Origin of the sequence: Pseudonocardia sp. (assembly GCF_025465255.1) — a bacterium.
Lineage (GTDB): Bacteria > Actinomycetota > Actinomycetes > Mycobacteriales > Pseudonocardiaceae > Pseudonocardia.
On sequence record NZ_JAODNI010000115.1, the window covers coordinates 1 to 49,597 of the forward strand.

41 protein-coding genes are annotated in these 49,597 nt (G+C 73.5%); 17 read left to right on the forward strand and 24 right to left on the reverse strand.

The window, feature by feature from the left end; genetic code table 11:
• Window positions 1-797 precede the first annotated feature (797 nt).
• The 13 genes from JWP64_RS13850 to JWP64_RS13910 all read right to left on the reverse strand — a co-directional run bounded on the left by JWP64_RS13850 (window position 798) and on the right by JWP64_RS13910 (window position 12,863).
• Window positions 798-1,391 (reverse strand): DUF1707 domain-containing protein, encoded by a 594-nt coding sequence (locus JWP64_RS13850; protein WP_297496459.1) that lies wholly within the window; start codon window positions 1,389-1,391, stop codon window positions 798-800.
• Window positions 1,392-1,407: 16 nt separating this feature from the next.
• Entirely contained in the window at window positions 1,408-2,088 is a 681-nt protein-coding gene (locus JWP64_RS13855; protein WP_297496384.1) for a uracil-DNA glycosylase, read from the reverse strand.
• The gene (locus tag JWP64_RS13860; RefSeq protein WP_297496386.1) at window positions 2,088-2,612 is read right to left on the reverse strand and encodes a gamma carbonic anhydrase family protein; all 525 of its coding nucleotides are present in this window, start codon (window positions 2,610-2,612) and stop codon (window positions 2,088-2,090) included. The genes JWP64_RS13855 and JWP64_RS13860 overlap by 1 nt, the downstream gene beginning before the upstream one ends.
• Before the next feature lie 112 nt (window positions 2,613-2,724).
• Window positions 2,725-3,063, reverse strand: a complete 339-nt coding sequence (mnhG, locus tag JWP64_RS13865) for a monovalent cation/H(+) antiporter subunit G (protein ID WP_297496388.1) — start codon at window positions 3,061-3,063, stop codon at window positions 2,725-2,727.
• A 25-nt stretch (window positions 3,064-3,088) separates the two neighbouring features.
• The gene (locus JWP64_RS13870) at window positions 3,089-3,355 is read right to left on the reverse strand and encodes a monovalent cation/H+ antiporter complex subunit F (protein WP_297496390.1); all 267 of its coding nucleotides are present in this window, start codon (window positions 3,353-3,355) and stop codon (window positions 3,089-3,091) included.
• Window positions 3,352-3,891 carry a Na+/H+ antiporter subunit E gene (locus JWP64_RS13875; protein ID WP_297496392.1) on the reverse strand — a complete coding sequence of 180 codons (540 nt, stop codon included), beginning with the start codon at window positions 3,889-3,891 and terminating at the stop codon, window positions 3,352-3,354. The genes JWP64_RS13870 and JWP64_RS13875 overlap by 4 nt, the downstream gene beginning before the upstream one ends.
• Complete coding sequence (locus tag JWP64_RS13880; protein WP_297496394.1) at window positions 3,888-5,405, reverse strand: Na+/H+ antiporter subunit D; 1,518 nt, start codon at window positions 5,403-5,405, stop codon at window positions 3,888-3,890. The genes JWP64_RS13875 and JWP64_RS13880 overlap by 4 nt, the downstream gene beginning before the upstream one ends.
• Window positions 5,402-5,869 (reverse strand): Na(+)/H(+) antiporter subunit C, encoded by a 468-nt coding sequence (locus JWP64_RS13885; protein ID WP_297496461.1) that lies wholly within the window; start codon window positions 5,867-5,869, stop codon window positions 5,402-5,404. Before JWP64_RS13885 ends, JWP64_RS13880 begins: the two co-directional genes overlap by 4 nt.
• Window positions 5,869-6,414, reverse strand: a complete 546-nt coding sequence (locus tag JWP64_RS13890) for an MnhB domain-containing protein (RefSeq protein WP_297496396.1) — start codon at window positions 6,412-6,414, stop codon at window positions 5,869-5,871. Before JWP64_RS13890 ends, JWP64_RS13885 begins: the two co-directional genes overlap by 1 nt.
• Window positions 6,411-8,786 carry a hydrogen gas-evolving membrane-bound hydrogenase subunit E gene (gene mbhE, locus JWP64_RS13895; RefSeq protein ID WP_297496398.1) on the reverse strand — a complete coding sequence of 792 codons (2,376 nt, stop codon included), beginning with the start codon at window positions 8,784-8,786 and terminating at the stop codon, window positions 6,411-6,413. Before mbhE ends, JWP64_RS13890 begins: the two co-directional genes overlap by 4 nt.
• A gap of 135 nt (window positions 8,787-8,921) precedes the next feature.
• Complete coding sequence (locus JWP64_RS13900; protein WP_297496404.1) at window positions 8,922-9,422, reverse strand: GNAT family N-acetyltransferase; 501 nt, start codon at window positions 9,420-9,422, stop codon at window positions 8,922-8,924.
• A 4-nt stretch (window positions 9,423-9,426) separates the two neighbouring features.
• Window positions 9,427-10,617 carry an MFS transporter gene (locus tag JWP64_RS13905; protein ID WP_297496405.1) on the reverse strand — a complete coding sequence of 397 codons (1,191 nt, stop codon included), beginning with the start codon at window positions 10,615-10,617 and terminating at the stop codon, window positions 9,427-9,429.
• 107 nt (window positions 10,618-10,724) lie between these two features.
• Complete coding sequence (locus JWP64_RS13910; RefSeq protein ID WP_297496407.1) at window positions 10,725-12,863, reverse strand: malate synthase G; 2,139 nt, start codon at window positions 12,861-12,863, stop codon at window positions 10,725-10,727.
• Window positions 12,864-12,960: 97 nt separating this feature from the next.
• On the opposite strand from JWP64_RS13910, the gene JWP64_RS13915 reads away from it, so the two are divergent.
• The 6 genes from JWP64_RS13915 (at window position 12,961) to JWP64_RS13940 (ending at window position 20,398) form a co-directional block, all read left to right on the forward strand.
• Complete coding sequence (locus tag JWP64_RS13915; RefSeq protein ID WP_297496409.1) at window positions 12,961-13,731, forward strand: IclR family transcriptional regulator; 771 nt, start codon at window positions 12,961-12,963, stop codon at window positions 13,729-13,731.
• 109 nt (window positions 13,732-13,840) lie between these two features.
• Window positions 13,841-15,295, forward strand: coding sequence for an FAD-linked oxidase C-terminal domain-containing protein (locus JWP64_RS13920; protein ID WP_297496411.1), 1,455 nt, complete (start codon window positions 13,841-13,843; stop codon window positions 15,293-15,295).
• The gene (locus JWP64_RS13925; RefSeq protein WP_297496413.1) at window positions 15,292-16,437 is read left to right on the forward strand and encodes an FAD-binding protein; all 1,146 of its coding nucleotides are present in this window, start codon (window positions 15,292-15,294) and stop codon (window positions 16,435-16,437) included. The genes JWP64_RS13920 and JWP64_RS13925 overlap by 4 nt, the downstream gene beginning before the upstream one ends.
• A complete protein-coding gene (locus JWP64_RS13930) occupies window positions 16,434-17,828 on the forward strand; it encodes a heterodisulfide reductase-related iron-sulfur binding cluster (RefSeq protein ID WP_297496416.1) in 1,395 nt (464 codons plus the stop codon). The genes JWP64_RS13925 and JWP64_RS13930 overlap by 4 nt, the downstream gene beginning before the upstream one ends.
• A gap of 127 nt (window positions 17,829-17,955) precedes the next feature.
• Window positions 17,956-19,737, forward strand: coding sequence for an L-lactate permease (locus JWP64_RS13935; RefSeq protein ID WP_297496417.1), 1,782 nt, complete (start codon window positions 17,956-17,958; stop codon window positions 19,735-19,737).
• A gap of 88 nt (window positions 19,738-19,825) precedes the next feature.
• A complete protein-coding gene (locus JWP64_RS13940; RefSeq protein WP_297496419.1) occupies window positions 19,826-20,398 on the forward strand; it encodes a hypothetical protein in 573 nt (190 codons plus the stop codon).
• A 113-nt stretch (window positions 20,399-20,511) separates the two neighbouring features.
• On the opposite strand, the gene JWP64_RS13945 is transcribed toward JWP64_RS13940, so the two are convergent.
• On the reverse strand, window positions 20,512-21,474 hold the full coding sequence (locus tag JWP64_RS13945; protein WP_297496463.1) for a thiamine-phosphate kinase: 963 nt from the start codon (window positions 21,472-21,474) through the stop codon (window positions 20,512-20,514).
• A 122-nt stretch (window positions 21,475-21,596) separates the two neighbouring features.
• On the opposite strand from JWP64_RS13945, the gene JWP64_RS13950 reads away from it, so the two are divergent.
• Genes JWP64_RS13950 through JWP64_RS13960 form a run of 3 tightly spaced genes read left to right on the forward strand, consistent with a single transcriptional unit; the run spans window position 21,597 to window position 23,159 of the window.
• A complete protein-coding gene (locus tag JWP64_RS13950; protein ID WP_297496421.1) occupies window positions 21,597-21,833 on the forward strand; it encodes an Lrp/AsnC ligand binding domain-containing protein in 237 nt (78 codons plus the stop codon).
• Between the two features lie 5 nt (window positions 21,834-21,838).
• Entirely contained in the window at window positions 21,839-22,417 is a 579-nt protein-coding gene (locus JWP64_RS13955; protein WP_297496423.1) for a DUF3515 domain-containing protein, read from the forward strand.
• 55 nt (window positions 22,418-22,472) lie between these two features.
• A complete protein-coding gene (locus JWP64_RS13960) occupies window positions 22,473-23,159 on the forward strand; it encodes a hypothetical protein (RefSeq protein WP_297496425.1) in 687 nt (228 codons plus the stop codon).
• Here JWP64_RS13960 and JWP64_RS13965 read toward each other — a convergent pair.
• Entirely contained in the window at window positions 23,096-24,220 is a 1,125-nt protein-coding gene (locus JWP64_RS13965; protein ID WP_297496427.1) for a D-alanine--D-alanine ligase family protein, read from the reverse strand. The two genes, JWP64_RS13960 and JWP64_RS13965, sit on opposite strands and share 64 nt — an antisense overlap.
• A gap of 54 nt (window positions 24,221-24,274) precedes the next feature.
• On the opposite strand from JWP64_RS13965, the gene JWP64_RS13970 reads away from it, so the two are divergent.
• Together JWP64_RS13970 and JWP64_RS13975 are read left to right on the forward strand one after the other, a co-directional pair.
• Window positions 24,275-24,709, forward strand: a complete 435-nt coding sequence (locus JWP64_RS13970; protein ID WP_297496429.1) for a TIGR03618 family F420-dependent PPOX class oxidoreductase — start codon at window positions 24,275-24,277, stop codon at window positions 24,707-24,709.
• 231 nt (window positions 24,710-24,940) lie between these two features.
• Window positions 24,941-27,511, forward strand: a complete 2,571-nt coding sequence (locus tag JWP64_RS13975) for an MFS transporter (protein ID WP_366889926.1) — start codon at window positions 24,941-24,943, stop codon at window positions 27,509-27,511.
• Window positions 27,512-27,519: 8 nt separating this feature from the next.
• Here JWP64_RS13975 and JWP64_RS13980 read toward each other — a convergent pair whose 3' ends face one another.
• The gene (locus JWP64_RS13980; protein WP_297496433.1) at window positions 27,520-28,407 is read right to left on the reverse strand and encodes an alpha/beta hydrolase; all 888 of its coding nucleotides are present in this window, start codon (window positions 28,405-28,407) and stop codon (window positions 27,520-27,522) included.
• A 47-nt stretch (window positions 28,408-28,454) separates the two neighbouring features.
• Entirely contained in the window at window positions 28,455-29,852 is a 1,398-nt protein-coding gene (locus JWP64_RS13985; protein WP_297496435.1) for a PLP-dependent aminotransferase family protein, read from the reverse strand.
• A 71-nt stretch (window positions 29,853-29,923) separates the two neighbouring features.
• On the opposite strand from JWP64_RS13985, the gene JWP64_RS13990 reads away from it, so the two are divergent.
• The 6 genes from JWP64_RS13990 (at window position 29,924) to JWP64_RS14015 (ending at window position 36,166) form a co-directional block, all read left to right on the forward strand.
• Complete coding sequence (locus JWP64_RS13990; protein ID WP_297496437.1) at window positions 29,924-30,571, forward strand: pyridoxamine 5'-phosphate oxidase family protein; 648 nt, start codon at window positions 29,924-29,926, stop codon at window positions 30,569-30,571.
• Window positions 30,572-30,638: 67 nt separating this feature from the next.
• On the forward strand, window positions 30,639-31,022 hold the full coding sequence (locus tag JWP64_RS13995) for a hypothetical protein (protein ID WP_297496439.1): 384 nt from the start codon (window positions 30,639-30,641) through the stop codon (window positions 31,020-31,022).
• A gap of 24 nt (window positions 31,023-31,046) precedes the next feature.
• Complete coding sequence (locus JWP64_RS14000) at window positions 31,047-33,164, forward strand: prolyl oligopeptidase family serine peptidase (RefSeq protein ID WP_297496441.1); 2,118 nt, start codon at window positions 31,047-31,049, stop codon at window positions 33,162-33,164.
• Entirely contained in the window at window positions 33,161-34,186 is a 1,026-nt protein-coding gene (locus JWP64_RS14005) for a mechanosensitive ion channel family protein (RefSeq protein WP_297496443.1), read from the forward strand. The genes JWP64_RS14000 and JWP64_RS14005 overlap by 4 nt, the downstream gene beginning before the upstream one ends.
• An 18-nt stretch (window positions 34,187-34,204) precedes the next feature.
• The gene (locus JWP64_RS14010; protein ID WP_297496445.1) at window positions 34,205-34,588 is read left to right on the forward strand and encodes a globin; all 384 of its coding nucleotides are present in this window, start codon (window positions 34,205-34,207) and stop codon (window positions 34,586-34,588) included.
• A 39-nt stretch (window positions 34,589-34,627) separates the two neighbouring features.
• Entirely contained in the window at window positions 34,628-36,166 is a 1,539-nt protein-coding gene (locus JWP64_RS14015) for a glycoside hydrolase family 13 protein (protein ID WP_297496447.1), read from the forward strand.
• A gap of 20 nt (window positions 36,167-36,186) precedes the next feature.
• Here the strand turns inward: JWP64_RS14015 and JWP64_RS14020 are convergent, their stop codons facing one another.
• From JWP64_RS14020 to ssb, 7 genes are all read right to left on the reverse strand, one after another.
• Window positions 36,187-36,831 carry a hypothetical protein gene (locus JWP64_RS14020; protein ID WP_297496465.1) on the reverse strand — a complete coding sequence of 215 codons (645 nt, stop codon included), beginning with the start codon at window positions 36,829-36,831 and terminating at the stop codon, window positions 36,187-36,189.
• A gap of 2 nt (window positions 36,832-36,833) precedes the next feature.
• Window positions 36,834-37,268 (reverse strand): thioesterase family protein, encoded by a 435-nt coding sequence (locus tag JWP64_RS14025; RefSeq protein WP_297496449.1) that lies wholly within the window; start codon window positions 37,266-37,268, stop codon window positions 36,834-36,836.
• 23 nt (window positions 37,269-37,291) lie between these two features.
• Entirely contained in the window at window positions 37,292-37,960 is a 669-nt protein-coding gene (locus tag JWP64_RS14030) for an alpha/beta hydrolase (protein ID WP_297496450.1), read from the reverse strand.
• A 47-nt stretch (window positions 37,961-38,007) separates the two neighbouring features.
• Window positions 38,008-42,783 (reverse strand): NAD-glutamate dehydrogenase, encoded by a 4,776-nt coding sequence (locus JWP64_RS14035; RefSeq protein WP_297496452.1) that lies wholly within the window; start codon window positions 42,781-42,783, stop codon window positions 38,008-38,010.
• A 115-nt stretch (window positions 42,784-42,898) separates the two neighbouring features.
• The gene (locus JWP64_RS14040) at window positions 42,899-46,924 is read right to left on the reverse strand and encodes a hypothetical protein (RefSeq protein ID WP_297496453.1); all 4,026 of its coding nucleotides are present in this window, start codon (window positions 46,922-46,924) and stop codon (window positions 42,899-42,901) included.
• 81 nt (window positions 46,925-47,005) lie between these two features.
• Window positions 47,006-48,682, reverse strand: a complete 1,677-nt coding sequence (ettA, locus tag JWP64_RS14045; protein ID WP_297496455.1) for an energy-dependent translational throttle protein EttA — start codon at window positions 48,680-48,682, stop codon at window positions 47,006-47,008.
• A 24-nt stretch (window positions 48,683-48,706) separates the two neighbouring features.
• Window positions 48,707-49,288, reverse strand: a complete 582-nt coding sequence (gene ssb / locus JWP64_RS14050; RefSeq protein ID WP_297496457.1) for a single-stranded DNA-binding protein — start codon at window positions 49,286-49,288, stop codon at window positions 48,707-48,709.
• Between the last annotated feature and the right edge of the window lie 309 nt (window positions 49,289-49,597).

Consider the following 49,597-nt stretch of genomic DNA (forward strand, 5'->3'; position numbering starts at 1 on the left):
GGCAACAGGCCCGCGCCCGACACAAGATTCTGCTCGTCGCAGCTGACCGACACACCGCTGAGATTATGAGAAGCTCGCATCTACCAGGTGCCTTCCGGGCTCGGGAACGATTGGCGGCGACAACCACATCGTCCCTGCTCAGAGGGCACTTGGTCTTCCCGGCGCGCCGCGTCAACCCCACCCCAGCGGTGAATCCGGGCTTAGTGATCGCGCTCCGGTGCGCCTTGGACGCAAAGCGCAGAGAACGCGGCATCAACCCCGCGCATCGCCCGCCGCGGCCGCCCACGGCTCAGGGCCTTGGCAGCACGGCAGCCGACGCCGGCGTCGGCATCGCCGCCGGCCGGCTGCGTCTACTACCGGTGGTGCTGCCCGTGGTCCGGGATGGGCGCGTTCTCGATGCTCACCTGGATCCTCCCCGACGACGTCATCGTGCACCACCGGACGTGCTGCTCGACAGCCGCTTGAGCTCCGCCTGCCGGTGAGTTGCGTTGGCCGCCCATCGGCGCGACCACCGTCACCGGGTCCTCCGGCCAAAGGTGTAGATGGTGCGGAACAGCCGCAGGACGCGGTCGCCCCGCAACTGGGCGGCGTCGGATAGCCGTCGGCGACGGGGTCGGAGCCACGGAACAGGGACGTCGTCGCGACGTCGTCGAGCAGGTGTCGAGTCATGGCGTCGACGATGGGCGGCACCCCCGACCGAATGCGGAGAGCCGGGCGAGTCATCCACAGCCGAGCATGGAGCCACAACGCGGCCTGAGCGCCCGACTTTCCGCGTTGTGGCTCCGTGACGCGGAAAGTCAGGCGCCGAACCAGTCCTTCATGCCCTTGCGGGCCCCGCGGATGCTCAGGGTGCCCATGCCCGCGCTGCCGGTGACCGTCAGGTGCGGGCCCGAGCCGGACGGCGTGTGGGGCACCTTCGTCTTCACGGTCCCCCAGGACGTCTTGACGCCGTCGACGTCCGCCGAGGCCCCCTCCGGCAGCACCAGCGTGATCGAGCCCATCCCGGTGGACACGTCCACGTCGATCCGCCGGGGCAGGGTCCGCGCCCCGGTGAGGTCGAGGTGGATCGAGCCCATGCTCGTCGTGAGCCGCAGGCGGGACGGCACCGGCCAGTCCCCCGTGCGCTTGACCGAGCCCATCTCCGTGCTCAGGTGCACGAGCTCCCGCGCCGGCACGGGCACAGCGGCCTGCGGGAGGACGACGGCGGCGCCGGGCAGGTCCGCGAGCGGCGGCTCCAGCTCGGCGAAGGTCTTCGCGCCGTACACGATCCCGAGCCGCTCCTCGAGCTCGGAGAGCGTGATGCGGCCCTCGCTCATCGCGCGGTTGAGCTGCTGCGCGGCAGCCTCGCGGTCCGCGTCGGACACCCGCAGTCTGGCGTGATCGTCACCCATGCCCACGGGGGCGAGCCTAGGGCAGTTTCCAGTCCACCGGCTCGCCGCCGATCTCCTCGAGCAGGTCGTTGGCCCGGCTGAACGGGCGCGAGCCGAAGAAGCCGCGGTCCGCGGACATCGGGCTCGGGTGCGCGGACTCGATGATCGGGACGTCGACGAGCAGCGGCGCGAGGTTGCGCGCGTCGCGGCCCCACAGGATCGCCACCATCGGGTCCGCGTCCCGCTCGACCAGCGCGCGGATCGCCTGCTCGGTGACCGCCTCCCAGCCCTTGTCCCGGTGCGACCCCGGCGAGCCCGGCTCCACGGTCAGGCACCTGTTGAGCAGCAGGACACCCTGCTTCGTCCACGGCGTCAGGTCACCGTCGGACGGCAGCGGGTGGCCCAGGTCCTCCTGGTACTCGCGGAAGATGTTCATCAGCGAGCGCGGCAGGGGCCGGGTGTCCGCGGACACCGAGAACGACAGCCCGACGGCGTGCCCGGGCGTCGGGTACGGGTCCTGGCCGACGATCAGGACGCGCACCTCGTCGAAGGGCTGCTGGAAGGCGCGCAGCACGTTCGCCCCGGCGGGCAGGTAGCGGCGCCCGGCCGCCAGCTCGGCGCGCAGGAACTCACCCATCTCGGCGATGACGGGGGCGACGGGTTCCAGTGCGCGTGCCCACCCCGCCTCGACGACCTCGGAGAGCGGCTTGGCGGCCATCAGACGTCCAGCCTGCGCAGCTCGGCGCGGAACCGCTTCCCGCGCTGGACGTAGGAGTCCACGGCGTACTGGAACCGTCCCTCCGGCACCTCGTAGCCCTCGCGGATCTTGGCCGGGATCCCCAGCGCCATCCGCCGCGCCGGCACGTGGGCGTTCGGCGAGACGACCGCACCCGCGGCCACGATCGCGCCCTCGTCGATCCGCGACCCGTTGAGCACCACCGAGCCGGACGAGATGAGCACGCCGTCCGCGATCGTGGCGGCCTCGATGTGCACGTTGTGCCCCACCGTGCAGTCGGCGCCGATGATCGTCGGCTGGCGCAGGGTGGTGTGGATGATCGAGCCGTCCTGGATGCTGGTCCGGGCCCCGACCTCGATGTAGCCGTCGTCCCCGCGGAGCACCGCCGTCGGCCAGACCGAGGCCTCCGCCCCGAGCCTCACGTTCCCGATGACGACCGCGTCCGGGTGGACGTAGGCCTCGGGATGGATATCCGGTTCGACGTCGCCGAGCGCGTAGATGGCCACGCTCCGAGCGTACGGCGGTGGCTCCGCCCACCGGCCCGGGGGCTCCGCGCGCGGTGCGGTCGTTCCGCGCGCGTCCGGCCACGCGCAGGACGACCCGAACCCGCGTGGAGGGTCAGCCGGCGTCCCGGTCCATACGGCCGGCGAGCTCGTCGACGACCAGGTTCTCCCGGTCCAGTGTTCCCGTCCGGTAGGCCGAGCGGGCCACGATCTGCGAGATCACCGGGGCCGTGACCACCTGGAACCCGATGACGAGCACGAGGGTCGCCGCGTTCTCGAACTCCAGCCGCACCGCGGTGCCGACCAGGATCAGCACGAGGCCGAGGGTCTGTGGCTTGGTCGCCGCCTGGAGCCGGGCGGGCAGGTCCGGGAGCCGGACGAGCCCGAGCGCCCCCAGCAGACAGGACAGCGCGCCGACCAGCAGCAGGACGGCGCAGACGACGTCACGGATCACGAGGCCGCCTCCGGGGGGAGAAGGGTCACCGGTGCCGCTCCCAGCGCTCGACGAGCCGGGCCGCGGTCGCGGACCCGACGAACCCGACCAGCGCGACGGCGGCCAGCAGCGGGATGTTCGACCCGTCCCGGTAGATCGCGACGTACACCGCCGCGGCGCACACGATCAGGATCACGAACACGTCGAGCGCGGCGACCCGGTCCAGCGTGCTGCTCCCCCGGAGCAGCCGGTAGAGCGTGAGCACGGCGGCGACGCTGAGCATCACCAGGACGATCGTGAACACGAGGGTCACGACCCCACCTCCTCGCAGTCCCGCAGCTCCCCGGGGCTCCCGAACGCCCCGATCACCTTGCGCTGCAACGACAGCACCTGCCTCCGGACCCGATCGGCGTCGTCCGGCCCCCGGAGGCCGAGCGCGTAGACGTACCAGCGGGCCTCGCCCGCGTCGAAGCCCCGGCGGTCGATCTGCAGCACGAAGCTCCCCGGTGCCAGGGACAGCGCCCCGGCGATCAGCGTGATCACCCGGTCCGAGCGGGTCAGCAGCGGCACCGCGACGATCCCGGCCCGGGCCCGCGGCCCGTACCGCAGCGTCTCCCAGGCGACCTGCGCCCCGGACACCACGAGGTCCATCACCAGGAACCCGAGGAGCCGGAGCAACCGCCAGGGCCGCACCGGCAGCCGCGGGAGCAGCGGCAACGGGAACAGCGCCGTCACCACGACCGCCACGAGCAGGCCGCCGACCACGATCTTCACCGAGACCGTGCCCCACAGGAGGACGTGGACGACGGTCAGCCACAGGACCTGCGGCCAGCGCCGGAGGACGTTCACCGCAGCACCGCCGTGACGTAGGGCAACCGGTCCGTCAGGTCGACACCCGCCCGGCCCGCCACCGACGAGAGGGGCCCCGCGGCCGCAGCGATCGCGAGGCTGACGGCGACGAGCCCGGCTGTCGCCGCGTACATCGGACGTGACGTCGCCGCCGTGCCGACCACGAGCTCGTCCGCCGGGTCGGCGTCGGGCAGCGGCTCCTTCTCGGTCCCCCAGAACACCCGGATCCACACCCGGACCATGGCGTAGAGCGTCAGCAGGCTGGCGACGATGACCACGCCCGCCACCAGCGCCGTCGAGAGCCCGGCCGCGGCGCCGGCCTGCAACAGCGCCAGCTTCGCCACGAACCCGGACGTCGGCGGGATGCCGGCGAGGGTGAGCGCCGGGACCGCGAAGAGGACCGCCAGGAACGGTGCCCGCTGCGCGAGGCCGCCCATCTGGTCGATCGCGACGGTGCCGGTCCGGCGCGTGATCAACCCGCTGACCAGGAACAACGTGGCCTGCACGGTGATGTGGTGGACGACGTAGAGCGCCGTCCCGGCGACGCCCGCGGCGTCGAACACGGCCAGCCCGAAGAGCATGAACCCGATGTGGCTGACCAGCAGGAAGGACAGCAGGCGGTTGAGGTCGTTCTGCGCGAGCGCGCCCAGCGCCCCGACGAGCATGGTCAGCGCGGCGAGCACCAGGAGCAGGGCCGAGGGTCGGTCCTGCGGGAAGACCAGCGTCTGGGTGCGCAGCAGCGCGTAGATGCCGACCTTGGTCAGCAGGCCCGCGAACAGGGCCGTGACCGGTGCGGGGGCGTTCGGGTAGCTGTCCGGGAGCCAGAAGTGCAGCGGCACCATCGCGGCCTTGATCCCGAAGGTCACGATGGTCATGCACGCCAGCAGCGTCTGCAGGCCCGGCGGCAGGACGGCCACCCGCGCGGAGAGGTCCGCGAGGTTCACGGTCCCCGTCGCCGCGTAGACCAGCGCGATCGTCGTGAGGAAGAGCAGCGACGACGTCAGGCTGATGATCACGTACGTCATGCCCGACCGGATCCGGGACGCGTTGGTACGCCGGGTGATCAGCACGTACGACGCGGCCAGCATGATCTCGAACGCGACGAACAGGCTGAACAGGTCCCCGGTCAGGTACGCGAGCGAGACGCCCGTGGAGAGCAGCAGGAAGATCGGGTGGAACGTGGTGCTGGCGGTGTCCCGGCCGTAGTCGGTGATCCGTTGGTCGATCGCGTAGACGAGCACCGCGAGCGTCACCAGCGTGGAGATCAGCAGCAGCAGCGCGGACAACCGGTCCGCGACCAGCACGATCCCCACCGGCGCGGGCCAGCCACCGAGCTCGGCGACGATCGGGCCGCTCCGGTCCGCCACCACCAGCAGGACCGCGGCGACGGCGGACACCACGGCCAGCACCGCGATGCCGATCAGCCGCTGGAGCCGGGCGGAACGGGAGCCGATGACGGTCAGGGCCGCCCCGAGGATCGGGAGCAGGACCGGCAGCGTGACGAGGGTGGTCATCGTCTGCCCCCGGTCGCCGCGGGCTCGCTGGACGCCGCCGCGGAGCCCGGGTCCTCGTCGTCGTCGGTGCCCGTGTCCGCGGTGTCGTCGGACATGGAGCCCTCCGGGCGCTCGCGCTCGGCGATCCGGCGGTCCTCGACGTCGTCCTGCACCTCGTCGTGGCCGACCAGCACCCACGAGCGGTAGCCCAGCGCCAGCAGGTAGGTCGTCATCGCGAAGGTGATGACGATGGCCGTCAGGGCCAGGGCCTGCGGCAACGGGTCCGCGAACAGCTCCGGCGGCGCCGTGCCGAGCACCGGGGCGCGGGCGGGCGGGCCTCCCACGAGCTGCAGCAGCAGGTTCGCACCGTGGCCGAGGACCACGATCCCGATCAGGATCCGCATCAGCGACCGCTGCAGCAGCAGGTAGAACCCGACCGAGTAGAGGACGGCGAGCACGATCGTCATGCCCAGGTTGAGGGTGATCACGGCCGGGACTCCCGGGCGTCCCGCTCGATGCCGCTGCCGAGGGACCGCAGCAGGTCGAGCACCACCCCGATGATCAGCAGGTAGACCCCGACGTCGAGGACCAGGCTGCTGACGAGGTCGACGTGGCCGAGGACCGGGACGTCGGCCGAGTACTTCGCGCTCGCCAGCACCGGCCTGCCGAACGCGACCGGCGCGAACGCGGCGATCACCGCGAGCAGCAGGCCGAGGCCGACCAGCAACGGCGGGCGCAGGTTCAGCCGGGTGCCGATCTCGGCCCCCTCCGCGCCGCCGCCCGCGATGTAGCGCAGCACGAACGCCAGGCCCGCGACCAGGCCGCCCGCGAATCCGCCGCCGGGCGCGTAGTGGCCCACGACGAGCAGATACACCGAGAACACCAGGACCGTCGGGAAGAGCAGCCGGGCCGCCATCTCCAGCAGCAGCGTGCGGTTGGTGCGGACGGGGCACTCCCCGGGCAGCATCCACTCGCCCTCGGGCTCGTCCCAGTGGTTCCAGGTGAGCGGTGTCTGCTCCTGCTGGGTCATCCGAGAATCTCCTCCTCGTGCTCCGGTGAGCCCGCGCCGCTGCGCACCCCGTCCCGACGTCGGCGGTCGAAGCGGGTGGCCAGCACGAGGCTGGCCGTGCCCGCGGCGGCGATCAGCAGCACGGTGATCTCCCCGACCGTGTCCAGCGCCCGGAAGTCCACGAGGATCGCGGCGATCACGTTGTCCGCGCCGGTCTCCGGGGCGAGCGCGATGAAGTCCCCGCTGGCCGACGGCGGTTCCTGCCGCGCCCCGCTCAGCACGACGCCCGCGATCGCGACGAAGACGCCGGCCGCGCTCGCGATGACCGCCTTGCGCGCCTGCACCGAGCGGTTCGGCCGAGGGGCGCGCGGGTTGTCGAAGTGGGCGGGCAGCCGGCGCAGGACGAAGACGAACGCGACCATCGTCAGCGTCTCCACCAGGAACTGCGCGAGGGCGAGATCCGGCGCCCCGTCGACCACGAACAGCCCGCCGATCGCGTACCCGACGGCCCCGACCAGCAGCACCGCGGTGAACCTGCGCCGGACCCGCAGCAGCGCCAGCGACGCGACCACGACGATCAGCCCGAGCGGGATCTGCATCAGCGCCCCGATCCACGGCTGGTCCCGCGGCCACTCCCCGCCGAGGACCAGCGCGGTCCCCGGCACGGCGAGCACCGTCAGCAGGAGGACGGCGAGGTAGACGGGCAGCGACCCCGCCTGCACCCGGCCCGTGACGAGCACCGCGAGGCGTTCCAGTCCGCCGACCACCAGCTCGTAGCCGCGCTGGGCGCTCAGCGGGGTGTGCAGCGCGCGGTGCACGGCCCGGACCCTGGCGCGCTGCCGGTGCAGCAGCGCGCCGCCGGCCAGCGCGAGCACCGAGAACAGCAGCGGCAGCGACAGCCCGTGCCAGAGCGCGAGGTGGTAGCCGCTCTCGACGGCGTCCGCGGCCGGATAGGCCGCCGCATAGCGCTGGGCGAGGGCGTCCGTGACGGCCGGGACGCAGCCCAGGACCAGGCCGGCCAGCGCCGAGATCCAGGTGGGCGCCATGAGCCCGGCGGCGGGCCGGGCCGCGTCGACGACGTCGACGCCGGGTTTGGTCGCGAACGCGCCCCACAGGAACCGGACGCTGTAGGCCACCGTGAACACCGACCCGACGAGCAGCCCGAGGCCCACCAGCCAGCCGCGCACCCCGCCCGGGTGCAGGAACGCCTCGAACGCGGCCTCCTTGCCGAGGAAGCCGAGCAGCAGCGGGATCCCCGCCATCGAGGCCGCGGCCAGCACGGACGCGACGACGAGCGCGGGCTGCGCGCGGCCGAGCCCGGACAGCTTCCCGACGTCCCGGGTGCCGGTGATCTTGTCCACGATCCCGACCACCATGAACAGCGGCGCCTTGAACAGCCCGTGGGCCAGCAGCATCGTCAGCGCGGCGACCTCGGCGATCCGCCCGCCCGCGCCGAACAGGACCATCAGGAACCCGAGCTGGCTGACGGTGCCGAAGGCCAGCAGCCGTTTCAGGTCCGTCTCCTGCTGCGCGCGCCAGCCGCCGATCAGCATCGTGACGAGGCCGAGGACGACGATCGGGACCCACCAGCCGGGACGGCCCGCGAACCCCGGGGACAGCCGCGCGACGAGCACGACGCCCGCCTTCACCATGGACGCCGCGTGCAGGTACGCGCTGACGGGCGTGGGCGCGGCCATCGCGGCCGGCAACCAGGGGTGGAACGGGAACTGGGCGGACTTCGTCAGGGCGCCGAGCAGGATCAGCACGAGCGCCGCGGTGACGAGGCCTCCGGGCGGCGGATCGGCGACGATCTCGGAGATCCGGTAGGTGCCCGCGGCCTCGCCGAGGAACACGATCCCGAGCAGCATCGAGAGCCCGCCGAACACCGTGACGAGCAGCGCCTGGACCGCCGCCCGCCGGTTCGCGCGGTGTACCCCGCCCTGCCCGACCAGCAGGAACGACGCGATCGACGTCAGCTCCCAGAAGACGTAGAGGGTGAGCAGGTCGTCCGCGAGGACCAGGCCGAGCATTACCCCGGCGAACGCCAGGAGCAGGGCCGCGTTGCGTGGGGCGTCCCGGCTGTCCTTCCCGAAGTACCAGGCGCTGTAGACCAGGATCAGCGCCCCGAGCCCGCTGACCAGCACGATCATGACGAGACCCAGCGCGTCCAGCCGGAAGGACGGCTCGAGGTGCAGCGCGGGCGCCCACGAGACCGTCTCGCTCAGCCCGGTGCTCAGCGCCGCGCGGAGGTTGGCCAGCCCCCAGACCAGCGTGGCGGCGGGCAGGATCGCGGCCACGCCGAACGCCGCCCGCCGGCTGCGCCTCGAGACGAGCGGCAGCACGGCGGCCAGCACCAGGTGGGCGAGGACGAGCGCGAGCAACGGCAACTCCATGGCTCTGACCGCGGGGTCCCGTGCAACGTGCGCGAAGGTGAAGCGGCCCGGCTCGGGGACGGTCGGGTCGACGGTGATCCCGGGCGTGGCCCGGAGTCGCCGTCACCCTACCGGCGTGACGGCCGTCGCCGCCCGTCACACCAGGGTCGTTCCCCTCACGGGCTTGGTGAAACACAGGCTGTCCGGCTCGAACCGGTAGATCCCGAAACGCTCCATCGGCACGTAGCCGGAGCTCGCGTAGAGCCCGACGGCCTCCGGCTGCTTGGTCCCGGTCTCCAGGATCATCCGGGTGCGCGCGGCCTCCGCGGCGGTGCGTTCGAGCTCGGCGAGGACCGCTCGGGCGTGGCCCTCGCCGCGCGCCTCCGGGACGACGTACATGCGTTTGATCTCGGCGTCCCCGTCCCGGATGGACGGGTCGTCCGGCCCGACGGCGTTGCGCCGGCGCCAGCCTCCGCAGGCGACCGTCTGTCCGTCGACCCGGCCGAGCAGGAAGTAGCCGAAGGGCGGTGCGAACTGCTCGGGCCGCAGCGGCGTGTCGTCCCCGCCGCCGTAGCGCTCGGCGTAGAACGCCTGGATCTGCGCGATCAACCGGAGCGCCTCGGGATGGTCGTACGGCGCGTGGGTCGTCACGAGCACCGCGCTACACCTCGGCGGAGGCGCGGCGCCCACCGCGGACGACGACGGCCAGGCAGCCGACCGCGACCACGGCGACGGCCACCAGCAGCACCGGGTAGGACGCGACGCCGACGAGCGCGGCCAGCACCACCGGGAACAGGAAGCCGACATAGGTCAGCGAGTAGTAGACGGCGGTGAGCCCGGCGAGCTGCCCGGGCTCCGCGATCCGCTGGACCTCCAGCAGGCCCGAGACCAGCGAGATCCCGAAGCCGGCGCCGAGGACCACCGCCGCCGCGACGGCCACGACCAGCGACCCGGTGGCGGCGGTGACCGCGGCGACCAGGGTGCCCGCCACGATGAGGACGAGGCCGAGCCGGGCGCCCGCGGTGCGGGAATGGCGCTCCAGGCGCCGGGCCCAGGACTGGATGCCGACGTTCGCCGAGAGGGTCACCGCGGTCAGCGCCGTCGCGAAGATCAGGCCGAACCCGGCGGTCCGCGCCGCGCCGAGGGCGGCCGGCTGGATCGCGAACGAGATCGCGGGCGCGCCGAACACCCAGGGTGCGGCGGGCAGCACCAGCCGCCGGAACCGCGGATGGGCGACGGCGGGCACGCGCAGGTCCGCGCGCCACGAGCGGCCCGGCGCGCCGGGGAGCCACGTCTCCGGCGTCCTGAGCAGCGAGAACACCACCGGGACCGTCAGCGCGACGTGCACGACGTAGGGCAGTTCCATCGGCCACGGCGCCCACTGGGCGAGGCTCCCCCCGATCGCCGCCCCGATGCCGAACCCGGCGGACAGCGCGAGCGCGGCGCGTCGGGCGCCGGAGCCCTCGTCCGCCTCGGCATCGTGCGGCGGCTGGCTGAGCTCCTTCACCCACGTCGTCCCGACCGCCATCGCGACGCCCGTGACGGCGCCGAACAGGAACCGCCCGGTGTAGAGCAGGGCCTGGGAGAAGGCCCCGAGCGCGAGGACCGCGCTGGCCGGGATCGAGGCGACGACGGCGGGCAGCAGCACCCGGCGCCGGCCCCAGCGGTCCGAGAGCGGGCCGCCGAGCAGCAGCCCGGGGGCGAGCCCGGCGACGTACACGCCGAAGAACGCCGCGACGACGAGCGCGGAGTAGTGCCCCCGCTCGCGGTACATGACCATCAAGGGGCTGAACTGGTTCGCGCCGTACCCGATCACGAACAGCACCGCGGCGACCCGCGCCCACGGCCTCATGTGCACTCCGTTCTTCCGCGAGTCGGCGGTCCCGGTAGACCGAAACGCACATCCCGGTGGTCCGGGATGTGCGTTTCGCGCGACGGGAAGTGCCGACTCGCGGGGGATTACGCCTTGGCCTTCTGGCGCCAGCTGGTGAGGACGCGCTCGGTGTAGCCGTTCGGCTCGGTGCGGCCGGTGAAGACGAGCTCCAGGGCGGCCTGGAAGGACTCGCTGCCGTCGAGGTCCTTGCTCATGGGCGGGTAGCCCGGCTCGTTCGCGTTCTGCTCGTCGACCAGGGCCGCCATGCGGGCGAAGGTGTCCCGCACGGTCTGCTCGTCGACCAGGCCGTGGTGCAGCCAGTTCGCGAGGAGCTGGCTGGAGATCCGCAGGGTCGCGCGGTCCTCCATCAGCCCGACGCCCTCGAGGTCCGGGACGGTCGAGCAGCCGATGCCCAGCCCGACCCAGCGGACGACGTAGCCGAGGATCGACTGCGCGTTCGTCTCCAGCTCGTGGGTCTTCACCTCGTCGGTGACGGGCTCCTCCTGCAGTGGGAGCACCAGCAGGTCCCGGCGGTCCCTCAGCGGCCGCTCCGCCAGCTCCTCCTGGACGGCGTGGACGTCCGTGCGCAGGTAGTGCAGCGCGTGCAGCGTGGCCGCGGTCGGCGACGGGACCCAGGCGCAGTTGGCGCCCTGCTTCGGCTGGGCGCCCTTCTGCTCGAGCATCTCCGCCATCGCGGCCGGCTTGGCCCACATGCCCTTGCCGATCTGCGCCTTGTGCGAGAACCCGGCCCGCAGCGCGACGTCGACGTTGCGGTCCTCGTAGGCGGTCAGCCAGGTCGACGTCTTCATCTCGCCCTTGGGCACGACCGGCCCGGCGACGAAGCAGGTGTGGATCTCGTCACCGGTGCGGTCCAGGAAGCCGGTGTTGACGAAGATGACCCGCTCGGCGGCCTCGGCGATGGACGCACCGAGGTTCACGCTGGTGCGCTTCTCCTCGTCCATGATGCCGATCTTGAGGGTTTTCGCGGGCAGCCCGAGGGCCTCCTCGACGGCGGCGAACAGCTCGACGGTCAGCCGCACCTCGTCCGGCCCGTGCTGCTTGGGCTTGACGACGTAGACGCTGCCCGTGCGGGAGTTCGACCACGCGCCCTTGCCGGACAGGTCGTACTGCGCGGCCGCCGCGACGACCAGCGCGTCGAGCACGCCCTCGGCGACCTCGGTGCCGCCGGCGGTCCGGACGGCGTTGGTGGTCATGTGGTGCCCGACGGTGCGGGCGAGCAGCAGCGAGCGGCCGGGCAGGGTGAGTTCCCCGCCGTCGGCGCCGATGTACTCGCGGTCCCCGTTGACCCGGCGGGTCACGGTCTCCCCGCCCTTCTGGAACTCCGAGACCAGCTCGCCGGTCATCAGGCCGAGCCAGGTGCGGTAGGCCAGCGCCTTGTCCTCGCCGTCGACGGTCGCGACCGAGTCCTCGAGGTCCACGATCGTGGTGACGGCGGACTCGAGCACGACGTCCGCCACGTCGGCGTGGTGCTGCCGGCCGACGCGGTGGCCGGGGTCGATGGTCAGCTCGGCGTGCAACCCGTTGCGCTGCAGCAGGACCGCGCCCTTGCCGTCCGCGTCCAGCTCCCGGAACCCGGCGAACTGAGAGGGGTCGGCGAGCCGGGCGCCGCCGGGCTCGACGGTCAGGCCGTCCGCGGAGGCCCGGTAGGCGGCGACGTCGGCATGGCTGCCCTGGGCGAGCGGGAAGAGCTCGTCGAGCAGCTCGTCCGCGGCCGCGATGACCTGGGCGCCGCGCTTCTCGTCGTAGCCCTTGGCGAGCTCGTGGTCCAGCGGGAGCGCGTCGGTGCCGTAGAAGGCGTCGTAGAGCGAGCCCCACCGGGCGTTGGCCGCGTTGAGCGCGTAGCGCGGGACGGTCGACGGGACCACCAGCTGCGGGCCCGGGACCTCGGCGATCTCCGGGTCGACGTTCTCCACCGAGATGGTGGTCGAGGTGTCGTCCGGGAGCAGGTAGCCGATCTCGGTCAGGAAGGCCTCGTAGGCCTCCCGGCTGCCGGCGCCGTTCGCCTCGTGCCAGGTGTCGATCTGCTGCTGCAGCTCGTCCCGGCGGGCGAGCAGCTCCGCGATCCGCGGGGCGAAGCGCTCCTGGAGTCCGGCCAGCGCGGTCCAGAACTGCTCGGGGCTCAGATCCAGGCCCGCGAGCAGGTCGGCTTCCACGAACTCCCGCAGCTGCGGGTCGACCTGAAGTCCACCGGTCGGCTCGGCCATCGCCGTCCACTCCCTCTCACTCGCGTCTGTGTCGGCTTCTTTTCTACCACGCGGACTACGATTTCCACATCACGGAATATGGGCTACAGTCACCGGCGTGACCGAGTCCCTCCCCGAGGTACCCCGCGCCGGCGGCGTCCAGTCGCTCGCGCGCGCCTTCGAGCTGCTGGAGACCCTGGCCGACGCCGGTGGCGAAGCCGGGCTGTCCGAGCTCGCGGACCGCACGGGACTCGCACCGGCCACCATCCACCGGCTCGTCCGCACGCTCGTCGGCCTCGGCTACCTGCGCCAGCTCCCGTCGCGCCGCTACACGCTCGGCCCCCGGCTCGTCGGGCTCGGCGAGACGGCGGCCCGTCAGTTCGGCCGCTGGGCCACCCCGGTGCTCGACGAGCTGGTCGCCGCGGCCGGCGAGACGGCGAACCTCGCGGTGCTCGACGGCGACCGCGCCGTCTACGTCGCCCAGGTCCCGTCCCGGCATTCGATGCGGATGTTCACCGAGATCGGCCGCCGGGTCCCGCTGCACTGCACCGGGGTCGGGAAGGCCCTGCTCTCGGCGCTGCCGGCGGGCGAGTCCGCCGCGATCGTGGAGCGCACCGGGCTCCCGGCCGTCACGCCGACGACGATCACCGACCCCGGGGTCCTCGCCGCGGAGCTCACCGTCGCGCGGGGCCGGGGGTACGTGCTGGACGAGGGCGAGCAGGAGACGGGCGTGCGCTGCGTCGCAGCCCCGGTCACCGGCCCGCACGGCTCCGCCGCCGTCTCGGTCTCGGGTCCGGTCTCCCGGATGGACGACGCGACCGTCGCCCGGATCGCCCCGCTGGTCGTCGCGGCGGGCCGACGGCTCGGCTCGCTGCTGGCCTCCGCGTGACGGGCCGGGTGAACGGGCGGCCGGCCCGTCCCCGTCCGCCCGGGCGCCGGCCGCCGATCCGGACGTACGCTCCGCACACCTTTCCGCCAGCGTCGACAGGAGGAGACCGATGAGCCTGGATCCGCGAGCCCACGCCGCGTTCGCCGCGGCGGTCGGGGCCGAGAACATCGTCGACGACCCGGTGAGGCGACGCGCCTACGAGTGCGACGGGCTCACCGGGTACCGCGTCGTGCCGGACATGGTGCTGCTCCCCCGCACCGCCGAGGAGGTCGCGGCGAGCGTCCGGGTGTGCCACGAGCACGGCATCCCGTTCGTCGCCCGCGGCGCCGGGACCGGGCTCTCCGGCGGGGCGCTCCCGGTCGCGGACGGGGTCGTGATCTCGCTGGCCCGGCTGAAGCGGGTGCTGGAGGTCGATCCGGAGAACCGGCGCGCGGTCGTCGAGCCGGGCGTGACCAACCTGGAGATCACCGGCGCGGCGGCGTCACACGGGCTGTACTACGCACCCGACCCGTCGAGCCAGCAGGTCTGCACGATCGGCGGGAACGTCGCGGAGAACTCCGGCGGCGCCCACTGCCTGAAGTACGGCTTCACCACCAACCACGTGCTGTCCGTCGAGGTCGTGCTGCCCGACGGCACGCTGGTCACCCTCGGTGGGGACAGCCCCGAACAGCAGGGCCCGGACCTGCGCGGGGTGTTCCTCGGTTCCGAGGGCACGCTCGGCATCACCACGAAGATCGTCGTCCGGCTGCTGCGCACCCCGGAGACGGTCCGGACGCTGCTCGCGGACTTCCCGTCCGTCGGGGAGGCGGGGGACGTCGTCAGCGACATCGTCGCCGCCGGGATCGTGCCCGCCGCCGTCGAGATGATGGACACGCTCGCGATCGAGGCCGCCGAGGAGGCCGTGCACGCGGGTTACACCCTCGGCACACCCGCGGCGCTGGTCGTCGAGCTGGACGGACCGGTCGAGGAGTGCGACGACCAGTTCGAGCAGGTCAAGGTCATCTGTGACAAGCACGGCTGCACCCGGCTGCACATCGCCGGCTCCCCGGAGGAGCGCGCCGCGATCTGGCGGGGCCGCAAGGCCGCGTTCGCCGCGGTCGGCCGGATCTCGCCGGACTACTTCGTCCAGGACGGCGTGGTCCCCCGCACCCGGCTCGCCGAGGTCCTGGGCCGGATCGCCGACATGGGCTCCGAGGCGGGCATCCGGGTCGCGAACGTCTTCCACGCCGGCGACGGGAACCTGCACCCGCTGGTCCTCTACAGCGCCGCCGCGGGTGAGACCGAGCGCGCGGAGAAGCTGTCCGGGCAGATCGCCGAACTGTGCGTCGAGCTGGGCGGATCGCTGTCCGGCGAGCACGGGATCGGCACGGACAAGGCGTGTTCCATGCCCAAGATGTTCAGCGAGGACGACCTCGCCGTCATGCAGCGGGTCCGCACCGCGTTCGACGCGGACGGCATCTGCAACCCCGGCAAGGTGCTGCCCACCCCGCGACTGTGCGGCGAGCGCCCCGGCAAGTACAGCCCGCACCCGCTGGAGGAGTCAGGAGTGATCGAGCGGCTATGACATCCACCGAACACGGCGCAGCCCCCACCACACTCAGGCCGGAGAACCTGCACGAGGCCCGGGACGCGGTCCTCGACACCCCCGGATCGCTGGGGATCACCGGCGCCGGCACCGCCGCCGACTGGGCGGGCCGGCTCCGGGACGTCGACGCCGTTCTGGACCTCTCCGGGCTGCACGGGATCATCGCGCACAACCCCGGGGACATGACGGTCTCGGTGCACGCCGGGACCCCGCTGCGGGACCTGCAGGCCGAGCTCGCGGAGCACGGCCAGCACGTCTCGCTCGACGCCGCGCGGATCGCCGACGGGGCGACCGTCGGCGGGCTCGTCGCGACCGCCGACGCCGGCCCGTCCGCGCTGGTCCATGGCGGGATGCGCGACCTCGTGATCGGGACGACGACCCTGCTCGCGGACGGCACGGTCGCCCGCAGCGGCGGGCACGTGATCAAGAACGTCGCGGGCTACGACCTCGCGAAGCTGATGCACGGCTCGTACGGGACGCTCGGCGCGCTCGTCGAGGTCGTCCTGCGGCTGCACCCGACGCCGAAGGCGACCGGCACCGTCGCGCTGGCCTGCCCGCTGGCCGAGGCCGCGGGGCACGCCTCCCGCGTGCTGGAGAGCCCGCTCGAGCCGACCGCGCTGGAGTGGATCTCGGGTGAGAGGTCGACGTCGGAGCAGGGTCGGCTGCTGGTGCGGATCGAGAGCACCGAGGCGGCCCTGCCCGCCCGCATGGAGCGCGTGGCCGCGCTGCTCGGTGCGGGAGCCGAGACGACGTCCGACGACGTGTGGGACGTCCACGTCTCGCTCGTGCGCGGCTCCGGCGACGGCGCCGTCCTGCGGATCGGCGCCCGGCCCTCCCGGCTTCCCGGGCTGCTGGCCGGGCTGCCGTGCACGACGGTCACCGCGGGCCTGGGAACGGGCGTCGCCACCGTCACCGTGCCCGGCACCGCCGTCGCGGAGGCGCACGAGGCCGTGCACGCGGTGGGCGGTACCTCCGTGCTCCGCCGCCGGCCCGCCGGGCTCGACGCCCCCGCCTGGGGCCCGCCGCCCTCCGCCCTTGCCGTGCTGAACGCGGTCAAGGCCCAGTTCGACCCGGACGGCCGCTTCGGTCCGGGCCGCTTCGACCCGTGGGAGATCCCGTGACCACACCCGCCGGCTCCGCAGAGACCAACATCCCGCAGGCCGGGCCTAGTGCGTTCGACCCGCACCGGCCGCCGGAGCGTGAGCTCCTCGACGACTGCGTGCACTGCGGCTTCTGCCTGCCCACCTGTCCGACCTACCAGCTCTGGGGCGAGGAGATGGACTCCCCGCGCGGCCGGATCCTGCTGATGGACCTGGCGGCGAAGGGCGAGATCCCCCTCGAGGGGCCGTTCACCGAGCACATCGACCGGTGCCTCGGCTGCATGGCGTGCGTGACGGCCTGCCCGTCCGGCGTCCAGTACGACAAGCTGCTGGAGTCCGTACGCCCGCAGATCGAGCGGAACGTGGAACGGGAGCGCGGGGACCAGCTCTTCCGGAACGCGATCTTCGCCCTCTTCCCCTACAAGCGACGGCTGAAGGCGGCCGCGCTGCCCGGTGCGCTCTACCAGAGGCTCCGGACCGTCCCGGCGGTCAGGAAGCTGGCCGACAAGGCGATCGGACGGCTCGCCACAGGAGGATTCTCGCGGCTCGCCGCGATGGAGTCCCTGCTCCCGCCCGTCACGGTCCGGGAGGCGTTCGCGACGCTGCCCGTGCACACCGCCGCGATCGGCGAGCGCCGCGGCCGGGTCGCCCTGCTCTCCGGGTGCGTGCAGGACGTGTTCTTCCACCGGGTCAACGAGGCGACCGTGCGGGTGCTCTCCGCCGAGGGCTACGACGTGGAGGTCCCCAAGGACCAGCAGTGCTGCGGCGCGCTGGAACTGCACTCGGGACGCGAGGAGTCCGCGCTGGGCCGGGCGAGGAGGACCATCGCGCGGTTCGAGCGCCTCGACGTGGACACGATCGTCACCAACGTCGCGGGCTGCGGCTCGTCGATGAAGGACTACGGCCACCTGATGTCCGACGACCCGGAGTGGGCCGAGCGGGCGAAGGCGTTCAGCGCGCGGGTGAAGGACGTGCACGAGGTCCTGGCGGCGCTCGAACCACGTGCCCCGCGCTCGCCCGTCGGAAACATGGACGCTTCGCGTGGGCTCCGGGTCGCCTATCACGACGCCTGCCACCTCGGGCACGCGCAGAAGGTCCGCGCCGAGCCGCGCGCGGTGCTCCGCAGCATCCCGGAGCTCGATCTCGTCGACATCCCCGAGGCGGACCTCTGCTGCGGCTCGGCCGGGATCTACAACATGATCATGCCCGAGGCGGCGGACGACCTCGGGAAGCGCAAGGCGGACAACGTGCGGTCCGTGCGGCCGGACGTCATCGTGACGGCGAACCCGGGCTGCCTGCTGCAGATCGGCAAGCACCTGGCGTCGGGCCCCGGGGAGGGCCCGCTCCCGCTGCTGCATCCCGTGCAGCTGCTGGACGCCAGCATCCGGAACGTGCCGGTACCGAGGACCTGAGCCCAGGATCTCGGCGCCGGCCACCCGGCGCCGAGATCCTGCCGCTTGCGGCCTCCACCGGACCGGCTGACCCATTCGGCCCAGTTCACGCTGCCGGGCCTGGCGATTCGTCGCAGACTCCCGGTTCATGACACTCGGGACAGCGACGTCCGGACCGATCCTCGCCGCTTACCAACAGGACCCACGCGCCGTCGGCGGCTCGCTCGCCTGGTCCGCGCTGCTGGCGGTGATCCCGCTGGCCGTGGTGCTGCTGCTCCTGGGGGTGCTGCGGGTCCGGGCGCACTGGGCCGCGCTCGCCGGCCTCGCGGCATCGCTGATCGTCGCGATCGCGGGCTTCGGGATGCCTTTCGGGATGTCGCTGTCCGCCGCGGCGCACGGCGCGTTCTTCGGGCTCTTCCCGATCCTCTGGATCGTGGTCAACGCCCTGTGGGTGTTCAACATGACCGTCGCGACCGGGCACTTCGACGTCCTGCGGCGCAGCTTCGGCGCGTTCTCCTCGGACCAGCGGACACAGGCGATCCTGGTCGCGTTCTGCTTCGGCGCGCTGCTGGAGGCACTCGCCGGGTTCGGCGCCCCGGTCGCGATCACGTCGGTGATGCTGATGGCGCTGGGCTTCAAGCCGCTACGCGCCGCGATCCTCGCGCTGGTCGCCAACACCGCACCCGTCGCGTTCGGGGCGATGGGCGTCCCGGTGATCACCCTCGCGTCGGTCACGGGGCTCCCGCTGGACCAGGTCGCGTCGGTGGTCGGCCGCCAGACCCCGGTGCTGGCCCTGTTCGTGCCGCTGGTCCTGGTGTTCATCGTCGACGGCCGGCGCGGCGTTCGCGAGGCGTGGGTGCCCGCGGTCGCGGCGGGCGTCGTGTTCGCGATCGCGCAGTTCGTCACGTCGAACTTCATCTCGGTGGCGCTCACGGACATCGTGGCGTCGCTGCTCGCCGCGATCGCGGTGGTGCTCCTCTCGCGGGCCCGCCCGGACGCGGTGTGGGCGGCCCGCGACGCCCGTGGCGCGACCGGCGGCCGCGGCACCGACGGACTCGAGGCCGCCGGCGAGGCGGCGGGAAGGCCGGGCGGTCCGTCGAGGCCCGTGCCGACGACCACCGGGGCCGCCACTACCGGGGCCGCCGCGTCCGAGCCCGCCCCGGGCGGCCCGACCACGACCCTCGCGGACACCCCCGCCGAGATCCGCCGCGCCTACGCGCCGTACGTGATCATCGTCGCCGTCTTCGCGCTCGCGCAGCTGCCCGGGATCAAGCCCGCAATCGACTCGCTGAAGCTCGCGTTCCGCTGGCCCGGGCTGGACGTCGTCGGCACCAACGGGAGGCCGCACAGCACCACGATGTACTCGCTGACGTGGCTCTCCACCGCCGGGACCCTGATGCTGATCTCCGGCGTGATCGTCGCGGCGGTGCTCGGGGTCGGCGCCGGGAAGGCCCTCGCCACCTGGGCCCGGACCGTCTCCGAGCTCAAGTGGGCGATCCTCACCGTCGCCGCGGTGCTCGCGCTCGCCTACGTGATGAACGCGTCCGCGCAGACCGCCGCGATCGGGTTGCTGATCGCCGGCGCCGGTGGGGCGCTCGCGTTCCTGTCCCCGCTGCTCGGCTGGTTCGGCGTCGCCGTCACCGGCTCGGACACGTCCGCGAACGCGCTGTTCGGGGCGTTGCAGGTGACCGCGGCGAACCAGGCGGGGCTGCCCCCCGAGCTGCTCGCGGGAGCGAACTCGTCCGGCGGGGTGCTCGGCAAGATGCTCTCGCCGCAGAACCTCACGATCGCGGCCGTCGCGGTGAAGCTCGACGGCCAGGAGGGCCTCCTGCTGCGCAAGATCATCGGCTGGAGCCTGGGGATGCTGCTGGTCCTCGCGGTACTGATCTACCTGCAGTCGACCCCGGTCCTGGGCTGGATGCTGCCCTGACGGCTCCGCTCCCCGAATCCACGCGCGCGTACCCACCGCCTCCACCAGCGCGGCGTAACGGGCCTCCGGGGCCGGGCGATAGCGGGCCGTGAGCACGACCGGATCCACCGACTCCCCGGAGACCACCACGAACCCGGACGACCCGACCCCGAACGCCCCGGGCGCCGCGCTGCAGACCGGGTTCTTCCGGCCACGGCCGTCGCCGACTCCCCGGCGCGGCGCGGAAGCCGACGCCAGGGCCGCAACCGCCACCGTCGACCCGGAGGAGACTTCGGTCACCGCCGACGCGGGCGAAGCCGCCCGGGCCGCGGCCGGCGCCGCCGAGGCGAAGGACACCGCGGGACCGGCCGAGCCGGACGGCGCCGCGACCGACGCCGGCCCGATCGAGGCGAAGGGCACCCCCGCCCTCGGGGCCGCTCCCGAGCCCGATCCCTCCGCCGACACCGTGATCGCCGGCGCACCGGTCCGGGCGGGGACGCCCGACCACCCCGCCACCCTGCCGGCCCTCGCGCCCGCGACCCTCCCGGCGGCGTTCGCGCCCGTGTTCGCGCCCGTCGCGCCCCCGCCCGTCGCGGCGGAACCGCCGGCCTACCCGGAGCCGCAGCGGTCCTACCCGGTGAAGGAGCACAAGGGCTGGCGGAGGCTGCTCAGGAGGAGGTGACCGCGGCGGCGAGGCGTCGCATCCGCTCGTGCTTCTCGGCGCTCACCCGTCCCGCCTCCGGGCCGGCCAGCGTGCCCGCACGGTGTTGCGATGAGGTCGACGCCACGCATGTATCAGCGGCCGGCGAAGTGGTCCCAGCCCTGGTCGCCCTCGTAGGTCCGGCCGTCCACGAGCACGGCCGGCTCGCCCGCGGCGGCCACGCCGATCGCCCGCCAGCCCTCGGGCAGGGCCGTGCCCGGCGGGAACGTCGCGACGAGCGCGTGGTCCTCGCCCCCGGTCAGCAGCCAGTGCAGCGGGTCGACGCCCAGCGCGGACCCGACGTCGACCAGCCGGGCCGGGACCTCCAGCGCGTCGGACCGGAGGTCGACGAGCACGCCGGACACCCGTGCGATGTGCCCGAGGTCCGCCATCAGCCCGTCCGAAACGTCGATCATGGACGTGGCACCGGCCTTCGCGGCAGCGGGTCCGGCCGCGTAGGGCGGCTCGGGCACCCGGTGGGCGTTCACCACCGTGCCGGGCGAGCGGAAACCCCTGCTCAGGACGGCCAGCCCGGCGCCGGACCAGCCGAGGCGCCCGGCCACCGCCACCACGTCCCCCGGCCGGGCACCGGAGCGCAGGACAGGCGCCCGGCCCTCCAGCGAGCCGAGCGCGGTCACGGAGACCACGAGCGTCGCCGAGGAGGCCACGTCCCCGCCGACGACGCCGACGCCCACGACGCCCGCCTCGGCCCAGAGCCCGGCGGCCAGGTCCTCGAGCGTCGCGACGGGGGTGTCGGCCGGGCAGGCCAGGCCGACCAGCAGGCCCGTGGGCACCGCGCCCATCGCCGCGACGTCCGCGAGGTTCGCCGCCGCGGCCTTGCGCCCCACCTGTTCCGGGGTGGACCAGTCCAGGCGGAAGTGCACGCAGTCGACCAGGACGTCCGTGCACGCGACGACCCTCCCGTCCGGCGCCGCGACGACCGCCGCGTCGTCCCCGGGGCCCAGCAGCGTCGCCGGCGGCTGAGGCCGATCCCGCGTCACCCGGCTGATCAGGCCGAACTCGCCGAGCTCCGACAGGCGCTCGCCCGGTGTGTCGATCGCCTCGGTTGCGTCACGAGGGGTGCTCGACGATGGGGACAAACGCTCCTCCTCAGGTACGTTCCCTTCCGACTCTCCGCCGGAGCACTCCGGCGGACCACGATAAGCGAGAGGGGCACGCCGTGGTGCAGGCCTACATCCTGGTCCAGACCGAGGTCGGAAAGTCGGCCGCGGTCGCCGGAGAGATCTCCGGCATCCCCGGCGTGATCTCCGCCGAGGACGTCACCGGACCCTACGACGTCATCGTCCGCGCCGAGGCGGACACGGTCGACGAGCTGGGGCAGCTGGTCGTCGCCCGCGTCCAGGGCGTCCTGGGCATCACCCGGACGCTGACCTGCCCGGTCGTCAAGCTGGGGTAGGGGAAGTGGACACCCGGCACGGCCCCGACCTGCGGCGACCGGCGGTGGTCGTCGCGATCGCGCTACCCGTGCTGCTCGCCGTCGTCGTCGCGGTCCTCGGGCTGACGTTCCGGGGTCACGGCACCGAGGCCGCGCCCCCACCCGTGCCCGCGGAGACCGGACCGCTCGCGGTCCCCCCGGTCGGGGCCACGGACGGGGGCTCGCCCGGCTGCGTCTCGCTGCTCGCAGCGCTGCCGAAGGAGCTGCCCGCCGATCCGGCGCCGCTCCCGGCCCGGCCGATCGCCGCGCCCTCCGAACCCGGTACCGCGGCCTGGGCCGCGTCGCCCCGGCCGGTGGTTCTGCGCTGCGGGCTGCCACGGCCGGCGGAGCTCGTGCCGACGTCCCCGCTCACCGACATCAACGGCGTGAGCTGGCTGGCGCTGACCGACAACGCCCCGGACCCGGTCCTGACCACGTACGTCGCGGTGGACCGGCCCGTCTACGTCGCCCTCACCGTTCCGACCACCGTGGGCAGCGGCCCGTTGCAGGCGGTCTCGGACGCGGTGGCCTCGGCACTCCCCAAGGGCCCGGTCCTCGTTCGCTGAGACCTCTCAGGTCGTTCCTCGCCAGAACGGTACTCATCCCGATACCGTTTCAGCCATGAACGATCTGGGACGGCTGGAGCGCGCGTGCCTCGTGGTCGGCGCGGTCCTGATCGTCTCGGGCCTGCTGCACCTCGTCGTCTTCGCCATCGACGGCGGGCCGTGGGAAGGCCCGGTGTCGTGGCGCAAGGCCGTCACGTTCGGGGTGTCGTTCGGCCTGACGGTGCTGACGCTCGTGCCGGTCAGCAGGCCGGTGCGGATGTCGGACCGCGCCCGGGGCCTGGTGGTCGGCGGGTTCGTGGCCGCGTGCGTCGTCGAGGTGACGCTGGTGACGATGCAGGCCTGGCGGCGGGTGCCGTCGCACTTCAACCGGGAGACCCCGTTCGACTCGGCCGTCTCGACCGTCCTCGCCGCGGGCGGAGCGGTGATCGTCGTGACCTCCATGGCGGTGACGGTGCTCGCGTTCCGGCGCCGCCCCGCGCTGAGCGGGAGCCGGGTGCTCGCCCTGCGGGGCGGCCTGCTCGTGTTCCTCGTGGCGCTGGGTGTGGGGGTCGCGATGATCGCCGGCGGGGGTGATGGCCGCGGTCGATCCGCTGGACCCGGGGGTCCCGGCGGGCGCGGCGAACGCGATCGGGATCGGGATCGTCGGCGTGGTGGGGCTGTACTCCCTGACGGGAGCGATCAGCGCAGCCCGGTCCCCCGTGCCATCGCCGTCTCGACGAGCGTCGTGAGCAGCGCGGTGTAGTCGACGCCGGTCTCCGCCCACATCCGCGGGTACATCGAGATCGGGGTGAAGCCGGGCATCGTGTTGACCTCGTTGACGGTCAGCTCGCCGTCCTCGCCGACGAAGAAGTCGACCCGGGCCAGGCCCTGGCCGTCCAGCGCCCGGAAGGCGTCGATCGCCATCTCGCGGAGGTTCTCGGCGAGGTCGTCGTCGAGCTTGGCGGGGATGTCGAACTCGCAGGCGTCGTCGAGGTACTTGGCCGCGAAGTCGTAGAAGTCCGCCGTGCTGCCGACCAGCCGGATCTCGGCCGGGAGGCTGGCGCGGAGCGTGCCGTCCGGCAGCTCGAGCACCCCGCACTCGATCTCGCGGCCGACGACCGCCGCCTCGACCAGCACCTTCGGGTCGTGCTCGCGGGCGGTGGCGATCGCGGCGTCGAGGTCCGCCCAGTCCGACACCTTCGTGATCCCGACCGACGAGCCCGCCCGCGCGGGCTTCACGAACACCGGCAGGCCGAGGTCCGCACGCTCGGTCTCGGTCAGGGTCGCGGTCCCGCGCCGCAGCACGACGAGCCGGCCCGCCGGGATCCCGGCCGCGGCCAGCAGCTTCTTGGTGAACTCCTTGTCCATGCCCGCCGCGCTGGCGAGCACCCCGGCGCCCACGTAGGGCAGGCCGGCCATCTCCAGCAGGCCCTGCACCGTGCCGTCCTCGCCGAAGGGGCCGTGCAGCACGGGGAACACGACGTCGACCCCCGCGAGCACCTCGCCCGCGTGCTCCGGGTCCAGCCGGACGAGGCCGCCGCGGGTCGGGTCCCCGGGCAGGACGAGGGCGGGCGCCGAGCCGTCGACCTCGGGCAGCGTGCGGCCGGAGATCCGCAGCACCGACGGATCGTCCGTGCCCAGCACCCAGGAACCGTCCCGCGCGATGCCCACCGGCACGACGTCGAACCGCTCGCGGTCCAGGTGGGCGAGGACGCTCCCGGCCGAGACGCAGGAGATCGCGTGCTCGGAGCTGCGGCCACCGAAGACGACCGCCACCCGCACACGGTCGGTCCGGGTGGTGCTGTCCCTGTGGGCGTCGCTCATGACCGGCGAGCGTAGGCCACGGGCCTCGGGGGTGGCGCGTGCCACACTCGATGCGTGAGCGCACCCGATCTGGAAGCCGTCCGGCACATCGTCCGCAAGGACAGCGGCCTGGCGAGCGTGGCCGTCGTCCGCGCGGACGGGACCCCCCATTCCTCGCTGGTCAACGCCGGGGTCCTCGACCACCCGACGAACGGGGAGCCGGTCGTCGGATATGTCACCTACGGACAGGTGAAGCTCCGAAACCTGCGCGCCCGGCCCGCGACCTCGGTGCTCTGGAGGGCCGGCTGGCGCTGGGCCGCCGTGGACGGGACAGCGGAGCTGATCGGGCCCGGGGACGTCGACGCGGAGACACTGCGGCTGCTGCTCCGGGCGGTGTTCGAGGCCGCCGGTGGCACGCACGACGACTGGGACACCTATGACCGGGTGATGCGGGAGGAAGGCCGGGTGGCGGTGCTGGTCACGCCGGTGCGGGTCTATGGGAACGCCTGATCCCGGGCCCTCCACCGATTCCGCTGTGGGACATCCCACGGCCCCTCCGAGAACTCCAGGGTCGACCGTGGCATGACGCAACAGTTAGCCTGAGACAACTAATCGTCGAAATCTCGGGTGGGAGGCCTCGTGCCAGCCGAAACGTCGGCAGCAGTCGTCGGAGCCGGGAGCGGTCAGGCCGACCCTGACCCCCGGTACAAGTGGATCGCGCTGTCCAACACGACGTTGGGCATGCTCATGGCGACGATCAACTCGTCGATCGTGCTCATCGCGCTGCCGGACATCTTCCGCGGCATCGGGATCAACCCGCTCGAGTCGTCCAACACCAGCTATCTGCTGTGGATGATCATGGGCTTCCTCGTGGTCACCGCGGTGCTGGTGGTCGGCTTCGGCCGGCTCGGGGACATGTTCGGCCGGGTCCGGATGTACAACATGGGCTTCGCGATCTTCGCGATCGCCTCGGTGTTCCTCGGGATCACCTGGCAACAGGGCGACGCGGCCGCGTTGTGGCTCATCGGCTGGCGCATCGTGCAGGGCATCGGCGGCGCGTTCCTGATGGCGAACTCCAGCGCGATCCTCACCGACGCGTTCCCCGTCCGCCAGCGCGGGACGGCGCTGGGCATCAACGGGGTTGCGGCGATCGCCGGCTCGTTCCTCGGCCTGGTCATCGGCGGCCTGCTCGGCCCGGTGAACTGGCACCTCGTCTTCTTCGTGTCCGTGCCGTTCGGCGTCTTCGGCACGATCTGGGCCTACCTGAAGCTCAAGGACAACGGCAACCGCCAGCCCGCCAAGATGGACTGGTGGGGCAACATCACCTTCGCGGTGGGCCTCATCGCCGTGCTGGTCGGCATCACCTACGGCATCCAGCCCTACGGCGGGCACACCATGGGCTGGACGAGCCCGATGGTGCTCGGCTGCATCATCGGCGGCGTCGTCGTGCTGATCGCGTTCGGCGTCATCGAGACCAAGGTCGCGAAGCCACTCTTCGAGCTCTCGCTGTTCCGCAACCGGCCCTTCACCTTGGGCAACCTGGCCAACCTGCTCGCCTCGCTCGGCCGCGGCGGCCTGCAGTTCGTCCTCATCATCTGGCTGCAGGGAATCTGGCTGCCGCAGCACGGCTACAGCTTCGAGCAGACACCGCTGTGGGCGGGCATCTACATGCTCCCGCTGACGATCGGGTTCCTGATCGCGGCGCCGCTCTCCGGCTGGCTGTCCGACAGGTCCGGCGCGAAGCTGTTCACCACCGGCGGCATGGTGATCAGCGCCGTCAGCTTCCTGCTCCTCGAGCTGCTGCCCGTGGACTTCGACTACTGGGTCTTCGCGCTGATCCTGCTGCTCAACGGGCTCGGCATGGGCCTGTTCTCCTCGCCGAACCGGGCCGAGATCATGAACGCGCTGCCGGCGAACGCCCGCGGCGCCGGTGCCGGGATGACGGCGACGTTCCAGAACTCCGCGATGGTGCTGTCCATCGGCTTCTTCTTCAGCCTGATGATCGCCGGCCTGTCGAGCCACCTGCCGGCGGTGATGGAGAGCGGGCTGCTGCAGCACGGCGTGCCCGCGGCGGAGGCGAGCCGGATCGCGGCCCTACCGCCCGTCGGAGTCCTGTTCGCGGCGTTCCTGGGCTACAACCCGGTGCAGGAGCTGCTCGGGAACGTCCTGAACGTCATCCCGCCGGACCAGGCCGCGTTCCTCACCGGGCGCAGCTTCTTCCCGAACCTGATCTCCGGCCCGTTCTCCGACGGCCTGACCGCGGCGTTCTGGTTCGCCGTGATCGCCTGCCTGGTCGCCGCGGTCGCCTCGGCGTTCACCGGCAAGCGGGTCGCCCCCGGCGCGGCGCACGAGCCAGTCGGGGCCGAGCTCGCGGCCGAGGGCGGCGAGCTGGTCGACGAGCAGGGCCTCCACGGGGACGTCGCCGCCCACAGCGGCGCGGTGGCCGCGGCCGTGCGTGCGACCGGCCTGGTCGGGGCCGGGGCGTCCGCGCCCGTCGAGCCGGGCACGCCCGGGTCGGTCGTCGGCGCGCTGCGCACCCCGCACGGCACCGCGATCGCCCAGGGCATCGTCACCGTGACCGCACCCGACGGTCGTCAGGTCGGGCGCACCGAGGTCGACCCCGCGGGTGGGTACGCGCTCTTCGGGCTCGGCACCGGCACGTTCATGGTCGTCGCGACCGCGCCGGGCTTCCGGCCCGAGGTCGCCGCGGTGACGCTCGACGGCCGGGGCGCGCGACAGGACTTCGACCTGCGCGGGGACGGCGCGGTGCACGGCATCGTCCGCAGCGGGAGCGGCCCGGCCGGGGTCCCCGGCGTGACGGTGCTGGCGCTCGATGCGGGGGGCCGGTTGACCGGCCGGGCCGTCACGGACCCCGACGGCACCTTCCGGATGGAGGGCCTGCCCGTCGGCCCGACGACGATCACGGCGACCCTCGCGGGCCGGGCGCCGCAGGCGACGTCGGTGCACGTCGTCGCCGAGGCATCGGTGCCGGTGGCGCTGGCGATCAGCGCCGCGGGCGGCCTCGCCGGGCAGGTCACCGGCCCGGACCGGCGGCCCCTGCCGAACGCGATGATCACGGTCGTCGACGCCGAGGGGACGGTCGTCGCGACCGCCACGAGCGGGGACGACGGCGGCTACCGGGTCCCCGAGCTCATGCCCGGCAGCTACACGGTCACGACGAGCGTGCACCTGCCCGGGGTGGCCCGGGTGGACCTCACGGGATCCGGGACCACCACGGCGGACGTGCAGCTCGGCGCGGTGGGCACGCCCCGGCGCCCCCGCACCGCACCGCTGCCGATCGCAGGCGACTGAGCGGCCGCCTAGAGGAACCGGCGGACCGCCGCGGCGGTCTCGTCCGGGGCCTCGAGCGGGACGAAGTGGCCGATGTCGTCGAGCACCCGCAGCGTGTGGTCCGGCAGGGTCTTCTCCAGGCCCTCGGCGAAGACCGGCGGGTACAGCGGGTCGGCCGCGCCCCAGAGCACCGACGCAGGCACCGTGACCGGCGACGGCGACTCCGCGTCCCGGGCCGCGAGCGCCGCGAAGACCGTCGACGAGCCCGAGCGGTACCAGTTCACGCTGCGCGAGAACGCGCCCCGGCGGGCGTAGGCGCGCACCAGGTCGTCGAGGTGGTCCGGGTGGAAGGCCGCGGGCCGGTGGCCCCAATGCCCGTAGAAGTGCCGCAGGTAGGACAGCACCGCGCCCGGCCGGCCGTCGACGAGCTCGCCGGCCAGCCGTAGCTGGTGGAAGTCCTGGTACCAGAACTCCCCGCGGTGGTCCGGCTCCAGCGCGAGCGGCGCCGACGCCGGGTGCATCGGGTTGCCCAGCACCAGGCCGGTGACCCGCTCCGGGGACTCCCGGGCGAACTGGATCGCGACGGACGAGCCGACGTCGTAGCCGACCAGCACCGCCTGCGCGATCCCCAGCGCGTCGAACACGTCCCGCACCACGCCGACCTGCCCGGCCCGGCCGAAGTGGTCCGCGTGCATCTCCGCGTCCATGGAGCCGCCGAAGCGGCGGAGGTCGATCGCGACGACGTCCGCGTCCGGCTCCAGCAGCGGGCGCAGGCAGCGGTAGTCGATCCAGAAGCCCGGCCACCCGTGCAGGCAGACGACCGTCGGGCCGCTCCCGCCGCGCGTGTAGTGGACGCGCTGCCCCGCGCTGTCCAGGAGCTCGCCGTGTCCCCACAGGGGGCCTGTCCGGCGGGACATCGGAGCGGGTGACCACGCCCAGACCGTAGGGCCGGGGGCCCGGTTCGTCAGCGGGGAATGCGGGTGGCGATCCGAGCGTGCGGCGCCGCCCCGGCAAGGGCCTCCCGGAGGATCGCCGCGAGGTGCGGGAGGGCTGCTCGCAGCTCGGCGCGGGTCGAGCCCGCGTAGCCGAGCACGATCCCCGGCGTCGACGTGGCGGCGTGGTGGCGCTCGAGCCCGTCGAGCGCGATCCCGGCGGCCTCGGCGCAGCGCAGCACGGCCCGTTCGGTGGCGACGTCCGGCACCGGGACGATGACGTGCGCGCCCGCCTCGTCGCCCAGCACCGTGACCCCGGCCAGCGCCTCGACGACCTCCGCCCGCCGGCCGGCCAGCTCGCGACGCAGCCGCCGGAGGTGCCGTGCCAGGTCCCCCGACGCCGCGAACGCCGTGACCACCCGCTGCCCGGCCGGCGCGGGCCGGCTCCCGGTGCGGTCCCGCTGCCGCAGCACCGCTTCGCGCACGGCGGGCGGGGCGACGAGCCAACCCGCGCCGAGCGTCGGCGTGAGGATCTTGCTGGTGGTCCCGAAGTGCGCGACGACGTCCGGGCCCAGCGCCGCGAGCAACGGCAGCGGCGCGACGTCGTAGCGCAGCTCGCCGTCGTAGTCGTCCTCGAGGACCACGAACCCGTCCGCCCGGGCGCGCTCGACCAACGCGACCCGCCGCGCCGCGGGCAGCCGACCGCCGAGTGGGAACTGGTGCGCGGGCGTGCAGTACACGGCGGCGAGCCCCGCCGGGAGCGCGTCCACCACCAGGCCCGCGTGGTCGACCGGGACCCCGACGACACGCAGCCCGGCGGCCCGCAGCCCGCCCGCGGCGCGCTGGTACCCCGGCTCCTCGACGGCGACGACGGCTCCCGCGGGAAGGGTCCGGGCGACCTCGGCGATCGCGCCCGTGCTGCCTCCCGTGGCGAGCACGTCCGCCGGGTCCGCGGCGAGCCCCCGGTGCCGCAGCAGATGCTCGACGACGGCCGCGCGGAACTCCGGCAACCCCTCCGGCCTGGGCTCGGTGTCCGGCGGGGGGTCGGCGGCCGCCCGCCAGGCCCGGCGCCAGGCCCCGCGGTCGAGCACCTCGGTGCACGGGACCCCGGCGCGCATCATGACGAGATACGTCGCCGCGGAGTCTCCCGCCGCGCGCTCCCGGGCCGGGAGTCGTGCCGTCGGCGCGGTCGTCACGTAGGTGCCCGCGCCGACGCGGCCCTCCACCCAGCCCTCGGCGAGCAGCTGCTCGTACGCGGCGGCGGTGACCGTCCGGCTCAGGCCGAGGGTGGCGGCGAGCGCGCGGGTCGAGGGCAACCGGTCCCCCGCGCGCAGCGTGCCGTCCGCCGCGGCCCCGCGCAGCGCCCCGGCGAGCTGCGCGGCGAGGGGCTCGGCGCGGGAGCGGTCGAGCACGATCGGCGGGACGTCCACCGGATTGGCCTCCTCGATCCGGTCGGGAATGGCTCTCCCAGAATGCCACCGGCGCGGCGCAGACTTCGAGGGTGACCTCCACGACCCCCCTGTCCCCCAGCGGACGCAGCACGCTCGGCCGGCTCCACGAACGCGGCCGCGCCGACCGCGCGGACCTCTACGCCGTGCTGGACGCCGGGCTCGTCTGCCACTTCGGGTTCGTCGCGGACGGGGCGCCCGTCGTGCTCCCCGCCGGCTACGGCCGCCTCGGCGACACGATCTACGTGCACGGCTCGTCCGGCGCCCGCTGGCTGCGCTCCTCCGAGATGCCGGCCTGCCTCACGGTCACCCACCTCGACGGGATCGTCTACGCCCGCTCGGTCTTCCACTTCTCGATGAACTACCGCAGCGCCGTCGTCCACGGCACGGCCCGCCTGGTCACGGACGAGACCGAGCGCCGGGACTCGCTGCGCGCGATCGTCGAGCACCTCGCGCCCGGCTCATGGGAGCACGCGCGCACGCCCTCGCGCCGGGAGCTGGCCGCCACCGCGGTCCTGTCGATGGACCTGAGCGAGGCGAGCGTCAAGGTCCGCAGCGGGCCGCCGAAGGACGACGAGGAGGACCTCACCGACGAGGTGTGGGCCGGTGTCGTCCCGGTCCTCCCGACGTTCGGCGCCCCGGTCCCGGACGAGCACGTCCCGGCAGGCCGGGCCGTCCCGGAGCACGTCACGCGGCGGTAAACCCGTTGCCGGGATGCGGCCGCCGCGGCACCCTGACGGCCACCGACGGACCCGGAAGGAGCCGGCCATGACGAGCCACCGCGCCGAGGTCCGCCGGGACGACGAGGAGCTGATCGGCTTCGTCGAGCCGGACGGCTCCGGGAGCTGGCGCTACCTCACTGTGTTCGGGGGTGAGCTCGGCACGGCCGTGGACGAGGGGTCGGCCGTGGCCGAGCTGCACCGGCTCGGGCTGGGCGTGCTGGCCGAGCGCTGGTGGTTCCGCGGCGAGCCGGTGACCATCGTGGAGGCGTCTCCCGGCCGGGTCCTCGCCCAGGTCGGCGGGTTCGCCGGGATGGCGCTGGTCATCACGCCCGAGGCACCGGACGCGCACGAGACCACCGAGCTCACGGGCGCGGAGCTCGACGAGCTGAGCCTGCGGCGTCCCTACCCGACCGCCTCCGGGCGGCCCTGATCGGGTGACGTACCCTCCCGACGCGTGAGCACGCCCGAACGGACCCGGCCCTACCCGGGCGCAGAACGGCTCGATCTCGTCGAGGAGCTGCACGGGCACCGCGTCGCCGATCCGTACCGCTGGCTCGAGGACCCCGAGGACCCGCGCACCCGCGAGTGGTCGGCCGCGCAGGACGAACTGGCCCGCGGCCTGCTCGACGCCCTCCCCGGCCGGGACGTCCTGGACGCCCGGCTGCGCGCCCTGCTCTCCGCCGGGTCGATCTCGGTGCCGCTCTGGCGCGCCGGCCGGGCGTTCTTCTCCCGCCGCGAGCCGGGCCAGGAGCACGCGGTGATCTACACGCGCAGCCCGGACGGGGTCGAGAAGGCGCTGCTGGACCCGATGGTGCTGGACCCCACCGGGCTCACCACGCTGGACAGCTGGGTGCCGGACCTCGAGGGCCGTCGGGTCGCCTACCAGGTCTCCGCGGGCGGCGACGAGCAGTCCGTGCTGTACGTCCTGGACGTCGAGTCCGGTGAGCTCGTCGACGGCCCGATCGACCGCTGCCGCTACTCCGCGGTGGCCTGGATGCCGGGCGGGGACGAGTTCTTCTTCGTCCGCAAGGTCGCCCCGGGCGAGATGGGCGAGGGCCAGGACGACTTCCACCGCCGGATCTGGCGGCACCGCGGCGGCGCCCCGACGGAGCAGGACTCGCTGGTCACGGGCCCGGGGCTCTACGAGGACCATACCTACTACGGCGTCCGGGTCTCCCGGGACGGCCGGTGGCTGATCGTCAGCGCGAACATCGGCACGGCCCGCCGGGACAGCCTGTGGATCACCGAGCTGGGCGCCGGCAGGACCCCGGAGCTGACGACAATCCTCACCCAGGCCGACGACGTCCGCGCCGTCGCCTGGGTCGACCGCGACGACCGCCTCTACCTGCACACCACCGACGGCGCCCCGCGCTGGAAGCTCGCCGTCACCGACCCCCGCACCCCCGGCCGCGAGCACTGGCGGGACCTCGTCGGCGAGGACCCGGAGTCCGTCCTGGAGGGCGTGCGCTGGTTCGAGCCGGCGCCGGGGAGCGGGCAGGAACCGCAGCTCGTGCTCGCCCGCGCGCGGCACGCCGTCGCGGAGCTGGCTCTGCACGACATCGATGGGACGCCCCGGGGCACCGTGCCGCTCCCCGGCACCGGCTCGCTGACCGGGCTGACGGTGCCGGACCGGGACACCCCGGAACGCGACGGCTCGCTCTGGATCGGCTGGACGGACCTGGTCACGCCGCCGCAGGTGCACCGCTACGACCGCGTGACCGGGGAGACGGTCCTGGAGAGCACCGCGCCCGGGGACGTGACCGTCCCGGACGTGCGCACCGAGCAGTGCGAGTTCACCTCCCGGGACGGCACCACCGTCCGGATGTTCGTCGTCACGCCGGCCACCGGCGACGGCCCGTGGCCGGCGATGGTGACCGGCTACGGGGGGTTCGGGATCAGCCGCGAGCCGGCGTACACGTCGTCGGCCCTGGCCTGGGTCGCCGCGGGTGGCGCGTACGCGCTGGTCAGCCTCCGGGGTGGCGGCGAGGAGGGCGAGGAGTGGCACCGCGCGGGGAACCGCGGGCGGAAGCAGAACGTCTTCGACGACTTCCACGCCGCCGCGGAGTCCCTGATCGCCTCGGGCACGACGACGGCCGGGCAGCTCGGGATCTCCGGCGGCTCCAACGGCGGTCTCCTCGTCGGCGCGGCACTCGTCCAGCGCCCGGACCTCTACCGCGCCGTGGTCTGCTCGGCGCCGCTGCTGGACATGGTGCGCTACGAGGAGTTCTCCCTCGGCCGCACCTGGAACGACGAGTACGGCACGGCCGCGGACGCCGACGAGCTCGGCTGGCTGCTCTCCTACTCGCCCTACCACCACGTGCACGACGGCACCGAGTACCCCGCGGTGCTGTTCACCGTGTTCGAGTCGGACTCCCGGGTGGACCCGCTGCACGCCCGCAAGATGTGCGCGGCGCTGCAGGACGCCACCACGGGCGAGGTCACGACCCGTCCCGTCCTGTTCCGCCGCGAGACCGACGTCGGGCACGGTGCCCGCTCGATCTCCCGCAGCGTCGCGCTGTCGGTGGACACGCTCGCCTTCCTCGCCGCCCACACCGGTCTGGAGCTCGCATGACCCGCACAACCCCGATCCCGGCGATCATCCCCGACGCGGTGCAGACCGCCCTCGCCGAACCCCCCGCCTGCGCCGCCGCCCCCGGCAGCTGGTGCGCCCGCTTCTACCAGTGGACGAACAACGAGTCGCTGGCCAGCGCCGCGGACGCGGTCGTGACGCCCACCCTGCGGATCGTCCTCATCCTGGTCATCGCCCTGGGGGTCCGGCACCTGCTGCATCGCTCCATCACCCGCCTCGTCGCGGGCGCCACCAACGGGCACGTCACCAAGCTTCTGGGCCGCGCCCCGAAGCGGCTCCGGGCCGGGGCGAACCCGCTGGTCACCGCGCGGCGCGCGCAGCGGGCCCGGACGATCGGCTCGGTGCTGCGCTCGATCACGTCCGCGGTGGTGCTGCTGATCGCCGCGGTGATGATCCTCGCCGAGTTCGGGGTGGCCCTCGGGCCGATCCTGGCCTCGGCCGGGATCGTCGGCGTCGCCGTCGGCTTCGGCGCACAGAACCTGGTCCGGGACTTCCTGTCCGGCATGTTCATGCTGCTCGAGGACCAGTACGGCGTCGGGGACATCGTGGACCTGGGCGAGGCCAGCGGCGTCGTCGAGGCGGTCGGCCTGCGGATCACCACGGTGCGGGACCATCAGGGCACGGTCTGGTACGTCCGCAACGGCGAGATCCTGCGCGTCGGCAACAAGTCGCAGGGCTATGCGGTCGCCGTCGTCGACCTGCCGCTGGCGCACACCGCGGACATGACGCAGGCGGCCGAACTGGCCGGCCGAATCGCCGCGAGCCGGGTCGAGGGTGAGGACATCAAGGACGACGTGCTCGAGCCGCCGGAGGTCCTGGGCGTCGAGAAGGTGACCGCGGAGGGTGTCACGCTGCGGCTGACCGTCAAGGTCAACCCGGGCAGGCAGTTCGCCGTGCAGCGCGCGCTGAACGCCGCCATCACCGACGAGTTCGACGAGCACGACATGCCGCGGCCCGGGCCGTTCGCCACCCGTGGCGCGGCCGACGGTGCCGTGCCGAGCTGAGCCGGGGAGACTGTAGGAGTGAGCGCACCCCAGAACTTCTATGCCGAGGTGGGCGGTGAGAAGGTCTTCCACCAGATCGTCCACCGCTTCTACGAACAGGTCGCCGTCGACGAGATCCTCCGGCCGCTGTATCCGGAGGAGGACCTGGGCCCCGCCGAGGACCGGCTCCGGATGTTCCTGGAGCAGTACTGGGGCGGCCCACGCACCTATTCGGAGCAGCGCGGGCACCCCCGGCTGCGCATGCGGCACTTCCCGTTCACGGTCGGACCGCTCCAGCGGGACGCGTGGCTGCGGTGCATGCGGATCGCCGTCGACGAGGCGGAGCTCGACGATCCGCACCGTGCGCAACTGTGGAACTACCTGGAGTACGCGGCCGCGAGCATGGTCAACTCACAGGTCTAAAAGGCGGGATTCCGGCTGCGGATTTGGCAGGATGATCGTGTGCGGTGGTGGCAGGAGGCGGTCGTCTACGAGGTCTACGTCCGTAGCTTCGCCGACTCCGACGGCGACGGGGTGGGCGATCTCGACGGCGTCCGGGGCCGGCTCGGCTATCTGGAGCTCCTCGGCGTCGACGCGCTCTGGCTGACCCCGTTCTACCGCTCCCCCATGGTCGACCACGGCTACGACGTGGCCGACCCCCGGGACGTCGACCCGCTGTTCGGGGACCTGGAGTCGTTCGACGCCCTGCTCGCCGAGGCGCACCGGTACGGCATGCGGGTGGTCGTGGACCTGGTCGGCAACCACACGTCGACCGAGCACGAATGGTTCCGCGGGGCGGTCGAGTCTGCGCCGGGCAGCCCCGAGCGGGCCCGCTACCACTTCCGGCCGGGCCGCGGCCGGAACGGGGCCGAGCCGCCGAACAACTGGCGCAGCGTCTTCGGCGGTCCGGCGTGGACCCACGTCCCGGGCCCCGGGGGCGAGCCCGGCGAGTGGTACATGCACCTCTTCACCGCCGACCAGCCGGACCTCGACTGGACCAACCCCGAGGTCTGGGCGGACACGGAGAAGACGATCCGGTTCTGGGCGGACCGCGGGGTCGACGGGTTCCGGATCGACGTCGCCCACGGGATGGCCAAGCCGGAGACCCTGCCGGACGACCTGCGCCAGCCCGGCTGGACGCCGCTCGGGGACCGGGACAACGACCCCCGCTTCGACGATCCGGGCGTCCACGACGTGCACCGGATGATCCGCGCCGTGCTGGACCACTACCCCGGCCGGATGGCCGTCGGCGAGGTGCTGGTCGGCGACGACGAGGCGTTCGCCCGGTACGTGCGCCCGGACGAGCTGCACCAGGCGTTCGGCTTCCGGCTGCTGCACGCGCCGTTCGAGGCCGACGCCGTCCGGGCCGCGATCGACCGCACCCTCGCGACCTTCGCGGGCGTCGGGGCGGAGCCCACCTGGACGCTCGCGAACCACGACGTCCCGCGGGCGGTGACCCGCTACGGCGGCGGTGACGTCGGCACCGCGCGGGCCCGGGCGATGGCACTGGTCGTGCTGGCCCTGCCCGGCTCGGTGTACCTGTACGAGGGCGAGGAGCTGGGCCTGCCGGACGTCGTGCTGGTGGACGAGGCGCTGCAGGACCCCTCGGGCCGCGGCCGCGACGGGTGCCGGGTCCCCATGCCCTGGGACGACGAGCCCCCCGGGTTCGGCTTCACCACCGGCGCCCCGTGGCTGCCGATGCCGCAGGAGTACGGCCGGCTCACCGTGGCGGCGCAGCTGGAGGACGTGAACTCGACGCTCTCGCTCTACCGGCGCGCCCTGGAGCTGCGGGCGAACCATCCGGGCTTCGCCGGCGACGCCGTGGAGTGGTACGGCGCCCCGCCCGGCTGCTTCGCCTTCCGCCGCAGCGGCTCGACTCTGGTCTGCGCCCTCAACGCCTCGTCGGCCCCGGTGCCGCTGCCTCCGGGGGACGTCCTGCTCACGAGCGTGCCGCTGGTGGACGGGGAGCTCCCGCCGAACGCGGCGGCCTGGCTCACCTGATCCGGCCCCTGTGGCAGGGGCTACGTGAACAGGGGCAGGCTCATGATCCGCCGCCGGACGACCGCGCCGTAGCGGGCGTCCAGGCGCATCCACGAGCCGGTCGCCGAGATCCGCACCACCGGGGTCTCCCCTGCAAGGCCGGCCCCGGTGTCCGCGCCCCCGAGGAACCCCATCCCGGACAGCGCGAACAGCGCCCGCATCGGCACCTTGACCCCGCCCCGCGCCCCGGAGCCGGTCACCGTCAGCACCGTCTGGTCCAGCAGGGACGACGGCGGCCCGTGGGCGCTGCCGTGCTCCCGGGCAAGCGCCAGCCCCCGTTCGGTGAGCCGCTCCAGCTCGGCGGCCGGTACGTCGTCGACGAGCGCCCAGCCCCCGTCCGGCGGCAGCTCCCCCGCCCACAGCCCGAACCCGGGGCCCGGGTCGATCTCCTCGGACCGGTCCACCGCCAGGGCGGTGAGCAGCGCGGCCGCGTCGACCGTGACGTCGTCCGGCTCCATGACGCCCGCGACGGAGCGGGTGGCCAGGACGTCGAACGGGGTCGCGGCCCAGGCCGTCACCCGTTCCGCCGACGCCCGGAGCCTCACGTGGGCGGTCTGGTCGAGCCGGACCACGCGTGCGGTGAACGCGCCGAGGTCGTCCCGCTCGGACGGGTCGGCCAGCCGCAGGGTCACGACGCGACCGCCGGGGAGTCCGCCCAGCGCTGCAGGAACGCACGCTCGTCCGGGCTCAGCCGGCGCGGGCGCTGCGCGTCGAGGTCGACCATCGCCATCCGCGTCGCGCCGACGGCCGCCACCGGGGACTCCTCGTCCGGCCCCTCGTGCAGGTCGTAGTCGATCGTGAACGAGGCCGCGCGCAGTTGGCGCACCGCCATCGTCACCCGCAGCGGTTCCGCCCGGTACGGGATCTGCCGCCGGTAGTCGACCTCGAGGCCCGCGACCAGCAGGCCGCCGCCGAAGGTGCCGACCCCCGCCGCGGACGCCACGGTGAACAGCAGCCCGATCCGGGCCTCCTCGAGGAGCGTGACCGTCCGGGCGTGGTTGACGTGGCGGTAGGAGTCCTGATCGGTCCAGCGCAGGGGGACGTGCGCGACGTAGCGAGCCACGCCGCAAGCCTCTCAAACCGCGGTTACCCGCCGGTCGCCAGGCCCAGCAGGACGTCCGTGAACTCCACCGGCCGGCTCAGCGCCATCAGGTGCCCGCCCGGGGCCTCGTGCAGCCCCAGGCCCAACCGCTCGCGCACGACGCGGCGCTGGAACTCCAGCGGGAACAACCGGTCGTCGACGCCCTGGATGACCGACGTGGGCACGTCCGGCCAGGCGTCCAGCGGCCAGGGCTGCGCGAACGAGAAGCCGGACTGCGGCTGGTCCCCGCCGGCCATCGCCTCGTCGGTCACGTCCTGCGGCACGTCGTGGAAGAAGTCCCCCGGCATCTCCAGGGGCCCGAAGCCGGCCTCCTTGCGCGCCTGTTCCTGCTCGGTCGCACCCCACCACTCCCCCGGGGTCTCGCCGGGGGCCGGCACCATCGGGTTGGCCAGGACCAGCCGGCGGGCCGGGATCCGCGCACAGACCAGGGGCCCGGTGAAGGCCCCCATCGACTGCGCGACGACGACCGGTTCGCTCCGGTCGCCGAGCGCCACCAGCGATGCCTCGGCGTACTCGGGCCAACCGGCCGTCTCGTCCGCCGCAGGGAGGTCGACGGCGATCGGGTCGTGGCCGCGGCGGCTCAGCTCGGCGCTCACGAGGTGCCAGTACCAGGCGGCACCGCCGGCACCGGGGATCAGCAGGAAGGTGGTCACCCTTCTCCGACTCCCCGGGGCGCCGTGACTCATCGGCCGACTCTCATCTATCGGGCGAGCCCCCGCAGCTGCCGGGACACCACCGAGAGCGTGGCCAGGTCCAGCTGCCCCGCGCTCGCGATCTCCTGCAGCGCGGCCCGTGCCCGGACCAGCTTCGACGCGTTCGCCCGCTCCCACTGGGTGATGGCCTCCCGGACCGGCGTCCCGGGTGCGGCCTCGCGCAGCGCGTCGAGGGTGATCGAGCGCAGCGAGCCGTAGAGGTCGTCCCGCAGCGCCAGCCGGGCGAGCTGGTGCCAGCGGTCCCCGCGCGGCAGCGCGCTGACCGAGGTCTGCGCGACGTCGACGCCGAGATGGTCCGAGAGCGCGTAGTAGAGCGTCGCGACCTCGAAGGGGTCCCGCGGCTCGCCGTCCCGCTCGGACAGCTCGATCAGCTCGACGACGTCCAGCAGCGCGTAGCTGTGCAGCGCCGTGGTCGAGCGGGTCGCGAGCGCCTCCGGCACGCCTTCGGCGACCAACGCCTCGATCCGCGCGGCGACCTGTTCCCGCTCGCGGCCGACGAGCAGTTCCGGCAGCCGCTCCCGCAGCGCCCGGACCATCGTGGCGAACCGGGCGGTCTCGGCGCCGACGGCGAGCGGCTGCGGCCGGTTGGCCAGGAACCAGCGCGACGCGCGGTCCAGCAGCCGGCGGGACTCCATCACGATCCGGTCCGCGAGGACCACCGGCAGGCCGGCCGAGCGTGCCTCGTCCCAGAGCTGGTGCAGGTCGAACACGCTCGTCGTGGCGGCGTAGGCGCGCACCGCGTCCGACGGGCCCGCGGAGGTCTCCTCGCCGAGCCGGAACGCGTACGTCAGGCCCCCGCCGTCGACCATCTCGTTGACCAGCAGCGTCCCGACGATCTCCCGGCGCAGCGGATGCCGCGAGATCGCGTCGGCGAACCGCGTGCGGAGCGGCCGCGGGAAGTACTCGGCGAGCCGGGCGGCGAACGCCGCCGCGTCCGGCAGCTCCGTGTCCAGCAGGCGGCGCGTCAGGTCCAGCTTGGTGTGAGCCAGTAGCGTCGAGAGCTCGGGGCTGCTCAGGCCCTCACCGGCCGCCTCGAGGGCGGCGAACCCGGCCGGGTCAGGCAGTACCTCCAGGGCACGGACGAGCCCGGTGCGGTCCTCCAGGTCCGTGACGAGCCGGCTGTGCACGTTGGCCATCTCGCCGGCGTGCGAGCGCCCGACACCCAGCACCGCGTTCTGGTCCACGTTGTCCTGCAGGACGAGTGCGGACACCTCGTCCGTCATCTCGACGAGCAGGGCGTTGCGGTCCTCGCGGCCGAGCTCCCCCGCCGCGACGAGCCGGTCCAGCAGGATCTTGATGTTGACCTCGTGGTCCGAGCAGTCCACGCCGGCCGAGTTGTCGATGGCGTCGGTGTTGACCCGGCCGCCCGCGCGGGCGAACTCGATGCGCCCGCGCTGGGTGAGGCCGAGGTTGCCGCCCTCGCCGACGACCTTGACGCGCAGCTCCCGCCCGTCGACGCGGATGGCGTCGTTGGCCTTGTCGCCCGCGGCCACGTGGGTCTCGGTGCTCGCCTTGACGTAGGTCCCGATGCCGCCGTTCCACAGCAGGTCCGCGGGGGAGAGCAGGATGGCGTGGATCAGCTCCGGCGGGCTCAGCTTCGTGACGTGCGCGGGCAGGCCGAGTGCCTCCCGCATCTCCGGCCCGACCGGGACGGACTTCGCGGTGCGCGGCCACACGCCACCACCGGGGCTGATCGCGGAGCGGTCGTAGTCGTCCCAGGACGACCGGGGCAGCGCGAACAGCCGGGAGCGCTCGGCGAAGCCGCGGGCGGCGTCCGGCGTCGGGTCCACGAAGACGTGGCGGTGGTCGAACGCCGCGACGAGCCGGATGTGCTCGGACAGCAGCATCCCGTTGCCGAAGACGTCACCGGACATGTCGCCGACGCCGACGACCGTGAACTCCTGGCTCTGCGTGTCCACGCCGAGCTCGAGGAAGTGCCGCTTCACGCTCTCCCAGGCACCCTTGGCCGTGATGCCCATGGCCTTGTGGTCGTAGCCGACCGAGCCGCCGGAGGCGAACGCGTCGCCGAGCCAGAAGTCGTAGGACGCCGCGACCTCGTTGGCCACGTCGGAGAACTTCGCGGTGCCCTTGTCGGCCGCGACGACGAGGTAGGAGTCGTCCCCGTCGTGCCGCACGACGTCCGGCGGCGGCACGGTCTCCCCGCCCACGAGGTTGTCCGTGACGTCGAGCAGACCGGAGATGAAGGTCCGGTAGCAGGCCTCGACCTCCGCCGGATCCGGCCGTGCGGTGCGCACGACGAACCCGCCCTTGGCGCCGACCGGCACGATCACGGCGTTCTTCACGGCCTGCGCCTTGACCAGGCCGAGGATCTCGGTGCGGAAGTCCTGCGGGCGGTCCGACCAGCGCAGACCCCCGCGCGCTACCGGCCCGAACCGCAGGTGCACGCCCTCGACGCGAGGCGAGTACACGAAGATCTCGAACCGCGGTCGCGGCGCCGGCATGTCCGGCACCGCGCTCGGGTCGATCTTGAAGGAGAAGAAGGGACGCTCGCGGAACCAGTTCGTCCGCAGCGTCGCGGTGATCATCGCGAGGTAGCCGCGCAGAATGCGGTCCGCGTCCAGGCCGGTGACCTCGTCGATCAGCGCGGTGACGCGGGTGAGCGCCTCCTCGTGCGCCTTCTCCCGGGTGTCCTCGGGGAGTGTCGGGTCGAACCGGGCGTGGAAAAGGGCGACCAGGGCACGGGCGACCTCGGGCTGGGCGACGAGCGTGTCCGCCATGTACTGCACGCCGAACGTGCTGCCGACCTGCCGGGAGTAGCGGGCGTAGGCGCGCAGGATCGCCGCCTCCCGCCAGTGCAGGCCCGCGCGCAGGACGAGCGCGCTGAACCGATCCGGCTCCGCGTCGCCGGACCAGGTGGCACGGAACGCCGCGCAGAAGTCGAGCTCGATGCGGTCAGGTGCGTAGACCGGATCGGCCCCCGCGGTGTCGGCGCGGAGGCCGAAGTCGTAGAGCCAGCACCGGCGGCCGTCCGGCAGTACGAACTCCGACGGGTGCTCGTCGACCACCTCGACGCCGAGGTACTGCAGCGTCGGCAGGATCCGGGTCAGCGTGACCGGCGCGTCGGCCAGGTAGAGGGTGAGCCGCAGGTCCGTGTCCGTGGCATCGCCGCCCGAGCCCCCGTGCCGGACCTCGCGGTGCAGCCGGACGTCGAAGCCCTTCTCGGGCAGGGTGAGCAGGCGGCGCAGGTCGTCGACCGCGCGGGCCGGCGGCACTGCCGCCTTGTAGGACTCGGGGATCCCGGCGAGCAGCCCGGGGACGGACACGACCTTGGTCCCGATCCGGTCGATCAGCCGGTCGTCCCAGGTGCGGGCGGCCTCGGTGAGCTCGTCCTGCAGGATTTGCGGGTCCACCTCCATGGCCGGGAGCGACGGGTCCGTCTGCACGGTGAAGTGGACGAGCGCGAGGTTGGCCTCGCTCACCCGCGCGGTGTAGTCCGAACCGGTTCCGCCGAGGTGGCGGGCCAGGACGTCCGCCATCGCCAGCCGGCTCGTCGTCGTGTAGCGGTCCCGCGGGAGGAAGACCAGGCAGGACACGAAGCGGCGGTACGGGTCCCGGCGCAGGAACACCCGCACCGCGCGCCGTCCCGCCATCGCGAGGACACCCGTCGCGACGTCGAGCAGGGTCTGCTCCGAGGAGCTGAACAGCTCCTCCCGCGGCAGTGTGGAGAGCACCTCCAGCATCTGCTGCCCAGAGTAGGAGTCCATCGGGTAGCCGGCGCGGCGGATCGCGCCGCGGACCCGCCGGGCGACGAGCGGGATGTCCAGCACGTTCTCGTGCAGCGCGGGGACGGTGAGCATGCCGAGGAAGCGGTGCTCGCCGGTGGCGTTGCCCTCGTGGTCGAACGTGCGGATGCCGACGTAGTACGGGAAGACCGGGCGGAGCACCCGGCTCGGGACGCTGGCCCGGGTGAGGATCAGCAGATCCGTCGCGCGGCTCTCACCGGTGTCCGGGGCGAAGGTGCGGGCGACGAGGCTGTCCCGGCGCAGCACCCCCAGGCCCGACGCGAGCTCGGGACGGAGTTCGGTGCGGTCCCCGTCCGCAGCGATGGTGTAGTGCCGGTAGCCGAGGAACGTGAAGTGGCCGTCGTCGCTGAGCCAGCGCAGGAACTGCGCGAGGTCGTCCCGCTCGGAGCCGGGGCCGGCCGTGACCCCGCGCGGCAGGAGTTCCTCGGCGAGCAGCTCGTCCGCCTGGTCCCGCATCCGCGCCAGCATCCGGTCGCCGTCCTCCACGACCTCCCGCACGTCGTGCAGGGTGCGCAGCAGCTCGTCCCGCAGCCGGTCGGGGGGCAGACCGTTCGTCGGCTGCAGGTCGAGGCGGATCCAGGACTCGACCAGCGAGTCCGCCGGCGGCGCGTCGGGGTCCGCCTCGCTGAGGATCTCGCGGATCTCGCCGGTGACGGTCCGGCGCACGACGACGATCGGGTGCAGCAGCCGGCGGGTCGTGCTGCCGGCGCGGCCGACGCCCGCGAGGACGGACTGGACCAGGAACGGCATGTCGTCCGTGACGATCTCGACGACGATCCCGCCGTCCGCCGCCCGGACCTCGACCAGGGGCTCCCCGGCGAGACGACGCTCGGCGACCGCGCGCTGCTCGCGCGCGACGGTCACGATGTCGGCGAGGGGAGCGACGTCGTCCGGGAGGCGCTCGGGTTCGGGTGCGTGCCGCGCGTACAGCCGGACGAGACGGGAACTCTCGTCGTCGGCCGACTCCGCGGCGGTCGTCTGCTCACGGGCTCGGCTCATCACACAGTGCTCCGGGGTACTACAGGGGGTGACAGAACCCCACCAACCCTAGCCCTACCGAGGGGCGCGGCGATGGCGGGGCGACGGCCCGTCGACGTGCCGTCGCCACGGGTTGTCAGAGCCCCCGGTAGGCGGCCAGGGCTCCGGCGAGCAGGTCACCGAGGCCGAGGTTCTCCCCGAAATCGGTGGGGTCGTCCGAGGTGGCGGGCGTGGCGCCGGGGCGCTCGCGGGTCGGGTCGCCGTCGGTGCCGTCCCGGTCGGTGCTGCTCCGGTCCACGCTGCCCTCGATCGTGCGGTCCTCCGTCCTGCGGCCCTCGGTCGTGCGGCTCGGGTCCGTCCGGGCCGCGTCCGTGCGGCTCTCGTCCGACCGGCTCCCGTTCGTGCGGCTCTCGTCCGTCCGGCTCCGGTCCGTCTGGTCGGTGTCTGTCCGGCTGCCCTCAGCGGGGACCGCGTCCGCCCGGCCGGCGTCCGCCCGGCCGGCAGCCGCGCCGCCGGCCTCCGCGCCGTTCCGAGCGCCGTCGTCTCCGGGACGCGGGCCGTCCGCCGGGAGGTCGGCGCGGTCCAGGCTGTCCGCGGAGACGTCCCACGACCGGCGGCGCCGGCGACCGCTCGTGGCGCCGTCCGCCGCAGGCTGCCGGGACCGGCGAATCGGTGTCGGTGCGCCCGTCGGGTCGGCCACGTCCGCCCCGCGTCGCGGACGCCCGGACTCGACGCTCTCCTCTTCGTCGCGATGCCGCCGCCCCCCGCTGCCGGGGCGGATCTCCAGATCGGAGATGTGGAACGAGCTGTCCTCGGCGCGACGGCGACGTGACCCGGCACGGGGAGTCACGGACCGTACGGCGCTCTCGACCGCCGTGTCCTCGGCATCGGAGTCCTCGCGCACAGCAGACCCCGGTCCGTGGCCGGCGGCCTCCCTGCGGGCACGCCGGCCGCTCGGCTCGTCGCCGTCGTGGCGCCCCCTGCGCGACGCGAGCCCCTCCGACCGCTCGCCGTCGGTCGCCTCGTCGCGGCGCCGGCGGCCCGCACCCGCTCGTCCCGACGTGTCACCGACGTCCGTGGCCGAACCGGACGGGTCGAGGACAGGTGTCTCCGCGACGGCGCCGCTGAGCTCCCGGTAGAGAAGGTCACCCAGCAGCGGCCCGCTCTCCTCCGCCGCGGAGCCCGAGAACTCGCTCGCGCCGAGGACGTAGCTCGCCGGCCCGAATGGATCGCTCGCAGCCGCCCGGCGTCTGGCCCGCCGACCGGGGGTGGTGGGCCGCGCATCGTCGCCCTCGGCCCGGGCGTCCTCGCTCGTCCGCCTCTGCTCGTCCGCCTGCCTGTCGTCGGCCGAGCCGCCGTCCGGCAGTCCGCCGTCTGTGAGGCCGCCGTCTGTGAGGCCGCCGACCCTGAGGCCGCCGGAGTCGTCCGCGGTGGCGTGCCGTCGTCGCGTGGGCTCGGCGGAGGCCACGATGTCCTGGATGAGTTGCACGCCGGCGCGGCCGTTCGTGCCGTGGACGCTGCCCCGCAACCGTGCCCCCGCCAGGCCGCGGGCCGGATCGACGTGGTCCGCGAGCTCGCGCAGCACAGGGTGCAACCACGCCGCGGTGGCGGCCCGCCCATGTCCGGGAAGCACGACGACCAGCTCGTCCGGCCCGTCGTCCCGCACGGCCGCGTGGACGGGCAGGTGCTCCCGGATCCGTTCGGTCAGTGCCCGCAGCGTTTCCTGCGCAGCCTGGGTACTCATCCGCTCGTCGCCCCGGACGAGGTCGACGACGACGGAACTGCCGAACGTCGCCCGGGTGAACTCCTCGCCGGCACCTGTGCCGCGGCCGTCCGGCTCGCGGTCGTCGACCTCGTCGTTCGTGTCGGCCGCGCCGCGGGAGCCGTGCCGGGCGGCAGAACCACCATCACCACGTGCGTCGTCTGCGCTGGTCAGGTCCTCGCTCCAGGCGCGGGCGCCCGACGTGGCGTGACGCGTTGCCCGCCCGCCCTTCGCGACCGGGACCTTGTCGGAGGTCTGCTCTGCGTCGACATGCTGGTCGGCGTCCGGAGCCGACGAGTGACGGGCCGCCTCCGCGGGCGTCGCGGCGGGTGCCGTTGCGTCCTGACCCGTCGGCTCGGCAGCCATGGGAGCCTGGCCTGGGCGGTCCTGAGCCGTGGTGCCGGGGGCGTCGTGGTTCTGAGCCGGCGGGTCCGGAGCGGCGCTGCCCGGGGCCGCGCTGTCCGAGGCCGCCGGCGACCCCCACACGCGATCGAGCTCGGCGATGGCCGCTCGGAGCCAGTCGTCGCTCGCGCCCTCCGCCGGGACGGAGGATCTCGCCTCCGTGGCGCTGTCGTCGCCCGTTGCCGCACTCCCTCCGGGTGTCCCGGTCGCCCGGTGCCCGTTGCGCTCGGAGCCTTCGGGCGCCGACGCGGACCGCCGGCCGGCCTCGGTCCCGTACCTCCGACGGCGCCCGGTGCCGGTGTCCGCCGGGCCTTCGCTGACCGCCTCGGAGTCTCTCGCGTCCTCGCTCGGTACGCGGAGGCCATCGCTGCCGATGCCGCCCATAGCGCCGCTCTCGGCCCGGGCGCTCTCGGCCCGGGTGCCCTCGGCCCGGGTGCCCTCGACACCCTTCCTCGCCGTGTCGCCGCCCCGCGTACCGCTGTCCTCAGCGCCACCCTTCGCGGAACCATTGCTCGGCGGGCCCTCGTCCGCCCGTCCCCGGCCGGCCAGGCCGCCGTTCACGTGGTGACCGTTCGTCAGGCCGTCGTGCGCCAGGAGGCCGTCCGCTCGAAGCTCGGCCGCGAGAGCGTCCCCGAGCGGCGAGCCCTTCAGCAGCTCGCGCAGCACGTCGCGTGCCTCACCCTCCGCGCCGGCCTCCGGAGCCGCGCGGCGGCGGCGCGGGGGGCGTGCCGGGACCTCGGCGGCCACCGGCTCCGACGCAGGGGCCGACGCCTGAGTGGGCGCGGACGTCTCTTCCCGATCTCCGGGCAAGGCTCCGTCGGCCGCCGACCCGGCCACGAGCCGTCGCTCATCGTCACCGGACGCGGCGCGGCGCCGTCCGCCCGTCCGCTTTGCCTGCACCTGGTCCAGCTGCGGTTCCCGACGGCTCGGAGCGGCCTCCCAGGAGTCCGGTGCGCCCAGGGTGGTGAGCAGCGCCCGGAAGCGGCGTCCTCGTTCCTGGTCCGTGCGCTCGGCCGCGACGCCCGCGCGCATCGATGCGAGCGCAGCCTCGACGTTCGCGGCCTGCTCCTCGAGCCCGGCGAGCGCGGTCCGGCATGCGGACACCAGCGACGGCGTGTCCGCGGCCGCCGCCATATCCGCCGCCTCGGCCAGCCCCCGCCGCGTGGAATCGACGTCTCCGGCAGTGGCCCGGGCGATCGAGAGCCGCAGCTGTGCGGCCTGCCGGCTGGGGATGCCACCGGTCCGCGCACCGCTGATCGACTCCGCGGCGGCCCGCGCCTCGTGGACGCGGTCGTGATCGAGCAGGGTGCCGATCCACTGGGCGCCGAGGGCGTCGGCCAGGTGCCCGCACAGGCTGACAGTGGCCTCCTCGGAGGGCAGCACACCGAGCTGCCGAAGGCCGTCGACGGCCGCCGAGACGGCGTCGTCGCATCTGCCGGCCGCCCGCTGTACCGCGGCCATGACCAGCGCGTATACCGCTGCGGGCCCCTGGCCGGGCAACCGCATCAAGGCCGTGCGTGCCCGCGCGAGCAGCTCGTCGACGCCTTTCGCCCCATCCGCCAGGGCACACCGTACGAGCACGACGAGCGCGTCCAGTTCCAGCTCGGCGGAACCGTCCGCCGCCTCCAGCGCAACGGAGGCGAGGGCGCGGGCGTCCGCCACGTCGCCGTTCTCCTGGGCGAGCCCGGCGAGCTCGACGCAGAGCCGCACGCCGTCCGACGTGATCAATGCTCCGCGCCGGGCCATGGTCCGCAACCGGTCCACGACGTCCGCCGCGGCCTCACGCCCGTCACCGGTCGCGGACCGGCCGTGGACGTACCACCCGGAGGCGGCGAGCCACAGCGGCCGGTCCCCCTCGACCAGGGATCGCTGAGCGACGTGCTCGGCGATCCCGGCCGTGAGGTCCGGTCGACTCCAGCGCAACGAGGCGGCGACGGGGAGGAGGGCACCTCCCGAGAACTCGTCGCCCGCCTCGCTCCGAATACCCGCGGTCGCCACGCAGCAGCCTCCCGTGTACCCCGTCGATCCGGGTCCGTCCGGCACCTCGCACGACCACCGCGTCACGCGGCGGTGTGGCCCTCAGTCGCGGGTGAGCTTACGGTGCGTGACACGGTGCGGTCGCGCGGCCTCCGCCCCGAGGCGTTCCACCTTGTTCTTCTCGTAGGACTCGAAGTTGCCCTCGAACCAGAACCAGGCCGCCGGGTTCTCGTCCGTGCCCTCCCACGCGAGGATGTGCGTGACGACGCGGTCCAGGAACCAGCGGTCGTGGGAGATCACGACCGCGCAGCCCGGGAACTGCTCGAGCGCGTTCTCCAGCGACCCCAGCGTCTCGACGTCCAGGTCGTTCGTCGGCTCGTCGAGCAGGATCAGGTTCCCGCCCTGCTTGAGCGTGAGCGCGAGGTTCAGCCGGTTCCGCTCACCACCGGAGAGGACTCCCGCCGGCTTCTGCTGGTCCGGGCCCTTGAACCCGAACGCCGCCACGTAGGCCCGGGACGGCATCTCCGTCTGGCCGACCTGGATGTAGTCCAGCCCGTCCGAGACGACCTCCCAGACGTTCTTCTTGGGGTCGATGCCGGCACGGTTCTGATCGACGTAGGACAGGTGAACCGTGTCCCCGACCTTCACCATCCCCGAGTCCGGCTGCTCGAGCCCGACGATCGTCTTGAACAGCGTCGTCTTCCCCACGCCGTTCGGGCCGATCACGCCGACGATGCCGTTACGCGGCAGGGTGAAGGACAGGTCCTTGATCAGCTGACGCCCGTCGAAGCCCTTGTCCAGGTGTGCGACGTCGACGACGGTGCTGCCCAGGCGCGGACCCGGCGGGATCTGGATCTCCTCGAAGTCCAGCTTCCGGGTGCGGTCCGCCTCCGCCGCCATCTCCTCGTACCGGTCGAGCCGCGAACGGCTCTTCGCCTGCCGGGCCTTCGGGTTCGAGCGGACCCAGGCCAGCTCCTCCTTGAGGCGCTTCTGCAGCTTGGCGTCCTTCTTGCCCTGGACGGCGAGCCGCTCCCCCTTCTTCTCCAGGTACGTCGAGTAGTTGCCCTCGTACGGGAAGGTCCGGCCGCGGTCCAGCTCGAGGATCCACTGCGCCACGTTGTCGAGGAAGTACCGGTCGTGGGTGACCGCGAGGACAGCGCCGGGGTAGCTGCTGAGGAACTGCTCGAGCCACAGGACGCTCTCCGCGTCCAGGTGGTTCGTCGGCTCGTCGAGCAGCAGCAGGTCCGGCCGGGAGAGCAGCAGCTTGCAGAGCGCCACACGGCGCCGCTCACCACCGGAGAGGAGCTTGACGTCGGCGTCTCCCGGCGGGCAGCGCAGGGCGTCCATCGCCTGCTCGAGCTGCGAGCCGAGGTCCCACGCGTCCGCGTGGTCCAGCTCCTCCTGGAGCTGGCCCATCTCCTCCATCAGCGCGTCCGAGTAGTCCGTCGCCATCTGCTCGGCGATCGCCTCGTACCGGTCGAGCTTCTGCTTGATCTCTCCGACGCCCTCCTCCACGTTCCCGAGGACGGTCTTCTCCTCGTTCAGAGCGGGCTCCTGCTGCAGGATCCCGACCGTCGCCCCGGGCGCGAGGATGGCGTCGCCGTTGTTCGGTTGGTCCAGCCCCGCCATGATCTTCAGCACACTGGACTTACCGGCGCCGTTCGGCCCGACGACGCCGATCTTCGCCCCCGGATAGAAGCTGATCGACGCGTTCTCGAGGATGACCTTGTCGCCGTGCGCCTTGCGCACATTTCTCATGGTGTAGATGAACTCCGCCACGACGACGATGGTAGTTCGACCTGCTCAGGACCTTCCGGCCGGTACGCCCGCCTCGGCCAGGTCCGCCAGATCGTCCAGCCCGGCACGCTCATGGGCCTCGTCGAACGGCTCGTCGCCGTACTCGTCGAAGGGCTCCGATCGGTCCGGCATGCCGGTCACCGGCCGGAGCTCGACGAGGCCGTCTCGTTCCGGGACGTCCTGCGACGACCCGTCCTGGTGCTCTCCCGGGGTGGGAGGGACCTGGTCGCGCCTCATACGCGTGACGGCGGCGGTACAGCGGTTCAGGTCCGGCCCGACGGCCTCGGCCTCCATCTCCACCGAGAGACGGGTCTGGCCGTCCTTCTCGTACTCCCGCGTCTGCAGGCGCCCGTGGACGATGACGGGGTCGCCCTTCGCGAACGTCGCGAGGACGTTCTGGCCCAGCCTGCGCCAGCAGGTGACGGAGATGAAGGTCGTGGCGACCTCCGTCCACTCACCGGTCCGCCGGTCCAGCCGGCGATGGTTGTGCGCGATGCGGAAGCTCGCCAGCTCGGTGCCGTCGTTCAGGCGCTTCCGGCTCACGACGTTCGCGATGTTTCCCACCACGGTCGTCTTCATCTCGTTCATGTCCTTGCTCCGATCCGTCGTTCGTTGCGACGTATCGAGCATTGCCCGGATCGGGGCGGCCGAGGAGACCGATCGTGTTCCTGTGGATGCTTTCGTCGGGATGTGGACGAACGAGTCCCCGAGCGGCCGTCTTTGCCCAGACCGTCGGTGGCACGTGCCAGGATTGCCCGCCCTGCCGGCAGGGCGGGACGTGGCCGCTGCGGGTGAACCGTGAGCTCGCAGCTCTGCTGCGTCGTGACGGTTTCGCCTCGGTGGCGGACGCGGTGGGCGTCGACGCGCCGTAACCCCGGTCGGTCCCGGTGTTTTCTG

What these genes read in the sequence shown, in the direction of transcription:
- JWP64_RS13850 (WP_297496459.1), bottom strand. Translation starts at nt 1,391, where the DNA reads ATGGGTGACGATCACGCCAGACTGCGGGTGTCCGACGCGGACCGCGAG.
- JWP64_RS13855 (WP_297496384.1), bottom strand. Translation starts at nt 2,088, where the DNA reads ATGGCCGCCAAGCCGCTCTCCGAGGTCGTCGAGGCGGGGTGGGCACGC.
- JWP64_RS13880 (WP_297496394.1), bottom strand. Translation starts at nt 5,405, where the DNA reads ATGACCACCCTCGTCACGCTGCCGGTCCTGCTCCCGATCCTCGGGGCG.
- JWP64_RS13890 (WP_297496396.1), bottom strand. Translation starts at nt 6,414, where the DNA reads ATGACCCAGCAGGAGCAGACACCGCTCACCTGGAACCACTGGGACGAG.
- mbhE (WP_297496398.1), bottom strand. Translation starts at nt 8,786, where the DNA reads ATGGAGTTGCCGTTGCTCGCGCTCGTCCTCGCCCACCTGGTGCTGGCC.
- JWP64_RS13905 (WP_297496405.1), bottom strand. Translation starts at nt 10,617, where the DNA reads ATGAGGCCGTGGGCGCGGGTCGCCGCGGTGCTGTTCGTGATCGGGTAC.
- JWP64_RS13910 (WP_297496407.1), bottom strand. Translation starts at nt 12,863, where the DNA reads ATGGCCGAGCCGACCGGTGGACTTCAGGTCGACCCGCAGCTGCGGGAG.
- JWP64_RS13920 (WP_297496411.1), top strand. Translation starts at nt 13,841, where the DNA reads ATGAGCCTGGATCCGCGAGCCCACGCCGCGTTCGCCGCGGCGGTCGGG.
- JWP64_RS13925 (WP_297496413.1), top strand. Translation starts at nt 15,292, where the DNA reads ATGACATCCACCGAACACGGCGCAGCCCCCACCACACTCAGGCCGGAG.
- JWP64_RS13935 (WP_297496417.1), top strand. Translation starts at nt 17,956, where the DNA reads ATGACACTCGGGACAGCGACGTCCGGACCGATCCTCGCCGCTTACCAA.
- JWP64_RS13960 (WP_297496425.1), top strand. Translation starts at nt 22,473, where the DNA reads ATGAACGATCTGGGACGGCTGGAGCGCGCGTGCCTCGTGGTCGGCGCG.
- JWP64_RS13965 (WP_297496427.1), bottom strand. Translation starts at nt 24,220, where the DNA reads ATGAGCGACGCCCACAGGGACAGCACCACCCGGACCGACCGTGTGCGG.
- JWP64_RS13975 (WP_366889926.1), top strand. Translation starts at nt 24,941, where the DNA reads ATGCTCATGGCGACGATCAACTCGTCGATCGTGCTCATCGCGCTGCCG.
- JWP64_RS13980 (WP_297496433.1), bottom strand. Translation starts at nt 28,407, where the DNA reads ATGTCCCGCCGGACAGGCCCCCTGTGGGGACACGGCGAGCTCCTGGAC.
- JWP64_RS13995 (WP_297496439.1), top strand. Translation starts at nt 30,639, where the DNA reads ATGACGAGCCACCGCGCCGAGGTCCGCCGGGACGACGAGGAGCTGATC.
- JWP64_RS14005 (WP_297496443.1), top strand. Translation starts at nt 33,161, where the DNA reads ATGACCCGCACAACCCCGATCCCGGCGATCATCCCCGACGCGGTGCAG.
- JWP64_RS14035 (WP_297496452.1), bottom strand. Translation starts at nt 42,783, where the DNA reads ATGAGCCGAGCCCGTGAGCAGACGACCGCCGCGGAGTCGGCCGACGAC.
- ssb (WP_297496457.1), bottom strand. Translation starts at nt 49,288, where the DNA reads ATGAACGAGATGAAGACGACCGTGGTGGGAAACATCGCGAACGTCGTG.